Source organism: Anaerostipes sp. AF04-45 (assembly GCF_003461725.1).
In the GTDB taxonomy this organism is placed as follows: Bacteria; Bacillota; Clostridia; order Lachnospirales; family Lachnospiraceae; genus Anaerostipes; species Anaerostipes caccae.
Genome location: NZ_QTXQ01000015.1, coordinates 1 through 57,507, shown reverse-complemented (window position 1 = coordinate 57,507; position 57,507 = coordinate 1). Strand labels below are relative to the sequence as shown.

Below are 57,507 nucleotides of genomic sequence, written 5' to 3'. Positions count from 1 at the left end.
TGGCACTAAAATAACGTGCGGTTAGTACCTCCCACATTCTGCCGTCGGACACCAAATTATCGCCTTTGCTTTTTTCTATTCAATAGACTCTATAATTTCCTCCGCTTCTTTTACGGTTAAATCTCCCACAATATTAATATGACATTTTTTAACATATCCCAGAACTGATAGGGAATATTTTCCTTTATAAATATAAAATTCTCCTCCGGCATGCTTCGATACTTTTATTTTCTTTTTCTTTTCTCCAAAGTGTACCCCACCACCTCCAACCTCAGTGCCACTGCAATCTTCAAACATATAATAAAAAGTTTTTCTACCACTTACGTAGGTCGCAAAAGAAGGACCCTCTAATGTACCCAATACCTTTACATAAAGCTTATCTAATTTCCAGTATTTAGGAATCTTTTGTGGATACATTACATTACCATTACTAATTGCTTTTATCTCTTCCCATGAAGAAACATGTTTATCTTTATATTCTCCAACCGTTCCATTTTCCTGAGATGCAACATAATTTATGAGTTCTTCGAGCGTTTGGAATATTGATGGTTCATCAGGATCATGAATATCGTATTCAATCATCGTTGTTTCTTCCTTCATCTGACCCAGATAACAAAAAATTGACTTCCCTGTTATCGCATAACATATCACCTGCGCTGAAAGCATAAATACAAGAACAATTACCGCTGCCTTTGCTGCAATCGAGCAGTACCTCTTCCTTCTTCTTATTTTTAATAAGTTTCTTCTTTCTACATGTCCGCAGTAGAATGCTTCCTTATCAAGTTTACCTTCATCTTTTAAGGGCTCCATACATTCTAATATAAGTTCTATATGCCGTAATTTCTCTTGATCTGATTGGAATTTAAAAAATTCTGTAATCCATTCAAAAGCCCATCTCTTGATTATAAAATCTTTCATCCTTTGTACCTGTTCTATGTTCTGTGAATTTTCTATTTATTGTAACAGATAATTTTATATATGTGAATCATAACCAAGAACCGACGATTTTTACGGATTATTTCTGGGTCTTATTAATATCTGTAATTTTTGACCTTATTTTTTCTTTTACATCCTCTGATAATGTTTCTTCTTCTATATCCTCTGGATGGATTTCCTCTACAAATTTCCCAACTGCTTCCTCTAGTAACTGTTCAAATTCTTTCCTTCTCATTTCGGCTCCTTTCACATGAATTTTAAGGTTACATATCTATATCCCAAAAAAACACGCGAAGGTGTCGTTTAAATTGACTTTATTCAGCCAAACATAATAAGAATAAACAGCTGTTTCCTTGCTTTTTTTCGTATTCTTGCAAGTTTTGATTTTACCGCCTGATCTGTGCTGTCCCTGAATCCCGCAAGCTCATTGATCGTAAATCCTTTCATATAAAAATCATAGAAAAGACGAAATTCGTCTTCCGAGAGTACATTTTTAAGATCCACTTCCAGCAGTCCGCTGTAATCGTCCTCAAACTTTTGGTTTAATGACATTATATTCTCGTCTGTCAGTATCTCGTCTATCCTATTTTTCTTCTCAAACACATGATATGTTTTGTATTTTGCTGTCTGTTTCAGCCATCCGACAGGATTTTCATGTTCTGAAAGACTCTCTATTTTTTCATATGCCGTCAGATATACTTCCTGAAGGACATCATAGGCCTCCTCCCAGTCCCAATAAAAAAACCCCTTCATAAATTTGAGCATCTCTTCATAACTTTCGTCATATAACAAATTAAATGCATTTTCTCTTGATGTATCATCCATATATTAACCCGCTTCTGATTTTTTGTTACAGCATAACAGAAAATTATCTGAAACGCAAAAAGACAGCATATGGCATGGCTCTGAAAGTCATGTTATATACTGTCTTAATCTACTGATCAGCGAACGGCGGATCTCCCGTTCCTGTTACTTATGGACAATCATAGTATTTAGAATTAAGTGTTTACTCTGCTCCCTCTTCCGGCTGAGTTGCGTCTATATCTCCAAGTCTCATGGCCTCATACTGTTCCAAGATCATGGTCTGGATCGTGTTTCTCGTTGCCGAATTGATTGGATGGGCAATGTCACGGTATTCCCCATCGGCAGCTTTGCGGCTTGGCATTGCAATGAACAGGCCCTTTTCTCCTTCGATGACTTTGATATCATGTACTACAAATTCATTATCGATCGTAATAGAAACGACTGCTTTCATTTTCCCTTCTTTTGCTACTTGTCTGATACGTACATCTGTAATTTGCATGTTGTCTTCCTCCTAGTTTTCAAAACTTTAGCTAATGATCTGTTGTGCGGCCGTTTTTACTCTATCACCTTCCCTTTTCAGTGCCGCAAAATATCCCCACTCTCAACACGTTCTGCCCATACTATGACTCCCACTGTAAACATCTATACTCTAAAACAAAGCACCTGCCGCCTTCCAAAATCCAAATTGGAAGCCGATCCTGATGCTTGTGCAGGGATCAACATCGTACATACTATCTTAGATAATGTTTATTATAGCATCTCTTTCGTGAAATGTGAACAAATATTATTATATATTTTCGCTGATATTATTGTATTTTACTATTTAGCGGTACAAAATACGACGATATTTCCATCATTCTGTACACCTTTTTTGCCGAACCCCCCCTGTTTCTCATTTCCTTCCTTGCAACTTATTTTTTTGTGCACTATAATAGAAAAAACACTTTTTTTAAAATCAGAGAAAGGTTAGGAATTCCTATGTATCAAATAGATTTCAAGAAACCAATTCATATTCATTTTATGGGGATCGGCGGCATCAGCATGAGCGGTCTTGCCGAAATCCTTCTCAAAGAAGGATTTACTGTTTCCGGTTCCGACATCCGTTCCTCCGATATCACCGAAAAATTGAGTTCTTTAGGCGCCAAAGTCTTTTTAGGGCAAGTTGCGGAAAATATCACAGATGATATTGACCTGGTGGTATATACTGCGGCCATCCATCCGGAAAATGAAGAATACAAAGCCGCACTGCAGAAAGGCATCCCTCTTATGAAGCGTGCGACTCTGCTCGGACAAATGATGCACAATTATAAAAATGCAGTGGCAGTATCCGGAACCCACGGCAAAACAACCACGACTTCTATGCTCTCACACATCCTGCTGGCCGGAGAGACAGATCCAACCATCACTGTGGGGGGGATTCTGGACATTATTGACGGCAACATCCGCGTCGGCCATTCCAATGTCTTTGTGACAGAGGCCTGTGAGTATACGAACAGCTTTCTCGAATTTTTTCCGAAGATCAGCATTATCTTAAATATAGAAGAAGACCATATGGACTTTTTCCATGATATTAATGAAATCCGTGATTCCTTCAAAAAGTTTGCTCATAAGCTCCCGGAAGACGGCCTGCTCGTCCTGAACGGGGAGATTGATGACATTTCTTATATCGTAGAAGGGCTCAAAGCCAAGTATGTGACCTACGGCATTGATAACGATGAATTTACCTATACGGCTAAAAATATTTCCTATGACTCTATGGGCCATGGACACTTTGACCTGTACAAAGAAGGAACTTTTGTAGATTCCCTGTCATTAAATGTGAACGGCCTGCATAATATTAATAATGCGCTGTCTGCCGCAGCCGTTGCTGATTTCCTCGGGCTCTCCATAGATACCGTAAAAGCCGGTCTCCTGACCTTCTCCGGTGCCAAGCGGAGATTTGAATATAAAGGGACCTGCGGGGGCTTTACCGTCATTGATGACTATGCCCACCACCCTACGGAGATCAAAGCAACATTAAATGCCTGCAAAAATTATCCTCACAAAGAATTGTGGTGCGTCTTCCAGCCGCATACCTATACAAGGACAAATGCCTTTTTAGATGAGTTCGCCGAGGCTCTCAGCCAATGCGATCATGTGATCATTACCGATATCTATGCTGCCCGGGAAAAAGACACCGGCATGGTCCACGCCAGAGACTTAGCAGATAAAATCGAAAAAACCGGTACTGACGTTCGATATATCAAGGATTTTGATGCGATAGAAGAATTTATTTTAAAAAAATGCAAAAAAAATGATTTGTTGATAACTATGGGGGCCGGAAATGTTGATTCTATCGGCAATGAGTTAGTTAAGAAATAGTTATCCACGTTATCCACAGGGTTATACACAATTGTGTATAACTTTCCCTGTGGATTTTTCTTTATTTTTTCCACATCAAGATTTTTAAAGTGAGGCTTGTCTTTCTGCGGATTCCATTTACTTATCCACGTTATCCACAGTTTCCACAATTATTTTGTGGATTACTCTGTGAAAAGAGCTGCTATTTACAATTTATTCGGTCTGCGTTATAGTTCTTTTAGATTAAAGAAAGAGACGTATTGACTAATATTAGGGAGATGGATTTATGAGCAGTATTAACGTAACGACAACATACCCGACAGGGGGAACTTTATTACCGAATGCCTTCGTAGACTACTACATGATCAAAGCCAACGGAGAATATGTGAAGGTTTATATTTACCTCCTGCGCATGGTTTCTAACGGCCAGAAGTTTAATATATCTTGTCTGGCAGATTTGCTGGAACTTACGGAGCGTGATATCTGCCGCGCCCTGAAGTACTGGAAAAAAGAAAATCTCCTGGACCTGGTCATGGATGGCGGAGAGATCCGTTCCATCAAACTGCTCCCCGTTTCCACGGCCCTGACGATTGACGCGGACGATCTCATGGAGCCGGAAAAAGAAAAACCTGCGAAAGTACCGGCAGTGGAACCCGCGGCCGTTGCTCCGGCTGCGAAAGCTAAGGCAGTTCCGGCCCTGAGGACGCTGACTCCGTCACAGCTGGCCCAGAAAAATAAGGACGATAAGTTTTCTTATCTGATCTATATCGCAGAAATGTACATAGGGCGTCCGCTCACCGCCAATGATCTGAATACACTCTCTTACTTCTACGATGACCTTGCGATGTCACCGGAGCTGATCGAACACTTAGTAGATTACTGTGTATCCAACGGCAAGAAAAATTTCCGCTATATGCAGACCGTAGCGATTGCCTGGTATCAGGAGGGCATCCGCACAGCAGACGAGGCCAAGCTTCACTGCCAGAACTATCAGAAAGAGTATTATCAGATCATGCATGCCTTCGGACTGAATAACCAGCCCGCACCGGCTCAGATCGAATATATGAAGCGCTGGCTCAAAACCGACGGTTTTGACTTAAGCATCGTCATTGAAGCATGCAACCGCACGATCCGCTCCATCGGCCAGCCTAAATTTCAGTATACCGACAGTATTCTGAAAAAGTGGAAGGACAACCATGTGGTTTCACTGGATGATGTGAAGAAACTGGAAAGCCGCCCGGGTACTGTATCCAAAGCCGCAGCCCCGCAGCCGAACAACCAGTTCCACAATTTTGAAGAACGTGACTATGACTATGATGAGCTGGAAAAACAGCTTTTTGAAAAGCAGATACACCCTGTAAAGGAGGACTGAGATGTCCCTGACCAATGAACAATATCAGGAAATCATGAGGATGTACGAGGCGAACCGGCTCAGCGGCTACAATCTCTCCAGAGAACGCAAACGTGAGGTCTATGCACAGATTCCTCAGATGAGGGATCTGGACCGGGAGATGGCCCACAACGCTGTTCTCCTGGGAAAAAAGCTGATCGCATCCAAAGATCATAATTCAATGGATATCTGCAGGCAAAAGAATCAGAAGCTGGCTGACCAAAAGCGCCGGCTTCTTTTAGATCACGGATATCCTGAGGATTATCTGGACCCTGTTTATACTTGTCCCGACTGTAAAGATACCGGATATATCGGTACCGAAAAGTGCCATTGTTTCCGTCAGGCTGTGATTCGCCTGATCTATTCTGATTCCAATATGCAGCAAATTCTTGAAAAAGAGAATTTTCATCGTTTCAATGATCAATATTATTCTGATAAACTTCTGGAGGACGGACGTCCTTCTCCGAGACAGAATATTCATGCCGTGCTGAAAAAATGCCGTGATTTCATCGGACATTTTCCTTCCAGGGAAAACCTGCTGCTGCACGGTTCCACCGGCACCGGGAAGACCTTTTTAAGCCATTGTATCGCGAAAGAAATCATGGATAAGGGCTATACCTGTGTCTATGTGACCGCATTTCAGTTGTTTGATATTCTGACTTCCCAGGCATATCAAAAGCGTAAGGATCATCTCCCTATGTCCTACCAGCTTATCTTTCACTGTGACCTACTGGTTATAGATGATCTGGGGACAGAGCTTAACAATGCCTTCATAACTTCCCAGCTGTTTCACTGCCTGAATGAACGGCAGCTGAGCGGTAAATCAACACTTATTTCAACAAACTTATCTATGCGTAATTTAAAAGACCGCTATACGGAACGGATTTTCTCCAGAATTATTGAGAACTATACCATCTGCCAAATATACGGCGAGGATATCCGTTTAAAGAAATCTTTTTCCCGCAAGCCTTGACGGAATCGCTTCGGGAGTGATATAAAAAGAGTGAACAAACTACAAAGGAGATTTATAATGAGACGATCTGACCGAAACTTTAAAACCCTTCCCGACGGCAATCTTGGCATCATCGCTATGGAGAGCTGCAAAAGCCTTGGCAATCTGATTGACAAGTATATTACAGGCTGGCGCGGGGATGAAGCCCCCCGCTATCAGAATATGCCCGGATATGATGAGTATTACAAGGAAAGCTATCTGCTGGATGCCGGCTGTCCCCGCTTCGGCTCCGGAGAAGCAAAAGGAATCATCCGTGAGTCTGTCCGCGGAACCGATTTGTACATTCTCGTTGATGTGCTGAATTACAGCATCAAGTATTCCCTGTGCGGTCATCAGAACTCTATGTCCCCGGATGATCATTTTCAGGATTTAAAAAGGCTCATTGCTGCCAGCGGCAGCAAAGCCAAGAGAATTAGTGTCATCATGCCTTTCCTGTATGAAAGCCGTCAGCACAAAAGAAGCACCAGAGAGTCTCTGGACTGTGCTATGATGCTTCAGGAGCTGATTCATTTAGGAGTACAGAATATCATTACATTTGATGCCCATGACCCTCGTGTACAGAACGCCATTCCAAACAGCGGCTTTGATACAGTACAGCCCACTTACCAGTTTGTAAAGTCTCTGGTTGAGCAGTGTGACGGAGTCAATTTTGACAGCGATCATCTGATGGTCATCAGCCCGGATGAGGGTGCTATGCAGCGCTCCATCTATATGGCCAATGTCCTCGGCGTCGATGTGGGTATGTTCTATAAGCGCAGAGATTATTCTACTATCGTAGACGGCCGCAATCCTATCGTGGCCCATGAATTTTTGGGAGCTTCCCTGGAAGGCAAGGACGTTCTGATCCTGGACGATATGATATCTTCCGGAGAGAGTATGATCGATGTGGCCAAAGAACTGAAAGCCAGAAAAGCGCGGCGTGTATTTTGTCTTTCTACCTTCGGTCTGTTTACAAACGGACTTGATGTCTTCGACAAGGCTGTGGAAGAAGGTATCATAGAAAAGGTTATCACAACCAATCTTACTTACCAGACACCGGAACTGTTGGAGCGTGATTGGTATGTATCTTCAGACGTGAGCAAATATGTGGCTCTGCTGATCGATACGCTGAACCACAACGGGTCTATCAGCGAACTCCTGGACCCAACCGAGCGCATCAAAGAATATTTGGAAAAGAATCATTTATAAACTTATCAGCAGTATAGCAAAAGGCAGCAGACTAATTATTTTAAGTCTGCTGCCTTTGTTTATTTATTCATCATTTCCGGCACCGCGCCGGTCATCACCGGTCTGCTGCTGTGTCGCTGCTGTTGTGGCCTGGGTCGTTGCCTGAGTGGTCGCCTGGGTTGTGGCCTGGGTAGTCGCCTGAGTCGTTGTCTGGGTTGTGCCTTTCGTACTTCCCTTTTCTGTCGTACCTGCTGTTGTCTGGCCTGTAGCCGGCATGTCTGTGCCGCCTCCGCCTTCATAGGAATTCAGCTTTTTGCCTCCTGAAAACTCTTTGTGGAGTTCATTCATAAAATTGCTCCAGATAGTCTTAGGATAACCAGAACCGCTCAGGTTGGCCATTACCCTGCTGTCATCCCTTCCTACCCACACTGCAGTTGTGTAGTAAGGGGTATATCCGCAGAACCAGCCGTCCTTGTTGTCTGTTGTAGTACCTGTTTTTCCCGCGGTATCTACATTGGGAACCTTTGCCCCCCGTCCTGTACCGTTGGTGATAACACTCTTTAAAACGCTGCTCATCATAGAAGCCGTATTGGCTGAGTAAACCGTTCTTTTCTTGGATGGATTGGAGACCACAGTCTCACCGTCAGAGTCCTCAATCTTCACAATACAGGTCGGATCTCTGAACACACCCTGATTGGCAAGTGCCGCATATCCGCTGGCCATCTCCTCAGCCGTAGTTCCATAGGTGAAACCGCCGAGGCAGGTTGTATAATACTTATAGTCATTTTCATCTAGACTCTTAAAGTTCATCTTTTCCAGATACCTGAGAGCGGATTTCGGCCCAATCTCCTCGTAAAGCCTCATCGTAGCCACGTTGCTTGATTTCTCCAATGCACGCCTCAGTGTTATACTTCCTGAATAGGAACCTCCGGAATTCCGGACCCTGTGTTTGTCTTTGGGGTTCATTGGATTGTCATTTACAATAGAACCCGGTCCATATCCCCTCTCCATAGCAGGAGCATAGACAAGGATCGGCTTAATTGCACTTCCCGGCTGTCTCGGACTCTGATAAGCACGATTCAGGCCTAATCCTGCATTTTTCTGATATCTGCCTCCTACGATGGCTGCTACCTTTCCTGTCTCATTGTCAATACAGACGCCGGCGCCCTGGACTTTGTAAACCTTGTTCTTATCCTTCTCCGTATATCCGCTCAGAGCATTGTCGATACTGCTTTGAAGTTCCTTCTGAGCATTCAGGTCAATGGATGTATGAATCTGATATCCTGCACTGTATAAGGTTCTCTTACACTCAGCATAAGACTTATTATATTTTTCATCGTAATCCTGTTTGTCTTCGTCAGAGTCAAACACATAACGGAACTCAAATCCCTGCTTTTCCATCAGTGCCTTTGTAGCACTGTGAATTACATAAGTTTCAATATAATTTCTTTTCTGCTCAGTCTTTTTCTTTTTCAGTGTGATCTTTTCTCTCAGAGCTTCATCTCTCTGAGATTTGGTGATCAGATTCTGCTTATACATATCTTTGAGGATCTTGTCTCGCCTTGTCAATGTCTTTTCTTTATGATGATAGGGTTCATACATGTTCGGCGCATTCGGAACCGCACACAAAAATGCCGCTTCTGACATGGTCAGGTCCTTGGCATCCTTATCAAAATAGCCTTTGCTGGCAGCCTGAATTCCGTAATAGCCATTTGCAAAATAAACGTTGTTCAGGTAAAACTCCATGATCTGGTCCTTGGAATACTCCTTCTCCAGACCCCATGCCACAAACATTTCTTTGACCTTGCGCTGCCAGGAAATCTCCCGAGTCAGGAATACAGTCCTTGCCAGCTGCTGTGTGATCGTGCTTCCTCCCTGAGTAACTTCTCCCTTATTTGTAACAAAGGATACTGCTGCTCTGGCGATACCCCTGAAGTCTACTCCATTATGTTTGTAAAAATTATTGTCCTCCACGGAAATCATTGCCGCTACCGCATAAACCGGCAGATCTTTATACTTCAGATAATAGACATCCTTCTCACCTTTCAGTTTGGTGATCACCTTCCCATTCGTATCATAGACGACACTCGTCTGGGTTGCCTTAAATGTCTGCTCTGAAGTGTTGGCTACCAGATCCTTAGCCTCTGCCCTCAGCTTCATGACTTTCATTCCGATGGTGAACCAGCCGATAACCACCAGAAGAAGAAAAACAATGGAGATCTTTAAAAGAATCTTTCTTTTCTTTTTCTTCTTTTTGGGTTTTTTCTCTTTGGAAATGACTTTTTTTGTCTCTTTTGTTTCTTCAGCCATATTCTCCACCTTTCATTATTCTCTGGTTTCCTCTAAGGAAATCCAGTGGATTTTCTGATTCTTCCGGTCCAGCTGATGAAACAGCTCTTTCTTACATGTAAATAAGATCAGCTGCCTGCCGGAATGCCTGCTCAAATAATCAAGCGCTCTCCGGGTCCTTTCATCATCAAAGTTGCCGAAAATATCATCCATCAGAACCGGAACTGGTTCCTTCGGATATAGAATCTCTCCCGCGGCAAGCCTCACAGCCAGGTAAATCTGCTCTACGGTTCCCGCGCTTAAATACTTCAGATCAATAAACCTGTTTTTATATTTTACCATAAAAGACAGTGATTCATCAATTTTTACTTTTTCGTACACTCCTCCCGTAAGATAACTGACGATCTCACTGACCTTTTTGTTAAACTGTTCTCCGAGATTTTCCCGGAATTCCCCGGCGACATCTAAAACAGCCTGAATGGCCGCATCTGCCTGATTTATATTATATTCTGTACGGTCTGTCTGTTCTTTAAGAATTTGGTAGTCTCTTCTTAATTCTTCCTTAAAGTCCTCCCGTTCTGTCGTTTCCTTCTTTTCTGACTGAACCGAAAGAACCGATAACACCAGAAATACCGCACAGCCTGCAAAGAAGCCCGGATGAACAAAGCCAGCCGCTGCAAATACAGCTGCAGCTGCCAAAAACAACGGGATACTCCGCGGCTTTCGGCCCTGATCACCAGACTCGGGAGCCTTCAAATAACGCTCCCTCTTCTCTGTCAAAAGAATTGATTCCTCTCTGCTTTTTCGTCTCAGCAGACTCTTCTTTTCTTTCAAGGCCTTCAGGGCCAGATCAATTTTTATATCTGCCGTATTACTGCCTGTCAGATTGGATGTATAGTTGGTAAGTTCCATAGAGAGATTTCCTGACGGAGGGATGTCCCCTTCCTGAATACAGAAAGAATCCTTATATGCACCGAGGCTCAGGGTATACAGCTTTGAGAGATCACCTTCTTCACCTGATTCTTTATCATACAGATGAAGAGACTTTTCTCCCGCCCGGAACCTTCTCTCAAGCAGCCAGGCATGTCCGTCCGCTGTAATCTCCATGACGCCTCCGTAATTTCCTCCATAAACCGGCGTATATATAGTATATGCATCAGATCTCGCCGCAATGCCTCTGGATTTTTCCAAACCAAACAGCATATGAACGATAAACTCTTTGATTGTAGTCTTCCCGCTCTCGTTTGGTCCATATACAATATTTAATCCAGGCACAAAGGATAAGTCTTTTCCGCAGAATTTCCCGAAACCGTCGATATAAATATTCCGAATATAAAAAGCAGATCTGCTCTCCCGTTTTTCTGACCGGCGCTTCTTATATAATCCCCTGGATGCCTGCTCAAATGCTTCCCCTGCAAAGTGCGACGCTTCCGGCATCCCCTCAAGGCGGCACAGTACGGCGCCGATAATATTATCTTTGTTGGATTCCAGCAACGATTCTTCTGTACAGCTACCCCTTGTTTTATCAATAATATCCACGATCCTGTATTCTGCTCCGAGCAGATCAAAATCAGGACGAATTTCTGCTCTTTTTGAGCCCTGAAGGAACAGCGTAAACATCTGGTTTTCCCCCAGCAGCTTCATCTCTTCTTCCGCAGCACAGAGAATTTCCTGTTCATCCATATCTTCTGTCAGGTCCACCCGTACTTCCACATAACTTTTTTGATTGATGGGCAGGAAACGGACGACCTTCTTTTCGTCTGTGATTTCTCCCAAAAAGATTCCGCGGCGCCCTGTCTCCGTCCTGTTTAACGGTTCCAGGCTGCCGCCGTAGGCGATCAGATCCTCTGATATCATCTCAGGTCTGTGAATATGGCCTAACGCGGCATAGTCAAATCCTGACCATTTCAGCTTGTGAAAATCTATTGGACTGTGTGTGCCGTCTCCTCCGTGCCCTAACAGAATATGAATCCCTTCTTCTTTCCCGGGCCCTGCCTCATCATATAAAGGCTCTGTAATTTCCCTGCTGTGATAGCTGAGACCGTAGATATAGGTATTCTGTGCCTCTTCGTATACTCTCGTAAGCTCTCTTTCAGTGAACAGATGCACATCAGCCGAAAAACGATATCGCAGATATGCCGATTCTTCGTCAATAAAATCATGATTTCCCGCAATCATAAAAACTTTGGTACATACCAGCTGGGACAAAAAAGAATCCAGCCTGTTTAAATCCCTCAAGGATGGTTTTTTGTGAAAGATATCCCCACACAGAAACAGGAAGTCTGCCTGTTCTTCATTGGCCAGCGCAATGACTTCACTGAGACTCTGCTCAATATCCTTTTTCCGCTCTTCCCCCCATCCCCTCTCTGTTTCCGGACAGGCTCCAAGATGGAGGTCTCCAACGTGTATAAACTTCATGTCTCACCTTCTCTATTTCGCATAGCTGTAAAATACACTGCCTGCCTTTTTAAATTCTCTCTCCATAGAAGACCGTTCCGCCTGAACAGATTCTTCCTTCAGAGGATCAAAATATCTGATCTTTGTATTGTTATAGCTCATGACCAGAATAAATGTGCCGTTGGCTCTTTTTGCAATGATCGGCCTTCCTTTGCTGATGCAGTAGAGGACGTCTTCAAATTTACACCCGGTGTAATCCGCTGCCATTTTATCCATTGAATCATACAGCATGCCGTAAACATCTTTTTTACTCCGCTTCAGCTGACCATAGGTGACATCTTTTCCCTCGGAATCTGTGATCATTTTCACACAGGCAATTCCGGTCTCGTCTTTGGACTCCGCCTTCACCATTGGGATATTTGCCACTTTTCCATAGCTTTTCATGACGCCTTTTTCCCACAGGTACAGCTGGCTTGAATTGACCACCACCCCTGCATTTTTCTGGGCTTCTTTAATTGCTTTTGCCATATCCGTATAAGTGCCCTTCAGTGAACCTCCGGCATAAACATAGGCATTTTTATACCGCTGTTCATTGACCGCAAAGGATACGCCGCACTCTTTCTCAGTCTGGCTGAGCGCAGAAGTCAGATACTTCGGAACGGTCTGTACATATACATAATCAGGGAATGAAAGATATACCTGATTCAGACGGTCGCTTGTGTATCCGTATTCCAATGAAGCTTTATCCTCCGTCTTATCTTTGTAGCGGATATAATCCTCTTTCATGCTTTTGTACCCTGTTCCTGAGCGTCTGGCCGGACTGAGTACGACAACAGTTCCGTCTACCCTTGCGTCCGTAACATAGATTCCGCTCTTTTCAAACTTAGCCTGTTCCTGATTTTTGTCATCGGCAATTGCTACTTTTTTCATTGGAAACTGGATGGAACCGTCTTTTCTTGTCTTCACATCCCCTGCATCTGCAATACCGTACACAAGGTCGTCTTTCACAAAACCAACTGGTTTGATCCGTTCTCCCTTCTCACAGCGGATCTTATGCTCTTTGTTATTTTCCAGATCTATAATCCGTATAGCCGTTTCGTTTTCCGTTATCGCAAGCATTCCGGTTCCGGAGACTGCGACCATGCCGCTGCTGATATTTTTCGCGATGGTCTTTGACTCCCGGCTGTCCAGATCAACTTGATAGTAAGCCCCGTCCAGCTCAAAGTAGAACTTTCCGCTGTCACTCAAGTATGCTCCTTTTTCGATTTCATCTTTTAAATTTTCAAACTGAATCTTCACCGGTATAAAGGCTTTCTCTTCTGTTTTTCCGCTCTCCGCTTCAAATTCATAGACCCCGATACCATTCTTCCCTTCGTGTTCTCCACGGTTCATATATCCATATACAATGAATTTAATGTTACCGCTTTTATCCATCTCCATCACATGGATACCGTGCTGCGGATAATTATTTCGGGAATCTCTGTAATCTTCTCCTACAAAAGAAAACACTCTTGTCATGGAAGCATTTTTATAATCGTAATACCACAACTCATTTTCCTGAACAAATGCCGCTTTCCGCCCGCTGTTCCTGCTGATCAGTTCTTCGGGATTCATCTGCGTGATACCCATGAGTATTCTGTTGTTTGCCCGGTCCAGTGCGTCATAGCGGAAAAATGCATTCTGTGTCCGCTCATAATTGAGCAGATACATCCGGTCTTTGGAATATCTGATGCGAAAGTATTCTTTTACCTGATAATACTGCTTGATCCCTTTACTGTTTTCCGCAGACAAAATAAACCTGTACTCTACCGATGTCACATTAGAGCTGGCCTCTTTGATGACCGGCGCGTACATGCGCTCGGTTTTTGGTTTCAGTGATGCATAGCAGACCGCCTCCTGATTAGAAGAAATATCCACGAAAGAAAGATCATTTGTGATAGTTCCATCCTTTACTTCCAAATATTTTTTTACATATTCTGAGCTTCCCTCTGTTAAAGTCGCATCGTGGAATTCCTCTGCAAACTTCAGACACTCGGCAAAATGCAGATCGGTACCGTAAATAATGCGGGTATAATATGTGATCGTTTGCCCGTCTTCCTCTATCGACAGAGCCAAAAGATATGTTTTCCCCGACTCCAGGCGGCTCTTGACTTTTATGTCCGCTGCCGCTCCGCTTTGTTTCTGCTGAAAAGCCACGACTCCTTTTTCCAGGGCAGAGCGGTTATTCTCTTTATATATTTTATAATCCAGCGCTTCAATAGAGCTGTTTCCGTGTTTCATAAAAACCTGGAATTTATCCTCCTTCATGGGCGTGATGGAATCTCTCATCAAAGATGCGTCCACGGACTCTGTATATCCATGGAGTTCATTGATCTCTTCTCCTCCGGTATTTATGGTCAGCACAGGCAGGGATGCCTGGCTGGTCTCACTGACACCCTGATTATTTTTTCCTATCAAAATATAATTCCATATTCCAAGAGCAAGAATAAAAATCAGTCCAAAGACTGCTGCTGGTATGGCTTTTTCCCGCTTCATAAGATCCTCCTAACATTCTCTCTGTCCTATCTGTATATTTTATCCGTTTTCCTGAGGAAACACAACAAATTTAAGGAAAGTTTAAGAGCAGCAGACTGCTTGACGGTGATAGTAAAAAATTACAAAGACCAAATTATGAATTCAGACTCGGCGCTGATAATCTAAGGCTATTATTTTTTTCAGAAAATGATATAATAACTATAAATAAAAGAGGAGGAAAATTCATATGCCTGATCCCATTGTTTTTGCTGCATAGCAGGGAGCTATTTGCAGCCATGCTGAATAACAGCATGATTTATAACGTTTCACTCTCGACAAATAGCCCTTGCTGTTCCGATTTAATATTTTTATTTTAGGAGAGCAGTATGAGCTATAAGAAAGCAAAACATATACTTCCCCTTGAACTTCTTAAAGAAATCCAAAAATATGTAGAAGGGGAGAGCATTTATATACCAAGAAGATCGGACAGAAAAAAGCCCCGTGGGACTTCTGCCTCATCTCTAAAGTATTTTCAAAAGCGCAATGCACAAATATTTAGTGAGTATCTTGCAGGAGAGAGCCAGGATCTATTATCCGAAAAATATTTTCTGTCTCTGAAAAGCATTCAAAGAATCATCCGGCAGGAGAAAATGATCCATAACATGTAAAGGTGAGCCGATACGGATATAAAAACCGTATTGGCTCATCTTTTTTTCATAAAAAAGGATGAGGTTTGTACTGACGGAAATGAGTGATAGAATTTTTTCAGAATAACTAATTCAGGAGGTGACATTGTGAAGCGAATTTTAGAAAATCCGCCTTTTTTCTTTCCTAATCTAATTTAGAACAGGAAGGAGATTTTATGAAAAATAAGTTTCTCAGAACGGTTGTCTGGGAGGTACAGTACTTAACTCCGCCTCCAGCAGTGCGATACTGCAAAAAATGCGGAAGACAAAAAGAGTTTGTCAGTTCCGGACAGTTTAGGGTTAATGCACAGAGAAAATACCTGGACGTCTGGCTTATTTATAAATGTTCCGGCTGTGAAGCCACATGGAATCTGACTGTCTTATCCAGAATCCATCCAAAAGCAGTGAGCAGAGAACTTCTGGATAAATTCCACGGCAATGATCAAATACTTGCCCATAAATATGCTATGAATACAGATTTGTTGAAACGAAATGGCTGCAAAATCGGTCCATATGATTACAAGATAACCGGATGTGCTGCATTTGACGGACCTGTTAGGCTGCATATCAGAAGTAATGATGCATCAGATGTAAAAGTATCGGTAATACTGCGTGAAAAACTGCAGTTATCCAGAAAAGAATTTGAAGACATGCTTTCAGACGGCAGAATACAAAGCGAGTCAGAAAATGATTTAACAAAGTGCAGGCTAGGGAAGGAGATCCTTTTAGTTATCTCATAAAAATACTCTCTGGATCTCCAAAAATACATAATTTTACATTTTAGTGATTATATTGTAAAATACTAGGTGATATTGAAAAACATTTCCATATATGATAAACTAAAGGAGATAACAAAAGATGAAAAAGTCTAACAATATATCACTTAAAAATGACTATGCTTTCACACATATCATGAAGCAGCCTAAGATACTCCGGGGATTTTTAAGCAGTATCCTGCATATTCCTCCTGAAAAGATCGGGACCATTCATATAAAAGACCGCCACCTTTCCAAAGATCTTCTGGAAGGAAAGCTTTCCATACTTGATTTGTATACCATAGTGGAAGGGACCGGAAAAATTAACATAGAGATGCAGGTACTGCCCTACACACACTGGGACAGAAGATCGCTGTCCTATTTAGCAAAAGTTTACACTCAGGATTTAAAATCAGGAGAAGCTTATACCAACTGTGTTAAGACCATTCATATCAGTATTCTTGGTTTCAATCAGCTGGCTGACACCGATTATTTTTATTCCTCTTTTCATATGAGAGAGGACAGCAGACACAATCTATACAGCGATCAGTGGGAAATACATGTGATAGAGTTACAAAAACTAAATTCTTCACAGGTAAAAAAAGAGCATAAAAAGTTATATCAATCGGCATGTTTTATTTGCGCAGAGGGAGAGGAGGAACGTGCCATGATAGAAAAAGATCCTTATATTGAAGAAGCCATCAGAGAACTTGAATTGCTGGAACGCGATCCTGAACGTATGGACGAATATTTGTTCCGCCAAAAAAATCTTTCAGATTACGTCACCCAAATGGAATACAGCAGAAAAGAAGGAGAATATACCAAAGTAATTGATCTGGTTCAAAAAAAGATGCAGCGAGGAAAAACTGAGGCAGAGATAGCCGATGCCTTAGAGGAAGATCCTCAGACTATCGCCTCCATTTGCCGTATGATCAGACTCTATCCTTCTTCCTCAAAGGAAGAAATTTATAAAGCATGGCAGAACAAACCCGGCACCGACTGACAAAAGATGCCGCAAAACAACTGTACTCCAGCTGTTTTGCGGCATCTCTGTCTTCATACATATGTTTTTTAATCAGAAAACATTCTGCATTTTCTCCTGTAACGGCATCTGCGGTGATAGAGTTCTCCTCCCAGCAGTGTGCATACCATCTGATAAAGAAGGCGGTCTTTTTTAATACAGTCTTCTTTTTCCATTTCCTTGATCTTGTCATAGATATGATCGGCAAGTACAAGAACCCCCGTGCGGTCCAGATACTCGTCAAACATCATACTTCCCTTGTACTCCAGCTGATCGCAGGCATCCTCAATGTACTCAAGTACTTTACCTGCAACCGGTCCATACATCTTCGTAATGTACTGATAATCGTCCTCATCCTGCTCATCCATCATCACCATCGGCTTTCTGGAAAGAGACTCCATATCAAATGTAGGCAGATCACCCAAACCTTCACGATCCATCATTTTCGCTGCTCCTTTTCTCTACTGATAATATACTATGAGAAAGAAGAGAAAAAAGGTACAAAATTTTTAAGTTATCTGCGCATATCCTCCTGTTTAAGGCTGTGAATCTCTTCATTGATGGCCAGCATCTTGCTGTCCAGATAACTGATCATCTCTGCACATTCCCGAAGTTCTGACCGGATATATTCCGGAGCATGTCCGTCATACTTGTAATATATTTTATGTTCCAGGGACGCCCAAAAGTCCATGGCAACCGTGCGGATCTGTATCTCTACCCTTGTTGGAACGACTGTATCTGAGAGAAAGATCGGAACTTTCACAATCATGTGATAACTCCTGTACCCGCTGGGTTTTGGATTGACCATGTAATCTTTGGTCTTTACAACTTCAATATCATCCTGATTGGAGATCATATCTACGATCCGGTAAATATCCGGGGTAAAGGAGCAGATAACTCTGATCCCTGCCACATCGTCAATATATCTCTCAATGTTTTCTACGGTAATGTCCTGCCCTTTTTTCATGAGCTTTCGGACAATACTCTCTTCACTTTTCATCCGGGATTCGATATGTTCGATCGGATTATATTTGTGTACAAATTTAAATTCGTCATTTAAAATTTCAAGCTTTGTTCCGATCTCTTTCAGCGCTGACTGATATAACAGCTGCATTTTCCGGTATTCTAAAAAAATATCCTTTACATCAGGTAATTCAATCTTTGCCATAGAATTCACACCTCTTTCTGAATTGTATCGTATCTGGTTCTCCTATGCCTGTCAGTTCTAAAGAATATTTTATCACGAGTACAGAAAGCTTTCAAACTTACAACTGTGAAATTTTTGTAACCAGCTCAGCGCATCAGCATTCCTCCTGTGGCATCAAACGTAATACCGGTAAAATAGGAAGCCCTCTCTGACACAAGGAAGACGGCCGCATTTGCCACTTCTCTAGGATCTGCAATTCTTCCTATGGGTATCTTTTTGTTCTGTTCTTCTTCATCTTTTTTATCTTTAAAAGATTTCATCAGCATGTCCGTCTTCATATATCCCGGAGCAATGGCATTTACAGTAATTCCGTATTCTGCAGTTTCCCTGGCAAGAGATTTCGTAAGCCCGATCAAGCCGGCTTTCGATGATGCATAATGAGAATGATTTCTTTTCGATCCCATGATGCCCGCTTTGGAAACCACATTTAAAATACTTCCCTTTTTTCCTGACTCCGTGAGATGGCAGATCAGCTTTTGAGAAAGCAGAAACGGCACTGTCAGATTCATCTCCAGAACTCTGCGAAAATCTTCTTCCGGCATTTTTGCAGCCATGGAAGTTGTCCAGGAGGCCGCATTGTTCACGAGGATATCTGCGCCCCCAAACTGTTCACAGGCAGCCAAAAACAGTCCTTTCCTGTCGGACTCCTCCATCATATCTCCCTGAAATCCAAAGACCTTTCCGGGACACTCCTGGTTCATTTGGCGGATCAGTGCCTCCGCCTCGTCCTTTCCTGACCGGTAATTCATGACCACATTGGCGCCTTCCTCAGCCAGCACCCGACAGACTGCCCGTCCAAAGCCTTTTGCTCCCCCTGTAACGACTGCCGTCTTTCCCGATAACCCTAACTCCATGTGTACCTCCTTACAACTGCCGATATCTCCGAAACGCCTTTATGCCGTCCCGGAGATATATAATCTGAACTTAATAAGTCATTTACCGCTATTTCCGTCGCGCTTTTGAAATGCATCCCTCCAATAGTGCTAAAAAACTATCGTTGGACAGTTCCATTTGTTTGATGGATACTTATCCAGTAGATATTACGTCCATTTTGACCAGTTTGGAGGCCTTGCATTCGAAGAGATGTTAGTTTTTCTTCTTTCAGAAAAGGCTCGGAGGTGGTGTGCAAAGCACAGTGAGGCTGTCTGAGCGTCAGCGAGTTCCGAACGGGCCACCGCAGAGACTTTACTGAAAGTTAGAAAATCTTACATCTCTGAGACAGCAAGCCGGAAAACTGGTCAAAATGTCATACTTACTCATTTACTCTGAACTTTTTCCAAGGTATATCGAGCATTGATCCATGCTGTAAAACATCATCAATATGTAAAATCAGAGGAAAATCTTCTTTTTTTATCTGATTTTTCTCAGAAAGAATTCTAACAGCTTTCGCCGCCCGCCGGGCGATGACCACTGATTCTAAAGTCACACCTTTGAGTTCTTCCATAGCCTGTTCATATGGCATTCCAGCTCCAAGTCTTTTGCCGATTTCCTTTGAACGGCCGCCCATGACGGTCACATACAGGTCGCCGATTCCGTGAATGGAGTTTTCAACATTTCCTCCCATGTACTGGACAAATTTCATGATCTCATAAGAGCTCTGTCCAAACAGTGCAGACTGCGTGTTGCACATATATTTCTGCTGCTTTTCTTCCAGACCGATGCCAAGGCTGACTCCAAGGGCATATGCATTTTTAAGGGCAACCGCAATTTCCAGCCCGGCCACATCCTGCGTCAAATCAATATGATAATACGGCCTCTCTAAAAGCTTTTTAAAGAACTCAAGGACTTCCATGTTCTTTCCGCAGAATGCGACTCTCGTATCATCATGATCTGCCAGCTCATAGCATCTGCAGGGCCCTCCGATGGCACAAAATTCGTGGCTCTTACCATTCTCTACATTTGATGCAAACAGTTCGGGAAACGTCTTTATCATCCCGTCGTCATATACCTCAACACCCTTAGTCACTGCGATCACCGGTATTTTATCCGGTATCTTTGCCAGGGCATTTTCAATAAACCAATCTACCCCAAAGCTGCTGACTCCCAGAATCACTGCATCACAGCCGTCAAGCGCGGCATCCAGCTCTTCGATCTGAAATGCCTTTACGCCCTCGGGCAGTGTTCTTTTCAGTGTGGGATGGTAACGGTTTGCCTTTACCGAATCAATAATCTCCCTGTCCAGCGGTGTCCCCGTAAGACGCATCTCATTTCCGTTTTCCACAGCAGGAAAGGAAAGGCTTGATGCCATCACTCCTGCTCCAATCACCGTAATCGTACTCATAAGACCCTCCATTTCAAACAACATACATACAATAACTATTGTAACCTATGAAGCAAAGCGCGCCAAGCCCGAAGGAAATTTATTTTAAGGGATAATTGCGTATTTGATGCCTTCCTGCCTGCCGATGCTCTCCAGTGCATCAATGGCTTTTTCTAAAGGATAATGCCCTGTGATGAACAGACTGCCGTCGATCTGCCCGTTGGACAGCAGTTTCAGCGCCAGCTGTACATGATACGGTGTATGATGGTAAACGGCCTTCAGTGTGATCTCCTCATAGTGGAACTTCTGACAGTCCAGGGTGATACTTGTGCCTGCCTTTGTGCCCCCGAATGCAAGAACCGTTCCTCCGGGTCTGACCATATTTACTGCATTTTCCCAGACTTCCGGGAATCCGGTTGCTTCCACGACCACATCGGCTCCTTTTCCGCCGCACAAATCTCTCACTTGATTTATATGTTCTTCCCCAGAGGCATTGACAGTTTTCCATACCCCGAATTTCTCAGACTGCTCCAGGCGGTAATCTGACAAATCTACGGCTATGACTCTGCATCCTTTCAGGCTTAACAGCTTCATAAACATAAGTCCGATGGGTCCTGCTCCGATGACTGCGACGGTGTCTCCCACCTTGGCCGGTATCCGGTCGCTTCCGTGGACCGCGCATGCCAGGGGCTCCAGCAGAGCCGCCTGTTCAAACGGCAGATGATCAGGGACACGGTAGAAATTGTATTTCAGGATGTGCGCCGGTACAGCTACATACTCAGAGTAAGCGCCGTTCAGGTACTGCAGATTTTCACAAAGGCTGTATCTCTTGTTTTTACAATGCTCACACTCAAAACACGGGGCGGTATTGGCTCCCACGATCCGGTCTCCTACCTTGAATTTTGTAACGTCCTTTCCTGCCTCCACAACCACTCCGGAAAACTCATGGCCGAATGTGGAAGGTACAGAAGTGATAATCGTCGGATGTCCTCTCCTGTATGTTTTCAGGTCTGTGCCGCAGGTCAGCGCCGCTTTTACCTGAACCAATACCTCATCATCTTTAATCTGAGGAATATCCGTCTCCTCAAACCTTACATCTCCCGGTGCATAAAACATCTGTGCTTTCATTTTCCCCTGCATGTTACCATCCTCCTAATTCTTATTTCTGTCCATAGTTTTGATCTGTGTCTTCTTTCAGAAATTTACACATCTGATCTTCCAGCGTATTGACATTTCCCATCTGATAAGACAGAAATGCCACCTTCGCGCTCTCTTCCAGTACAATCGCGTCGTTATATGCCTTGTCGATTGTCTCGTCAATACAGATTGCTCCGTGATTTCCCATCAGCACTGCTTTGTCGTCTCCGATTGCCTCTGAGGTCACTTCTGCCAGCTCATCGCTTCCAGGCGGTACAAAAGCGGCACAGCGAATATTTCCGCCTACCAGACCTGCCGCCTCCGAGGTGATGCAAGGCATTCCTCCGTCCACACAGGCCCATGCCGTACAGTAGGTAGAGTGGGTGTGGACCACACCGAACACATCCGGCCGTCTGCGGTACATGGCAGTGTGAAGCGGCATTTCGATGGATGGACGGCGTTCCCCTTCGATAATCTGGTTATCAACACTTACAACCACTATGTCAGAAGGATGAAGGGTCTCATAGGGCATTCCACTGGGGGTGATGCACACATACCCTGTCTCCGGATCCCTCAGGCTGAAATTTCCAAACGTAAGAGGAATCAGCTTTTCCTTCTGTATTTTTAACGCGATCTCGATAACCTTGGTTCTTTCTTGTTCTAATAACATATAGCCTCCTTATGTGAAAAGATTAAAAAATCATCTGGAAAAATTCTGCGATTTTATAAATAATGTACGGTACTAAATGGGCTCCTGTATCCAGGGAAGAAATCGCCTTTGCACCTGCCGGGAACGTAAAGTCTGTGGACTGTGCGATCAATGTGGCAGTTCCTGCTAAGTTGGTAGCAATGTATAAGATTGCAATCATCATCAATGTTCCTGTGATTAGTGAACGGAACAGGTTTCCTTTGGATGCAACGACCGGCCATATCATAAAGAACGGCAGTGTCGCAAGGTCTACCAGCGGCAGCACCCTGTTTCCCGGAAGGATGACTGCCAGCAAAAGAGTGACCGGAATCATGATCAGTGCGGCTGAGATTACCATAGGAGATCCTGTTGCAATGGCTGCATCCATTCCGATGTTGACTTCCTTTCCCGGAAACTTTTTTGCCAGGAATTTCTTAGCGTCTTCGCTTAAAGGCATAAGCCCTTCCATGAGAATCCTCACCATTCTCGGCAGAATGAACATAACCGCAGCCATATTGACTCCAAGGGTTATAATCTTATTTGGCTCGTATCCTGCCAGAGCTCCGAGACCTGCCCCAAGAATCAGGCCTAAAACCATCGGCTCTCCGATAATTCCAAATCTTTTCTGGATCGTCTCTCCATCAAAGTGGATCTTATTGATCCCCGGTATTTTGTCATAAACTTTATCCATTAAGATACAGATAGGCGCCCAGCTCACGGTCTCTGTATGTGGCAGGGAAACTCCCGGAAGACCGAAATATTCCTGTACCCTTGGTGCTGAGTAATCTGCCAGTTTCATAATGATGATAAAGGTGATGCCTGATGCTATAACTCCCGCGATCATGCTTCCTGTCAGAAACTGTACCAGTGCCCCGGTTAAAATGAAGTGCCAGTAGTTCCAAATATCAATGTTCAGTGTCTTTGTTGTGTTCGTAGCAAGCATAATAATATTTAAGACAAAACAGATAAGGAACACAAACGGTACAATTTGTGTGCCGAATGCAATGGACGCGCTGACCGGCCATCCTACGTCGATAACCGATAAATTCATGCCGAACCGCTGTGTCATTGCCTGCGCAGCGGGACTTACAAAGTCCCCCATCAGTCCAATGACGAGGTTAATTCCAATAAATCCGATGCCTATGGTCATGCCGGACCGGAATGCCTTGGAAAATTTCTGTCCCAGGATCAGTCCGAGAATGGTTATGATCAGCGGCATAACCACAGATGAGCCTAAATCTAAGATGTACTGTAAAACACTCATAGTTTTCCTCCCTTTCTTTTTCCTTTACTCCAATGATTTCAAATAGTCTGCGATTTCATCAGCTTTCTCTTCCGCTCCGAACCCGGTGATAAATTCCAGCGTCCGGTAGGTTTTATACTCTTTTAACTCGTTTACCGGAATTTCCGCGGTGTGGATGATCACATCCGGATTAAAAATCTCTGCTCTCCCGACGACTTCAAGTGCTTTGCATTCTGAGATCTCCACTGAGGGTATTCCCCTCTCTGCCAGCAGCCGTTTGCACGTCTCAGATGCCACCGTTGATGTTGCGATTCCCGTCCCGCATGCTGATAAAATTCTGTAAGTCCTCATAATGAATCCTCCTTATTTTTGATGATTTGAATAATTTCCTCCGGATTCCCGGCGTTTACAAGCATTTTCAAAACCTCTGCATCCTGAATTAAAAGAATGGCTCTCTGAAGCACTTCCAAATGCTGTTTTCCTGCGATTGCCAGCATCATGACAAACTTGACCGGGACTTTCACATTTTCTTTTGGATTGGTTCCCATCTGAAAAAAAGATACCGGCTCTTTCAGCACTCCAATGGCGATTCCGGTTGTTTCTACATAACACGGATCTGTGTGCGGTATTGCCACACCGATATCTCCTGCTAAGATTCCCGTGGGATAAACCTTTTCCCTTTCACTTAATGCACTCACATAGCTTTCTTTACAGCAGCCTTCTGAAACTAACACACCTCCTAACTGTTCAAATATCTCCTGTTCATTTTCTGCCATCAAATCTGTCTGTACCAATGTGTCTTTTAAGTTTTCCCAGATCATGATTTCCTCCGATCTCAAGTGTATTGGTCTGTATTTTTGTTAAGTTTATTATAGGCCTCAGAAGACACCCTATAAAGGACAAGAGAAGTCGTTGAAACGAGCACTAAATTGTACTAATCGTAATACATAAACCTGGCATAAGCTTGTTGACTGGCAAAAAAAGAACAGAACCATAAAAAGGTTCTGCTCCTTATCTTATCTGCAGTATTCATCTTCCAGCCTCCGGATTGTCTCAAGCAGCTCCTCCGGAGACTGCTGAGCTTCAATTCGGCTTTTTGCCTCCTCCTGTGAAAACAGACGCACCAGATTATAGATTGCACAGTTAATGCTGTTAGCATTTAAGATGCTCAGGCCTATAATATAACTGACCGGATCATTTTCACTGTTCCCAAATACTACCGGTTTTTTCAGGCTCACCAGACTGGCCGCCTCTCTGACGGCCCCTTTTTCCTGTTCAGCGTGAGGGGCTGCGATACCGGAATAAATCACCACATAGGAACCGTTGACCTTAATATTTTCAACCATAGCTTCTATATACTCATAGGTGACTGCCCCGGATTCATAGAGAAGCCTGCCTGCTGCCCTGACTCCCTCCTCCCAGCTTTGGGCTTCCTGCTTCAGCGCAATCCTGTCTGCCGAGAGCATAGCTCCAAGGGAATTCCTCTCGGCCTTTTTTTGTTTTTTGAGAAATTTTCCTGTCTCTGCCGTCTGGCCTCCGGACCAGTTTTCTCTTAACTTAGTCGCCTTTCTCCGGATTCTGTAAATGTCCTCCTGTTCCAGCAGGGGACTGACCATGAGAATATTTTGTATCTCTCCATCGGGAAATGCCACTGTGGAAATCACCAGCTGATCGTTTATATTGCCCATATCTTTCAGTTCGTGTGAGGATCTCACATCCGTGATTTCAAGTACATCCTCCAGCTGTTTTAGTTTTGCCAGCATAAGCTGGACGGTTCCCCTTCCCATGGCACATACGAGAACTGCTGGTACTTTCCGTTCCCTCATCCGCTCCAGTTTGTCCCGCTCCAGCATAGAGGCAAAATACATGACAAGAAAGGAAACTTCGTCTCTGGGAACTTTCACTCCAAGATAATCCTCCAATGGTTTCAGGCATTCTTCCACCGTACAGAACACTTCGGGATATCCCTTTTCAATCTCTCCCCGAAACGGATTTTCAAGAACCTCCCCTGAAGACATCCGATAGACAGAAGATTTCATGTGATCCACCAGCAGATCGTAAAGTGCAAAATCCAGATAAAAATTAATCCGAAACCTGCTGATGATGCGGTAAATCACCTCCCCGATCAAAACAGGGATCACCAGCTGGTCCACATTATTCGTTCCGCTCTTCAGATAGCTTTTTCTTCTGAGGCAGAATACAAAATTTTCTGCTTCTGCTGCCGGTATATCCAGTGAAAATTCTTCTGCCAGACGGTCCAGTACAGCCCTGCTCAGCGGATATTTTGAGCTCAGGGATGCATTTTCCCAGTCCGGCTGCCGTTCCTGTTCTAATGTTTTTCCTTTTTTTACCCTTTCAGCCAGAATCAGCAGTTCATAGACTGCCACTGAAAAAGAGAAGTCGGAAAGAAAGCAGTCATGCCTCAATTCTTCTTCCCTTAAAACCTTCTGTATCGTTTCATACCGTCCCTGATATTGAATTTCTTTTAGGAGAAGATGTCCGAACACGTGGAACGCACCCATTGCGCCATATTTTTCTTCATCCAGATTCAGCTCAAGGAGCTTCAGCATACCGGAACGTATATCTCCCTCTGAAGCTTCCACTATATATCCTTTTTGTACCTGAGAGACAAGCTTCATATTATGTTTCAAAAACCAGTCTTTCAGGTCATTCAGATCACTGATCACTGTGTTTCTGCTCGTACTGATATACTCTGAAATCCAGGCTGCAGTCACATACTTCTCTTGATTCAAAAGAAGCATCGCAAGGATTGTCTTTCGTTCATTTTTGGACAGGTGATATGTATAAAAATCATTGTTCATAATAAACTTTTGAATCTGTTCCAAAAGCCCTTCTTCCCTGACCTCAAACCTTAAAATTCCCTCTCCGTTTATACTGACCGAAGGCAGTCCGCTTTCATTTAATTCGTCATTCAGCTCTCTGATCTTTTTGCGCACAATCCGCTCAGAAATCTGATATTTTTCAGAAATTTCCGCTAGCTGCAGTCTGCCCCCTGCCAAAAGTTGATTTAATATTTGATTGCTTCTTTTATCCAAATGGATTCCCTCTTTTCAATCTAAATATATAATAAGCCGCTATCTTATCATATATATTATAGGAAATCGAAGTCTATGCATATAGCACAAATACTGGAAGATTTGCCTGCTGCTGATTGTTCTATGCATAAACGCATCTGTGTACATCCCACGGAGCGTTTTTTATTGCTTAGGAAAGACTTTCACGCATTAGCGTGACAAGGTCTTTCCTAAGCAATAAAAAACCAATTCTAAAGCTGTGCTTTAAAATCGGTTTCTAAATTCAAATATTCTATTTTAAAATCCGTGCAGCCTGCGTTGAACTCTCTCCACAGACGTTACCTCCACAGTTAACTCAGCCCAGGCACCCTTACGGCACATGAAAGGTTCTACTTAGTGCTGCTTCGTTCCCGACCTGACACGGTTCATAGATTCTCATTGCGTAAGACCCAAACATCAACGCCACTTATGAAGGGCAGCTCCACAGGGAAAAGCCCGAAACAGGCCATCACCTCTGCTTTAGCGGATTGCAGATACAGGGCACCGCTGCCTCCCCGGCTGCACGGAAGCTTTTTGACGTATTAAGATTATATTATGTGTGCAGATTTGATTATACTAAATATTGTTCACATTCGTCAACTTTTATTTTATTTTCTATTTTATTTTTTACCTTTCAATACTATAATTGATAGAATAAAGGAAGGTGAGCCTATGAATTATCCAATGCATGACGGCACTGCAAAGCTGCTTACAACGGAAGAATATTTTCAAAATTATCCGGACCTGTGCTCTTATCAGCCATTTCTTGACACCGTCAGGAATCATGGCATCAACAGCTGTAAGGCCGATGTTTTTTCAGATTTTATTTCAGGAACGCTCTTAATCCCTGAAAAAAAGAATCCGTCAGAGAAGGAATTCTGCCTGTCTTATTATCTTTCCAAAGACCTTTTGGTACTAATTGAAGATAAAGAACATATAAATGATTTGGAGCTGATCATAAATGAGAGACACATAACCGACGCATCATCACTCCCCCAGTTTCTTGTCCTGCTCGTGGAAGCTCTCATCAAAGATGATATGCTCCTGCTCCAGAATTATGAAACCTGTCTCGCCGAGATTGAGGATGAAATTCTCACAGGAAAAGATATTAAAATAAATCACCGCCTGATCGGTGTGCGCAGAAAGCTTCTCCGCATGAATGCCTATTACCAGCAGCTCAGTAATTTTGGCAGTGAACTGGAAGAAAACTCATCCGGTTTCTTTTCCCAGACAGACGTGCGGCATTTTTCCGTGCTCACCAACCGTGCGGAACGTCTTCTCAATTACACTCAGTTTCTCCGGGAATATGCTCTGCAGATCCGTGAAATGTATCAGTCTCAAGTGGACATTAAGCAGAATGAAACTATGAAAATACTGACCGTAGTTACCACGATCTTTTTTCCTCTTTCCCTGATTACCGGATGGTACGGAATGAATTTCAGAAATATGCCGGAGCTTCATTACCCGTACAGCTATTTTATCCTGATCGGCATCTGTGTTTTGATCTTCACGGCAGAACTATGGTTCTTTAAAAAGAAAAAATGGATTTAAAATACCTATGAGTTTTTCTCCATTATCTCCAGTCGGCTCTGGAAAGGCCTCCTTCCGACAATAGAGAAAAACTATCACAGGTAGCACCTTTTGTCTCTAAACAGCCTGCTCCAGCAGATATTACGTCCATTTTGACCAGTTTGGAGGCCTTACATCTCTAAGACAGCAAGCCGGAAAACTGGTCAAAATGTCAACCCTTTTTTCTCAGCTCCCGGAAAAAATCGCTCATCATATGGCTGCATTCTTCTCTGAGGACTCCCGATTCAATCTCTGCCTGATGGTTGAATTCTTCCCTCTGAAGGATATTGAGAATGGAGCCTGCACATCCCGCTTTAGGGTTCATCGCCCCGATAACAACCTTGGGTATTCTCGCCTGGACTATAGCCCCCGCACACATCTGGCACGGCTCCAGAGTGATATACATCGTACATTCTTCAAGCCGCCAGTCCCCTGTCTTTTTACTGGCTTTCTCAATCGCCAGTAATTCCGCATGGGCCAGTGTTGTCTTTCTCTTATTTCTTTGATTGTAAGCCCTTGCTATGATTTTTCCGTCCAATACTATGACACAGCCGATGGGCACGTCCCCTATAGCTGCCGCTTTCTTTGCCTGTTTTATGGCTTCTTTCATAAATTTTTCATTTTCATTCATTCTGTCTTCCTCCGGTCATATTTTTTAGTCCCTCCTCATAGAATAAATCAAAAAGAGAGTATCACATTGGCTGAATATCAACGAATCGTTTCATATCTATACGAATACAGCAATGGCATGAAAGGCGAAAATGCAGGATTCGCCAAAATTGAGAAGCGTCAAAAACAGCTTCGCTTATACTTCCATGTCAAAACAAATGACGAGGCCTTAACGTACAAAATCTATTTTTACCGGTTCCGCCACGGAACCATGGAAGGCATTTTATTAGATTCCTTCCAGCGCAATGACACCATCATTGAGTTTAAGAATACTTACCCTCTGGTTGTAGATCTGGACCAGGTAGACGGATTTTTGATCTATCACTCCAACAGCCATTTCTTTGGATCAGAGTGGAATGACAAACCGATCACGATACGAAATTTCCTGCCGGCAGAAGACATGTCCAAAAATCCCGAGGCTGACCGGACAGAAAAAGTCAGGAAATCTGATGCTGTTCAGAGAGAAGTGACCAGGGAGTCTCAAGAAACTGGCCGGACAGAAGTCCCTGTTCCTGAAACCCAGGAACCGCCGGAACCTGCTCAGGGAGAAAGCCTTTCCGGCTCCGCACCGGCGGATACAGAACCGTCAGAACCTGCCCAGGAAGATAGTATGCCTGAGTCCCGCCCTGTACAGAATCCTTCTCCATCAGACAAAGAAGTACCAGAGGAAGATGAAGAAGAACCGCCGTCCGGCGCTCCTGATCCTCCTCCTATAGAGGATCCTTTTGACGAACTTCCGCAGGAAATTCCGATTCCTGCCGGGACCCCTGACACAAAATCCACGGTGCCGGAACCGGCGCCCGAACCGGCAGGTCTGCCTCCCCGTGTCTATGTAGAACCGGAAATTCCGGAGTCTGAACCTATGAGCGCAGAATCACTGACCGAAGAGGATACCTCCGAAGAAGAACCTCCAGAAGAAAAAGCTGCCGGACAGCATGAAGAACGTATTGCTGATCCTGATTCAAAGCTGGCAGAATATATTGAAGCCCTCCAACTGGAAAAGAAAGCCAAAGAACAGGGAGTGCCGAACACACCCAGTCTCTTTGACTGGAAGGAGTATCCCACCTTGCCCTTACCTCCTTCTTATATGCTGGATCCTAGCATCAAAATCAAAGTAGAGGATCTTCAAAATATTCCTCATGTGCCGGAAAACATGAAAACCAACGGGTTTCTGCTGCTGAACTACGGAAATTACGGACACCTGATGTTATGTCAGCACAGACAGACAAACAGAATCTATCTGGGAGTTCCGGGTGTTTTTGACAATGAAAAAAATTTCATTGCAAAACTTTTCGGATTCAGGGATTTCTTAACCGTGCCGGAATCCTGTCAAAAGACAGGAAACTTCGGCTACTGGATTCTGTCTCTCTAGCCCTCCAGCAGGTCACTGAGCCTTGCAAACTGTTCAAGGCTCAGTGCCTCACCACGAATCTTCGGCGATAGTCCCATTTTATCCAAAGCGTCTACTACCTGTTCTTTAGAAAAATGGAGTGTACTGCTATTATTAATCCCATTCTGAAGTGTTTTTCTTCTCTGGTTAAAAGAGGCCCTGATAATGGAAAACATCAGCTGTTCATTTTTTACCTTTACTGGCATATCCTTATATCTTGTCAGACAAATAACAGCTGATCCCACTTTCGGGCGGGGCATAAAACAGTTTGGCGGCACATTGGCCACAATATACGGTTCGGCGTAAAACTGGACAGCCAGTGACAGTGCACCGTAATCTTTTGTACCCGGTCCTGCCTGCATCCTCTGTGCCACTTCTTTCTGTACCATAACCGTAAGGCTGTCCATAGGGACATTCTTTTCAAACAGTCCCATGATAATTGGCGTTGTAATATAATAGGGCAGATTTGCCACGACTTTGATCGGTCTCCCCTGATTTTTCTTTTCTGCAATCTTTCCGATATCTACCTTCAGAATATCTTCATTCAGCACTTCCACATTGTCATATCCGGCCAGAGTTTCTTTAAGGATCGGTATCAGATTGTGATCGATCTCCACAGCCATGACTTCCCTGGCATGTTCTGAAAGATACTGGGTCATCGTGCCGATACCCGGTCCGATCTCCAGCACAAAATCGTCCTTTGTTATATTTGCTGCGTCTATAATCTTCTCAAGCACATGACTGTCAATCAGGAAATTCTGTCCGAACTTCTTCTGAAAATCAAAGTTATACTTTTGAATGATTTCTATTGTTTTTTTAGGGCTGCTTAACTTCTCCATCTAAACCTCTTTCATCCGGTACATGTTCCTGGCATTTTGTTCTGTGACCTCAATAACTTCCTTTGTGCTGATCCCTTTGAGTGCGGCAATCTGTTCTGCCACATACGGCAGATTTAAAGAAGAATTTCTCTTTCCCCGGTTTGGTTCCGGAGAAAGATAAGGGCTGTCCGTCTCCAGCAAAATTCTGTCCAGCGGTGCATAGGAGACAACCTCTTTTAATGTCCTGCTGTTTTTAAATGTGACAACTCCTCCGATTCCAAGATAAAATCCCATATCTAAAAACTTCCTCGCCATTTCTTTTGGGTAAGAAAAGCAGTGAACCACTCCCCCAATCTCCTCGGCGCGGGCTGCCCGCATCATATCTTCTGTATCTTTCGCGGCATCCCGGCTGTGGATCACCATCGGAAGCTTTGTCTCCCTGGCGAGCTCCATCTGTGCTTCAAACCATTTTTTCTGTATAGGACGTTCGGGTTCATCCCAGTAATAATCCAGTCCAATCTCTCCAATAGCCAGAATCTTGGGATTTGATGCATATTTTTTAAGCTCAGCCAGATCCTCTGTTTTCATTTCACCGGTATCTGACGGATGAACCCCCACCGCGCCATAAAGAAACGGATACTTATCTGCAGCTTTTACCGTCCACCGTGACGTTTCCATATTGGAACCAATGTTTACAATGGTCCCAATCCCATTCTTCTCCATGGAATCCAGCAGTTCTTCCCGGTCTTTGTCAAACTGCTCATCGTCATAATGAGCATGGGTTTCAAAAATCATGTTCCTTCCTCCAAAAATTGTTTTCACTCTGATACAATTTCTCATTCATATGGTATAATAAGAATAATTCTTATTTCATTGCAAGGCTGTATCTATTACACAAGACAATATTTTTTATTATAACACGAATCGGAGGTTTTTTATGAGTATTTTTAAATGCAGTATCTGCGGCTACGTCTACGACGAGAAAAGTGAATCCGTCCCCTTTTCCCAGCTGGAAGCTGACTATACATGTCCGGTCTGCAAGGCATCAAAAGTTAAATTTGAACCCGCAGAAGGCAAAAGAACTCCTTCTCCCATAAAAGATAACCCCCTGGCTTACCCCGATGCTTTTGCAAAATCTGATTCAAAAGAATTTCCGCAGATGGATGCCATACATCAGATGGCTCTTACGGGTTCGTCAGTCGTTGATGCCATGGGCACCTTAAAGCCCTTGATATCCTGGGATGATATTTTAATCATGGGCGCTCAGCTGAACCCGGCACCACTAAATGCGGGCGATCCTGTGGACACCAAAACAGTGATCGGTAAAAAAGCCAAAAAGCCAATGGAAATATATCACCCCATCTATGTATCCCATATGTCTTTCGGTGCCTTATCCAAAGAGTTAAAAACCGCACTTGCAAAAGGCAGCGCCATGTCCAAGACCGCCATGTGCAGCGGCGAAGGAGGAATCCTTCCCGAAGAACGGCAGGCAGCTTACAAGTACATATTTGAATATGTTCCGAACCTGTACAGTGTCACAGAAGAAAATCTCCGCAGCGCAGATGCCATAGAAATTAAAATCGGACAGGGGACCAAGCCCGGCATGGGCGGACACCTGCCCGGAGACAAAGTTACCCCGGAGATTGCAAAGATCAGAAATAAGCCTTTAGGTGAGGATGTCATCAGCCCCTCCAAGTTTCCGAATCTTAATTCCAAAGAGGATTTAAAGACAATGGTAGACTGGCTGAAAGATACCTCCGGCGGGAGACCGGTAGGCGTAAAGATCGCAGCCGGACATATCGAACAGGACCTTGAATGGATTGCATATGCCGATGCCGACTTTGTCACCATAGACGGGCGGGGCGGGGCCACAGGTGCCAGTCCACGGACATTAAAGGACAACACTTCCATCCCTACGATCTTTGCACTGTCCAGAGCCAGAAAATATCTGGACCGGCATCATCTTTCCATGGATCTGGTCATCACCGGAGGACTCAGGCTTCCGGGGGATTTTGCGAAAGCACTGGCCATGGGTGCAGATGCCGTGGCGATCGCTTCGGCTGCTCTTGTAGCTGCTGCCTGCCAGCAGTATCGTATCTGCAACACAGGACAGTGTCCGGTCGGCGTTGCCACCCAGGATGAAGAATTGAGAAAACGGCTTCATATCGATCATTCGGCCAAACGGCTCTGCAACTACCTGAATGTGTGCAGGTCTGAGCTGGAAATGTTCGGACGCATTACCGGCCACGCAAATATCCATGATCTTAGTGTTTCAGATCTCAGGACAACCAACAGGGAAATATCAGAGTATACGGACATTGAACATGTGTGACATTTTCTACATGATTTCCGTTCGGCTCTTAGAATGCCTCACTCCAATCATGTAGAAAATGGATATACTATCTGCCGGAAAAAACTCAGCAATTTTTTTAAGTCTTTTAAGGGACAAAAACGGGACTGCCGCCAGCTAAATATTTTTTTTAGCTGGTGTGACCGTCCCATTTTATTCAAAAGGATTCTTATTTAGAATTGTATGTCCACCTGACACATCTTCATTGCACTCAGGGCATTGTCATGGCTTTCTTTTGTCACTCCTGCGCAAAGGTCCGCGTGGACGATCAGTTTTGCTTCCGGAAGGGCCGCCTTTACCATAAGTGCATTGGATATCACGCAGATATCAGTGCACAGGCCTATGAATTCAATCTCGGCGTCCTTACCCTCATATTTCTGCTTCAGCAGTTCGCACAGTTCAATGGAGCCAAATGTATCTTTCCGGCAGAAGTCCATCACTTCCGCTTCTGTCTCAGAGATGGCATCCATGATATCAGGATGCAGTGCCCATCCCTCTTCACCCAGGATACAGTGGGGAACAGGCAGATTTTTACCTTCCTGTGTACTGAGATAATCTTTAGAGTGAGTATCTAATGTTCCGTAGATACTGCCTTTAAACTCTCTTATCTTCTCTGCCGCTGCCTCAACAATCTCCCTTGCTTCTTTAGTCCCCAGGGCACCGTCTATGAAGTCATTCTGCATGTCGACAACCACTAAAATATGTTCCATACAGCCCCCTATCCGATTCTTGCAGCCACAAGCTGATTGACAAGTTTGCCGTCGGCTTTTCCTTTCACCCTTGGCATTAGGCTTTTCATGATCTTACCTTTGTCTTTTGCTGTTGGAGTTTCAATGCCAAGTTCCGCGAGCACCGCATCAATCTCTGAATTAATCTGCTCCTCACTCATTTCCTCAGGAGCGAATTCTTTGATGACCGCCAGGCGTATATTACATTCCTCAATGATATCTGTGCGCTCTGCCGGACAGGATTCCAGGGTTTCTTTTGTCTGCTTCATCTCTTTTGCAATAATTGTATTTTCTTCGGCCTCCGTGAGGTCTTCTCTTTTATCGATCTGTGCATTTTTTAATGCGCTTAACAGCATAGACAAAGCTTCTTTTCTTGCTTTATCCTTATTTTTCATGGCTGCTACCATTTCTTTTCTGATTTCTTCAATCTTGCTCATAATGTCCTCCTGATTTTTTGTTTTAATTCTATCATATAATCCAGGAGAAATCACTTCCTTCTGCTGTTTCTTCCTCTGTACAGATAAGCCAGCAGTCTCCGTACCTTCGCATTTCCTTGTATGGTTTTTCAATCCGCGGAAATTCTTTGCTTAAAAATGCGTGAACATAAAGCGGTTCCTTTTCTTTCTTTTCAACAACCGTATCTGCCGTGATATAAACGGTTCCCGTGTCCAGTTTATTGCCCTTACGCCCCATCACTTTCATCTGTTCATATACATCGATGCCCTCTGTCATAAACAAAAACAGTTTGATCGGATGGACCCAGATACAGGTGTCGGATTCCACGACCATGTCACAGGGAATATTCCTTCCCTGTATATAATCCCTCAGTCTGTGCAGATCTTTGATCTCTTCTTTAGTTTCTCCTTTAATGATTCCCATTCCTCCGAGCTCCGTCATGTCCGCAATAGTTTTCTCTTCCATGATCATCACAGATTTTCCCTGTTCTTTTTGGAAATGAGCCTCCACTGCGTTCTGAAGGGATGCCTCCAGATATAATATATCAACTTGCTTATCTGTTTTCAAAATCGGATAATACGGAAACTCTATTTTTTCCTGCCATAAGGAATGCATCAAACCACCTCTTTTTTCATAGCATATGTATTTTTGCTTATTCTATACAAAAAAATGGAAGCACTGTCCGCTTCCATTTTTAAGTCATCTCAACTATTATATTTTGTTTAAAACTCACATTTTCCCGCAGTCCTCGGAAACGGTATCACATCCCGGATATTTGCCATTCCCGTCACGTACATCACCATTCTCTCAAATCCAAGCCCAAATCCTGAATGTCTGGTGGAACCGTACTTTCTCAAATCCAGATAAAAATCATAGTCAGACAGATTCATTTCCAGCTCGCCCATCCGCATTTGAAGTTTCTCCAGATCATCCTCTCTCTGGCTTCCCCCGATGATCTCCCCGATTCCCGGCACCAAAAGATCCACTGCCGCCACCGTCTTTCCATCCGGATTCTGTTTCATATAAAATGCCTTAATCTCCTTCGGATAGTCCGTCACAAATACAGGCTTCTTAAATACTTTTTCCGTCAGATACCGCTCATGCTCTGTCTGTAAATCAGTTCCCCAGGATACCGGATATTGAAACTTATTATTGTGCTCTTTCAAAATATCTATGGCCTCTGTGTAGGTAATCCTTGCAAATTCTGACTCCGCCACATGGTGCAGGCGGTCCAGCAGACCTTTGTCTACAAATTCATTAAAAAATCCCATTTCTTCCGGAGCCTGCTCCAAAACATATTGAATGATATATTTGATCATATGTTCCGCAAGCAACATATTATCTTCCAGGTCTGCAAAAGCCATCTCCGGTTCGATCATCCAAAATTCTGCCGCATGCCTGGTAGTGTTGCTTTCCTCCGCCCGAAATGTCGGTCCAAACGTATAGATATTTCGGAAAGCCTGGGCAAAGGCTTCTCCATTCAGCTGTCCGCTGACTGTGAGGCTGGTTTCTCTCTCAAAAAAATCTTCTCTGTAATCCAGCTTTTTACCCTGGGAAAGTTCCTCCAGGTCAAGCGTTGTCACCTGAAACATTTCCCCTGCGCCCTCACAGTCCTGTCCTGAAATGATCGGTGTGTGCACATAGACAAAATCTCTCTCCATAAAAAACTTATGGATAGCATAGGCAATCAGCGAACGGACTCTGTACACCGCCTGAAATGTGTTGGCCCTCGGCCTTAAATGGGCGATCGTTCTCAGATATTCAAACGAATGCCGTTTCTTCTGAAGCGGATAATCAGACGGAGATTCACCCTCCACTTCTACGGACTCTGCCTGTATCTCAAACGGCTGTCTGGCATCCGGTGTCTCTGTGAGAATTCCTTTCACAATCACCGCGGTCCCGACAGACAGCTTTTTCACCTCAGTAAAGTTTGAAAGTTCTTTGCCGTATACGATCTGGATTGGTTCAAAAAAAGTTCCGTCGTTGATCACAAGAAACCCAAAGTCCCTGGAGTCCCGGTTGCTCCTGACCCATCCGCACAGACTCAGTTCTTTCTGGCTATACTCTTTATACTGTTTATAAATCTGTCTCCCTGTTAATATCTGCACTTCTCTGCTTCTCCTCTTAAAATTTAAATAAATTCAATCCGATCCCACCGCTGTATTCCCGGTCCACGGTTCCTTCGATCTCTGTAAGCACCAATTCCCCGGTAGCGCTGATATAGGCTTCTGTGAGATGTCCTCCGCGGACTTCTCCCGCTTCATTGGCGACACTGATATGGAAGTGTAGATAGGTTTCCCCATTCATGCGGGAAACATTACCGCCAAGTGAAACAATCTCCATATCTTCCTCGTAAGTTCTGCTTACATACTTCTTTTCTCCTGTCTTAAATAAACCTGCGGTTACTTTATTTACAGCCCCGATACCTGACAGAGAGCCCAGCTTTATATTTTCTTTTACACATAAATCTTTGATGGATGATACAATCTCTTCCCCTTTTTCCAGCCTTATGACATATTGCTTTCCAAACTTACGGTATTCCATAAGAATCCCTCCTCATATTCATGGTTACAGCGAGTAGTGTCTTTCATTATTATAGAACCAGAGCAGGGATCTTTCAAGTCATGGTATCTCCCAAAACTTTTTCTCAGAGAAACCTGGAATGCAGCTTTAGTATCTGCCTTGCTAATGGAGCCGTAACGATAAGAGAGCTGATGATTTTCCTGCGCACGGCAATATAGATTGCTTCCGCTTTTTCTGTCTCATATGCAGCTCCTATCACTTCCGGAATCTGCTGGAAATCTTCAAGGCTGAGCGTCATATTTTGACGGTTCCACGGACAGTCCAGCAGCCGTCCCTGAAGATCATAGAAGTTATAAATAAGATCTCCTTTCACTTTATCTTTCATTTCGGTTTCCATACACTGCTCTTTTTTGAGATAGAGGTTTGTCATTTCAAAATATCTGCTGCCTGTTCCAATTCCGACAAACGCAATGTCTGACTGTTTTGCTTTCTGAAGCACTTCTTCTATGAACCGCTGGCTCATAAAAATATCTTTTGCCTCCTTTGAATCGACAACAATAGGAGCATGCAGCTGAAGACCTGAGGCACCGCAGTGGCCTGCAAAGTACTCACATACCGTGTTGGCCTGAATATCCCATAACTCCTTATCAACACCGCCGCACAGCGGAACAAAGGTCACATGTTCCAAAGGAATCGAGGATGTGAACTTCATTGCCGTTTCCCTTGCCATCCGTCCTCCGGAAACTGCCGCATATTTCACATTGGGCAGCCTTCGTGCAAGATACTTTCCGGCCTGAAGTGCTGTACATTCTTCCTCTGTCTGGCCTTCCATAGGCTCTGCACAGATGATTTCCTTTAGGCCAAAGATTCTCTTCATACGTTCTTCTAATTCTTTGTGGGCATGGATCTTATCATCATGAATTACAACTTCCACAACCCCGCTCTTCCTTGCCTTTACCAGCACCTTCGATACGAGAGAACGGCTCACGTGAAGTTTCCTGGCAATCTGCTGCTGTGTCAGCTGTTTCTCATAATACAGATGCGCAACATCAACTAAAAACTTCATTTCCTCTGTGCTTCCCATAAACAGTTCCTTTCCCTGAGACTACACATATTCAATATTAAAAGTTTTATTGGATATCTGCAGGCACTTCAAGTCTTCATATTCCGTTGCTCCGTGGGCCGTCACATACCCTTCCGGATACCAGATAAAGGTTCCCGGCCCATAAAGCTCATCTCCGGTCTGTAACTGACCCTCCAGAACAAAAAATCCATGACCCGCCGTGTGTCTGTGATTGATCGTGGTAAATCCCGCCGGATAATTCATATAATTGATCTGCATGCCTGTCTCATCATCCAATAGTAAAGCCTTTTTTCCAAATAGTTTCCCTGTGGTCGTCGTCGGCCGGTAAAACCACGGCATTCGGTTTACATCCATCACTTTTTTCTCAAGGGAGTTTTGCCTCTGTTCTTCCTCCTCAAGATATTCAATGGAAAATGCTTTGTTGGAGATCAGCAGACACTTCAGGTCCTCATATTCTGTCGCTCCATGTGTGGCTGCGATTCCCTCCGGATACCAGACAAACGTTCCTGGTCCGTAAAGCTCACCGTCCGTCTCCAGCTGTCCCTCCAGCACATAGATTCCATGAGAAGCCGGATGTCTGTGAAGCACCGTTGTAAATCCCTTCGGATAATGCATATAATCAATTACCATATCTGTCTCTTCATCCAGATGCAGACTCTTTTTCCCGAATATCTTTCCTGTTCTGCTGTTTGCCCGGTAAAACCATGGCATTCTCCCCAAATCTTTCACTGTTGTTTTCAGTTCCATAACAAACTCCTTTCCAACGAGTTTTTCTGCTTCTGTCTTTAAGGTAACTTGATTTTACCGTTTCGTCAATTATGTTTTTTTCCTTGTGTCATTTGACACACCTGTAAGTATTTTATTTCTATTTAACCATAGCAAAAAGGGCACAGCCATAAAAATAGCCCTGCCCTTTTTTCATAAGATTGTTTTTATTCTTTGATCATCGTAAAGTCATCCCAAGGAATATTGACCTCAGCACCTTCATTGATGATAGAATCAACATGCATCAGAAGCGGGAACTCATCCAGGGAAACGACTCCCCTCTCTGCAAGTTTCCTTACGGCACGTGCAGTTCTGGTTGCAATCACAATGGACTCCAGAGTCACGCCCTGTAATTCTTCCATAGCCTCATCGAAGCTTAACCCGCGTCCGAGAAGGGTTCCGATCTTCCTTGTTCTTCCGCCGAAGACCGTCACATACAGATCTCCTGCCCCGTGAATAATATTCTCCGGGCCTCCGCCGATCAGTTCCAAAAGTCTTGTCATTTCTTTTACGCTCTGTCCAAACAATGCTGCCTGGGAATTGTAGTGCTGGATACCGATCTTTCCTTCCATTTTTTCAGAAAGACCCACAGCCAGGGTTACACCGAGTGCATATGCATTCTTCATGGCTACGGCGCACTCCACACCTACGACGTCTTTAGAAAGAGTGATGTGATAGTAGTCTGTTGCCAAAAGCTCTTTGAACATTTTGAGAGTTTCCATGTTCTTTCCGCAGAAAGCCACATGGCTGTGATCGTGGTCTGCCAATTCATAGCTGGTACACGGACCGCCGATGGCATTGATATCAAGATGCTTTCCTTCCGGCTGGCGTTCCTCAAAGATCACCGGATATGGAACCAGAGTTCCGTCATCCAGATCTACCATGCCTTTCGTCACAGAGAGGAGCGGTACACTTTCAGGGATTACCGGAAGAATCTCATCACAAAACCAGTCTAATCCAAAGCTGCTGACACCGCAGAGCGCTGCGTCTGCTCCGTCCAGAGCCTCTTCTAATTCTTCAATCTGATAATATTTGATCCCGTCGTGCAGGGTCCTTTTTAATGTGATATGAAAATTATCCTTCTTTAATCCGTCGATAATGTCCCGATCCAGCGGGGAACCAACCAAGCGGACCTCGTGTCCGTTTTCCATCGCCGGAAATGTAATTGCTGATGCCATCTGTCCTGCACAAATAAATGTAATAACGCTCATGTTTTCCTCCTATAATGCTTATGCTGTTACTTTCTTTGTTGCCACAATATCTACTCCCAGTCCAAGAACGTCTTTGATAACCACATCGCCCACATTCACCGGGGCCTTAGCTGTCACTTTGGTCAGCTCATCCATGATATCATAAATCTTCCCTTTCGGAATATCCCCGTTTGTTTTCACAGGGACTCTTCTCGCTGTCTCTGCCTCAACCCTCACGGTAGACGTGATGACTCTGGTAGGATTGACTAATTCCTTTTCCCCGTATACGGCGCCTCTCGGACAGCCGTTTCCGGTTACTTTATATCCGTTTTCTTCATCGACTTTTAAATGACATCCTTTCGGACAAACAATACAAATTAAATCTGTCATGTTAAGCACCTACCTTTTCTACAGACACAGTGATCTCACCGTTCTTCACCTTATCTAAAAACGCTTTTGGTATCACGATTTTTTCCATCTCACCCGGAGCCATATGTTCCCTTTTAAAGGAAGCCAGTTCCTCACCTGCTGAAGTGACCTTAATTGCCACATCTTTGTATACGTTTCTCACCCGGAACATGACTTCTACCATTTTATCAACATTTGCAGGACGAATCTTCTGAGGAACTGTATATCCTACACAGTCTCCGTTTTTCAGTTCAATATATGTCTGGTCTTCGGTCTCGCCGTTTTTCACATATTCTGCGGCACTTCTTCCCGCCTTCTGACTCTCGGCTGTAACAAAGTCTACCAGGTCATGAACATGCACAACGTTGCCGCTTGCAAAAATACCTTCTGCAGATGTCTCCATGTTTTCAAATACGACCGGTCCGTTTGTTCTCGGGTCCATAGTGATTCCTGCTGCCCTTGTCAGTTCATTTTCAGGAATCAGTCCCACGGATAAAAGTACGGTGTCTACATCAAATATGATTTCGGTTCCAGGGATCGGCTGGTTTTTCTCATCCACCTTCTGTACGGTAACCTGCTCCACTCTCTTATCCCCTTTGATATCCGTAATCGTGTGGGATAAATACAGAGGAATATCGTAATCTTCCAGACACTGCACGATGTTTCTTGTAAGTCCGTTGGAATATGGACAGAGTTCTACGCAGCCCACAACCTTTGCACCCTCTAAGCTCATACGCCTTGCCATGATCAGACCGATATCTCCGGACCCTAAAATAAGGACTTTTTTCCCTACCATGTAGCCCTCAATGTTAACATATCTCTGAGCTGCACCCGCAGTAAAGACTCCGGCCGGACGGTCCCCCGGAATTGCAATGGCTCCCCTGGTCCTCTCCCGGCAGCCCATGTTTAAGATGAGAGCCTTTCCTTCCAGGACCATATAGCCGTTTTTCTTATTCATTGCATGAACGCATTTTTTCTCTTCATCCACATCCAAGACCATAGTATCCAGCATCACTTCTATATTTGTCTCGGCTAACATTTCGATGAATTTATTTGCATACTCTGGTCCGGTCAGTTCTTCTTTGAAGTAATGAAGTCCGAATCCGTTGTGAATACACTGATTTAAAATTCCGCCCAGTTCCTGGTCACGTTCTACCACTAAGATTTTATCGGCACCATTTTTACTCGCTTCCACTGCTGCCGCAAGGCCTGCCGGTCCTCCTCCGACTACGATCACATCATACTTCATTATTCGGCACCTCCTGTTTTTGTTTCTCCTGTGATAATGTTCATTCCCACACGGTCCTGAGGAACATCTTCCAGCGGAATGTTTAATTCTCTTGAGATGATCTCCTGAACTCTCGGTCCGCAGAAACCACCCTGGCATCTTCCCATACCTGCGTTGCATCTTCTCTTGACTGCATCAATGGATGTGGCAGGGATCGGGCGGTGGATCGCGTCCACAATCTCTCCTTCCGTCACTGTTTCACAGCGGCAGATAATTTTTCCGTACAATGGATTTTCTTTAATCAGTGCGGCTCTCTCTTCATCACTCAGCTTCTTAAAACGATTTACTTTTCTCTCGTCCTTGATTTCTTCCTTTGCTTTCAGACAAAGTCCTGACTCTTCCATCATCTTTAACAGGTCAACTGCGATTGCCGGTGCAGAAGAAAGTCCCGGAGAGGCCATTCCTGAAATATTAAAAAAGCCTTTGTTTTCTTCATCTTCAAATATGAAGAAGTCATCCTCTTTTGTTCTTGCACGGACTCCCGCGAAATTCCTGATGGATTCTCTGAAGTTAATTCCAGGCACGGATTTTAAGGCAGTATTTCTTACAAAGCTTAATCCGTCTGTCGAAGTTGAAACATCGTCTCCGTCCGTAGGCTGTGAATTCGGCCCCACAATCAGGTTTCCGTGTACGGTAGGTGATACGAGGACACCTTTTCCGTCTTTGTTCGGGCACTGGAAGATTACATGGTTTACAAGTTCTCCCTGGCTTTTATCCAATAAGTAATACTCACCTTTATTAGGCTTGATCGTAAAGGATTTTTTATTCGTATATTCGTTTACTTTGTCTGCGTTGACTCCTGCCGCATTGCAGATATATTTTGCCTCAACGGTTCCGTTGTTCGTTTTTATTTCATAAGAATCATTGTTCTTTTTAATATCTGTAACCTCGGTGTTCAGCTTAAATTCAACACCGTTTAAGGCAGCCATCTCTCCTAGAGCGATTGCCAGCTCCCACGGGCTGATGATTCCTACATTTGGGGAAAATAAAGCTTTGACAGCTTTCTCAGAAATATTTGGTTCTTCTTTTCTTAAGGTTTCCTGATCCCAGATCTCCATATCCGGAACACCGTTTTTCTCTCCACGCTGTTTTAACTCTTCTAAGGTTTTTTCTTCTTTTTCTTCAAAAGCAACAATCAGGGCTCCGATCTGTTTAAATGGAACATCCAGCTTTTCGCACAGCTCTTTTATGTACTGATTTCCTCTGATATTGTATTTTGCCATCAGAGATCCCGGTATCGGGTCATATCCTCCATGGATGATGGCACTGTTTGCTTTCGTTGTGCCGACAGCCACATCATTTTCTTTTTCAATGACCACTGCATTTACATTGTACTTTCCTAATTCATATGCGATGGAACATCCTGTAATCCCCGCACCTATAATCGCTACATCATACACTGTTCTTATCCTCCTTCGACTGAGTCCCTGTTTGTCTTACTGCCCTTATCTAATCATAATAATCTGGCCCTGTCAAACGTGCGAAACCGCCGTTTTATGCGGCTTTCGCCCACTTTTGATTAATCATAGATCATTGATTAACAGGCCTTTTCCTCTTTTATTTTTTTCAGATCAAACACTTTCCCCTGTTTTCCTTGTGTTTGTTATTAATCATTAGTATAATATTAATAATCAATAAAAAGTTTCAATTAGTAATTTTTATTAATCAAAATAAATCGAAGATATTTCCACTTGACAGGAGGGGTGTTATGGGAAAGAGAAATAAAGTCACAACGAGGGATATTGCTGAGTACACAGGGCTCTCCCAGTCCAGTGTTTCTATGATCTTAAGCAGCAAGCCCCATGTCTCCTTTTCAAAAGAGACGATAGATAAAGTAAAAGCCGCAGCAAAAGAACTGGGCTATAAGAAACCAGAGAAAAATACGTTAAAAAAAGCATCCGCACTTTCCAAAACGATCATCGTCATCTGCCCTATTCTGTCTAATGGCTATTACTCCATGCTGATCCATTCCATCACAGAGCGGGCCAGAGAATATGGCTATACCGTATTTTCCGTATCCACGATCCGGGATGTGTCTCAGGAGGAGTATTACATAAAAATGCTTTCAAACTTTGATTTAAGCGGTATCATTTTTCTGTACCCTCCGTCTTCTAAGATATCAGAGATCAATGCACTATCCAAGTCAGTGCCTATGGTTTCCATCGGTGACAAACCTGAAGGCTCCCGTTTTGATTCGGTTGAATTGGACAGCAAAAAACCCGGTTTCATACTTGGTGAATATCTGATCTCACTAGGGCACACCCATGTTTCTTTTGTCTCAGCACCGATCAAACAAAAAGAAATCGGAAGGCTTCACAGGCTGGAAGGGTTAAAAAACAGTTTTAAGGCATACAATTTTGATTTAAATAATATAGAGGTTCTTTCATCCAAATTTTCTACTTATTCCAGATATACACCGGATAATTCCGAATACTTAAATGGCTATAACCTTGTCTCAAAGGCCCTGGAGAATCACACGAAATCCACTGCTTTTGTTGGAAACAACGATATGACCGCGTTCGGGATCATGTCTGCCATCACAGATCACGGCTATAAAATACCGGGAGACTATTCGGTCTGTGGATTTGATAATATACCTCTTTCGGGCATGCCCCAGATCTCTCTTACGACCATTGAACATGCGGCCGCATTTAAGGGGAAAGAAGCCGTAGATATTATTTATAAAAAAAATGCACAGAAAGACGGGATTTCAAAACACCATTATATTATGAGGCTGGAATATGAACCGGAACTGATTGTCCGAAATTCCACCGGAAAGGCAAAAAAATAAGGAATGATTTTTACGATTGCCACTACTATTACTTAATAAAAGAAGACAAGAAAGATGAATTGCTGTATTGTTAATAGTATAACTCGTCTTGTAGACAATACACTTCTTTTAGATTTAGGAGAAGATATTGGTAAAGCACAGATAGAAGCATGTGAAATCTCTGAAGTTTTAGATGCTATGAAAGAAATTTCTGACAATGGAAATCCTTTATTATAGCTATAATTTCACGTTTTAACTTCACACAAATTATTAGGGATGCGTTTTTACTTGTTTGAAAACCATCCCTTTTTTTGTTTTGAAACAAAATTATGTCACAACCTCCGATGAAAAAGATAGCATTAGTCTGTATTTACATCCATACAAATCATAAGCTATGATAAATACAGTTAAACGTTTACAGCAAACAGCAGCCGCCCGGGAACTGGCTGCTGCCCAACAAAGGAGAGGTGAGCATGGCCGGCAAACTTCTTGATGATGAATTCTTAAACAACATAGCATGGGGACTTCCAAGTACAGCAAAGAAAGATGCAATCTGCATTGCAGGCAGACTTCTTGTATCCAACGGATATGTGAATCCCGGATATGAAGACAGCATGATCGAACGAGAGCTTGAACACAATACATATTTAGGGTTCGGCGTTGCCATACCTCATGGGAATGAAAATTCTCTGAATCAGGTATTAAAATCCGGAATCTGCATTGCACACTTTCCTGACACCATAGATTACAACGGTGAAACTGTAACCTATGTGATAGGAATTGCATGTAAGGAAGAAGACACTATACAGGAACTGATGCAGATTACTGATATCCTCTGCAAACCGGAGGAATGTGAAAAACTATTATCTGCCGCATCAAAAGAAGAATTTATCAGGATTATCAATGAGAATTATCTAAAAGAAGGAGAGTTATAGTATGGAACATGAAAAAACAACATTCTCCCAGAAGCTTCAGAAGTTCGGAGCATTTCTGGCCGGAATGGTTATCCCAAATATCGGCGCGTTCATCGGATTCGGTTTGATCACCGCATTCTTCCTTGAAACAGGCTGGACACCAAATGCAAAGCTTGCAAACCTGATCAGCCCGATTCTTAATTCACTGCTTCCTATCCTGATCGGTCACACCGGAGGTAAAATGGTCGGAGGAGACCGCGGAGGCGTCATTGGTGCCTTAGTAACGGTCGGTGCCATCGTCGCAGTACCGGGAACTCCGATGTTCCTCGCAGCCATGATCTTAGGCCCTGCATCCGGATGGTGCATTAAGAAGTTCGATGCAGCGGTAGACGGAAAGATCCCCGGCGGATTTGAAATGATCGTCAACAATTTTTCTTTAGGTATCATCGGCGGTATTCTCTGCTGTGTAGCTTACCTTGTCTTCGGTCCTGTCATGGATACCGTGACCCAGGTACTCACAAACGGAGTAAACTGGATTGTATCCCACAATGTACTTCCCCTTTCTGCAATTTTTGTAGAACCTGCAAAAGTACTATTCTTAAATAACGCTTTAGACCACGGTATTTTTGGACCAATCGGTTACGAGCAGGTTAAAACTTTAGGACATTCAGCATTGTTTTTATTAGTTCCTAACCCAGGTACCGGCCTCGGACTCCTGCTTGCTTACTGGTTCTTCGGAAAAGGCGAGATGAAAGAAGCCGCTCCCGGAATGATTCTTATTCATTTCTTTGGCGGTATCCATGAAGTTTATTTCCCATATGTATTAGCCAATCCTCTCACAATCATCGGTATGATCGCGGGTGGTATCGCAGGTACCGGTACATTTACGCTTCTGAATGTGGGAACCGTTGCAACACCTTCTCCGGGCAGTATTTTCTCAGTCCTGGCACTGTCGCCCAAGAGTTCTATGATCGGTGTCATTGCAGGTGTGGCAATCTCCTGTGCCGTGTCTTTTGTGATCAACGCCTTCTTTGTAAAACGAATGGTGGCAAAAGGAAAGGGAGAAGCTTCTTTAGGTCCTTCTGTCATTCCAAAAGAAGCTATGGGCTCCAGTGCTTCCAGTACATCTGATGCCGTGACAAATGATGCTTCTCTCGGTGTTGCAGGCTTAGATCTTACAAATGTAAAGAAGATTGTCGTTGCCTGTGATGCGGGTATGGGATCCAGTGCAATGTCTGCTGCTGCATTAAAGAAAAAAGTAAAAGCGGCTGACCTCCCGGTTGAAGTCATCAACACCGCGATCTCCAAGATTCCGGCTGACACAGACTTGGTCATCACTCACAAAGAGCTGACAGGTACTGCAAAAGCAGCTCAGCCTAACAAGCAGCATTTATCGATTACAAACTATCTTCAGGCTCCGGAATATGACGAACTCGTAGAACGTTTAAAGAACCGTTAAGCTGAGTACTCTTGGTACAATCCAAATAATAAGCATAGCAAATGGAGCGGGCGTTTCCTTCCGGGGAAATGCCCTGTTCCGGTATTTTGGGAGGGAATTCAAATGAAAGCAGTTATGTATGGGGCAGGCAATATCGGACGGGGCTTTATCGGTGCCCTGCTTTCACAGACCGGCTATGAAGTCGTATTTGTGGATGTAAATGATGACGTTGTAAATACCATTAACAGAGATAAAACTTATCCCCAGGAAATTGTAGGTGAAAACGGAAAAACTGTCTGGATAGAAAACATACGGGCCGTTGACGGAAAAGATACTTCCACTGTCAGTGACGAAATCGCATCTGCGAACCTTCTGGCTACTTCGGTGGGTGTCACTGTACTCGAAAAGATCATTCCGGTTATCTGTGAGGGTCTCACCAGACGCTGGGACAAAGATCCTGACAACACTCTGGATCTTTTGATCTGTGAAAATCTAATGGATGCCAATGAATTTTTAAATGAAAGAATCAAAGACACACTGCCTGACAGACATAAAAAAACTTTGGATGAAAGCCTTGGACTTGTAGAAACTTCCATCGGCCGTATGGTGCCTGTAATGACAGAAGCCATGAAAAAAGGTGATCCTCTCCGGATCTGTGTGGAAGAGTATGATTATCTTCCGGTTGACCGGGCTGCTTTTAAAGGGCCAATTCCTGACTATGAAAAAATAGTCCCTTTCAGCCCTTTTTCTTTTTATCTGGAACGAAAGCTGTACATCCATAACATGGCCCATGCTGTTACCGCATTTCTGGGAGGAATAAAGGGATATACATATATTGACGAAAGTATTGGTGATATCTATATACGAAAGCTGGTGGAAGGTGCTATGATAGAAAGTGCCATGATGATCTCAAAAAAATATCATGTAGAATTTTCAGAGCTGAAAGCTCACATAGATGATCTGCTGTTCCGGTTCCAAAACCCTGATCTCCATGATACCGTGGAACGTGTGGGAAGGGAACCGATCCGAAAATTAAAGCCGAAGGATCGCCTGGTTGGGGCACTGCGCGGCTGTGAACAGGAAGGTATTCTCCCTGTTTATCTGTCTTTTTCCATAGCAGCTGCCCTATATAATATAACGGATGCTTCCGCTCACGAGCTTTTAAATGAAACATGCCAAATTTCATCCGATGAACCCTGCGGCAGCTATATCATGGCATTTTATGAAAAGTTGAAAAATTCACCCAAAGATTTTGCATCTATTTTAAAGATGATTGACAGACAATATAATGAAATCAGAGGGCCCGTTATTTAAATTCAATAATCCATTTTATCAGAGAGGAAGATAGGTGAAGATATGGTTATTTCTGACCGCGCAAAAGAAATTATCGAATATCTGCTGGATGCAACCGGTTATGTGAGGGTTTCAGAGATTGCAAAGGAACTGGGCGTCACAGAACGCACTGTTTACCGTGAAATGCCCGAAATCAACAACATCATGGAATCCTGTGATTTAAAGCTGGAATCACAGTCCGGCAGGGGAATGCAGATCTATGGCTCCCTGTATAATATGAAACGTCTGGAGTCCCTCTTTGAGGAATCCAAAATAGAACAGACTTATACCGCAAAAGAACGAAATGATCTGATACTCCTCATCCTTCTCCACGAGAATGATTATGTAAAGACTCAGTCACTGGCCATCGATCTGAATACTTCTACACAGACGATCAGAAATAGTCTGCACCAGCTGCAGAATTTCCTTGAAAATGATGATATCACCTTGATTACAAAACGCAGTGAAGGTGTTATACTAAAAGGGAAAGAAATATCCAAACGTCACCTGTTAATCAGTATACTTCTGAGAAATATTCCTCTGGATAATTTCTTTGACTGGATGAAAAACAAAAAATATAAAAGCTGTGCCTTTATCAATCTGCTGATTCAATGGGATTATGAAGACACATTATCTGTCATCTATGATTTTCTGGACCCGCTGATTTCAAAAAAGAGACTTAATGTATCCGATAAAGAATTTCAGGAGTTTTTATTCCTCCTGTGTATTTTTATCAAAAGGCATTCTCTTGTAGATGAGAAAGGGGACGAGTTAAAGCTCTCGGTGGATATACCAAATCCTGAGCAGGAGCTTTACAAAAGTATCAAACACCTGCTGGAACATAAGTTTCATATTAAGCTCTATGATACAGAGCTTAACTACTTCAACTGGATGATCAACCTGTATACAGGACGCACTCACTACCATGTCGCAAATGATTCCAGCATTTTAAAACAGCTGGATCTGGTCACCCAGCTGATTGCCAGAGTAGAGGAACGGTTTGGTTTCCCATACAGCGAAGATGAGAACCTTGCCGAGAATCTTATGCTTCACATCAATATGGCTCTGGAACGGATCAGAAGCGGGATGAACGTATCCAATCCGCTCAATGACGATATTTATCAGTCCCATCCAAAGCTTTATGATATTGTGAAGCAGAGTTTTATAGAAGTTTTTAATCACACCTCCGTACCGGTGCCGGATGATGAAATAGGATATATCGTCATCTACTTTATTGCATCGATGGAGTATCTGACCAAACAGTCCATTGAAGTCCTGGTCGTCTGTGCCTCAGGCATGGGTTCATCCAAGATGTTAAGAAGCCGTCTGGAGCGGGAATTTGCAGAGATCGGCGTGGAGAAGATCATCTCTCTCCATAAGCTCTCCGATGAAGACCTTTCCCGCTACGATCTGATTATTTCCACAGTACCGCTGGATTTAGCCGACGATAAGTACATCTGTGTATCCCCGCTGCTCAACGACAGGGACAAGGAAGAAACCAGAAAACGCATCAAACACCTCAATAAAAAAGGAGAACATCATGAATAAGATTTTCAACGCAGACAACATTGTTTTAAACAAACGCCTCCGGAATAAGGAAGACGCTATTGACGTGGCGGGTAAAGTTCTGGTGGAACAGGGCTATGTAGATCCAAAATATGTAGAATGTATGCACAAAAGAGAAGAAGTCATCTCTACTTACATCGGCAATAACGTAGCTATCCCTCATGGTATCGACGGTTCCGAAAAGTACATAAAAGAATCCGGTATATCCTTTATTCAGGTACCGGAGGGGGTGAAATACGGCGATGACACCGTATACATCGTTATGGGTGTCGCAGGAAAAGACGGAACCCACCTGGACATCCTTATGAAGCTCTCTGAAGTAATCTGTGAAGAGGAAAATATCAAAAAATTAAAAGAAGCACAGACCAAAGAAGAAATCCTGGACATCATCGGTGACCTGACCGTTTAATCCAGCCATTTAAACCAGCTATAAATTACAAAAAGGAGATATATTATGTTAATTTTAATTGACGACGCAGACTTAACAAAAATCGGGGAACTCTATGCAAAATATCCTTATGACGGAGTTACCACCAATCCTACGATCTTAGGCAAGACAGGAAATCCTGATCCTATGGATCAGTTAAAGAAAATCCGTGCTTTGATTCCGGAAGAAGCGATGCTTCATGCACAGGTACTTTCAACAGAGACCGACGACATGGTAAAAGAAGCAAAACATATGGTTGATGCCATCGGCGGCAACATGTACATTAAAGTACCCGTAACCGCAAATGGATTAAAAGCGATTTCTATCCTGAGCAAAGAGGGAATCAATGTAACCGCAACCGCTATTTACGGTGTAATGCCTGCATTCATGGCGGCCAAAGCTGGAGCTAAGTTCCTCGCTCCTTATGTAAACCGCCTGGACAACTTAGGATACAATGGTGTGCAGATTTCAAAAGATATTCATACGATGGTCAAGGCCGCAGGATATGATGCGGAAGTTCTCGGTGCTTCTTTCAAAAACTCTCAGCAGGTTCTTGAAATGGGCAAGTTCGGTATCGGATCTGTCACAGTCAATCCGGATACTTTGAAAACCCTCGCATTCAATCAGGTTGCTGAAGGTGCCGTAAAAGACTTCATCCGCGACTTCGAAAACTGCTGTGGTGAAGGAAAGACTATGCTTGATTTCTAAAAAATATAACAAAAAACTCCGGAGCGCATATTTTGCTCCGGAGTTTTTTTACTTATCTCATCATAATAATTCTTTGCGCAGTTCTTCTCCTGTTTTCTCACTCAGGTATGCAGGCGCAATATCAAAAACAGTTTTGCATCCCGTCTGCCCCTCTTTGGCAAGTCTGTAAGCGGCCCTCGCATAAGACACAATGACACTGGATGTAAATTCAGGATTGGAGTCCAGCTTCAAACTATATTCAATCAGATGCTTATTTTCGCTATTCCATCCGGTCTTTCCACTTCGCAGTACAAATCCTCCGTGAGGAATGCTGCTGTGATCTCTTTTTAATTCTTCTTCACTGATAAAATGGACGGTTGTATCGTAGTCTGCAAAATAATTCGGCATATTTTTGATCTCTGCCTCTATCTTTTCCGCATCTGCCCCTTCTTCCAGCACAACAAAACATTCTCTCGTGTGTTTCTCACGAGTTGTAAGTTCAGGATCCTCAACGTTTCTTACCGCTTCTAGTGCTGACTCAACGGGAATGGTATACTGCTTTCCGTCTTTTACTCCATCGATCCGGCGGATTGCATCTGAATGTCCCTGGCTTACTCCTCTGCCCCAAAATGTATAATCTTTTCCTTCCGGAAGGATGGCATTCGCATACATTCTGTTTAAAGAAAACATTCCCGGGTCCCATCCCACGGAAATAATCCCTACGTTTCCGCCTTCTTTTGCGGCTTTATCAACATTAGCAAAATGCTCCGGAATTTTCGCATGTGTATCAAAACTGTCCACAACATTGAATATAGCGGCATATTCCGGCGTCTGTACCGGAAGATCTGTAGCACTGCCGCCGCACAGGATCATGACATCGATTTTATCCTTCCAGTCTGCCGCATCGGCTACACTGCACACAGCAGCCGACTTTGTGAGGATCGTTACATCTTCTGGATTTCTTCTTGTGAAAACTGCCGCAAGTTCCATGTCTGGATTCTGACGGATGGCACATTCCACACCGCGCCCGAGATTTCCATAACCTAAAATACCTATACGTATACTCATATTTTTTCTCCTGTCTGTTTTTTTTCTTTTTTTGATTATACTTGCTTAAATAGAATTCTGCAAGAACAAAACATCCTGTAATTCATATTTTTTCCTGCTCTAGACAGGGTTATCCGAGAATTTTACCGGATATCTTCTATATAGGTAAATACTTATGAATACAGTTATCGTTTCTGCAGCTAAAAAAGACCACCAGATTCCTTCCATACCAATAACCTGTGAAAGAATCCACATCAATGGCAGCAGAAGTATCAGCTGCCTTAATATATTGATGATCAGGCTGAATCCAACTCTCCTGGTCGACTGCATAAACGAAGCAGTCATTGTGCCCGCCGCGGCAAATACATAACTTGTACACATAATTTTTAATGCAGGCACTCCAAATGTCATCATTTCATCGGATGCATTAAAAATCTTTAATATCTGTTCCGGAAATGTCCAGAACAGAACAATACTGATACCTGTAAGGACAATTCCTATTATGGTTCCATATTTAAATGCCTGACGAAGCCTTGGCATATTTTTTGCACCATAGTTATAACTCATAATCGGTATACACCCTTGTACAAGACCGTTTAACGTCATAATGACAACTTGCTGCAGTTTAAAATATGCCCCGAAAAATGCCACTGCAGTCGTGGAATATACAACAAGAAATATATTTGTAAAGTAAATCATAAATGCTCCCAGGGCATTCATGATAAAGGATGGGAATCCGATCACAAAAATTTCTTTTATTATCTGGAAGTCAACATGAAATCCCTTTATTTTCAGCCTGACCTTTTGCTTTCGCAAAATAAGTACCATAAAGGCTAAAATCATGGATAGCGTATATCCGCATACAGTTGACACAGCAGCCCCTTCAATTCCCATTTTAGGAAAACCAAAATAACCAAATATAAGAATGGGATCAAGTATAAAGTTTAGTACAACTCCTGCAATCTGAAACCACATAGGCGCGATCATATTTCCTGTTCCCTGAAGAATCTTTTGTATACATATATGTACCATACTGGAAACTTCCAAAAAAGCACAAATTCTCATGTAGCGAACGGCTAAATTATATATTTCCGGATCGTCTGTAAATGATGAAAAAAAGGGTTTTGTTATCACTAGCACAGCGCCGGTAACGATAATTCCCATAGCAGCTGAGAGCAATATGCCATTTGTTACAACACTGTCTGCCCTGTCCTGATTCTTCTGACCAAGATTATCTGCAATCAGTACATTAACACCCACACCAATCCATATGGACATTGCAATCATCAGGGTTGTAATTGGAAAGGCCAGAGACACGGCAGTCAATTCCTTCTCCCCAATCCATGAGACAAACATACAGTCTACAAAATTGTATGTATACTGCATAAACATCGATATGAGCGGAGGTACCGCCATGGATACGATCAGCGGAAACATCTGTCTGGTCTCCATCTTGTTCTTATGATTCATAAACCCTCCTCTAAATAAAATACAAAGTTGGAAAGCACGCTTCATCACTCATCTGTGTACAGCCCGCGGAGCGATTTTATTTCATAGAGAAGTTCGCAGAACTTTCCTATGAAATAAAAAAACCGGATATCTTTCGATATCCAGACTATTTTAGAGTTGCGGGGGCCGGATTTGAACCAACGACCTTCGGGTTATGAGCCCGACGAGCTACCAGACTGCTCCACCCCGCGCTATGAAAGTAAAAAGGCGCCAACCAGATTTGAACTGGTGATCAGGGAGTTGCAGTCCCATGCCTTACCACTTGGCTATGGCGCCATATATTATATAGTATATGTGAACGTATCTAATTTATGATACGAAAAAATGACTCCAACGGGATTTGAACCCGTGTTACCGCCGTGAAAGGGCGGTGTCTTAACCACTTGACCATGGAGCCTTGTTTCTTTGACCGCTTCACGGTCTTACTAAACTCCCCGAGCTGGGCTCGAACCAGCGACAACACGGTTAACAGCCGTGCGCTCTACCAACTGAGCTATCGAGGATCATTCTTTTTATTCTTTCCTTTTTCTTTTGAAATATACCTTGTAATGCAAAGCATATCGTCCGTAGGACATGTAATACGGGATGCCCTGTGGGTATACCTTCAAAACTACATACAGAACGTTCCATCAAACTTACTCCTTACCTTTCCTTGGTTAAAGCCTCGACCGATTAGTAACAGTCAGCTCCATACGTTGCCGCACTTCCACCTCTGCCCTATCTACCTCGTCGTCTTCAAGGGGTCTTACTAGATTACTCTATGGGAAATCTTATCTTTAGGGGGGCTTCACGCTTAGATGCCTTCAGCGTTTATCCCTTCCAGACTTGGCTACTCTGCTATGCATTTGGTAATACAACAGATCCACCAGTGGTCCGTCCATCCCGGTCCTCTCGTACTAAGGACAGCTCCTATCAAATTTCCTCCGCCTGCGCCGGATAGGGACCGAACTGTCTCACGACGTTCTGAACCCAGCTCGCGTACCGCTTTAATGGGCGAACAGCCCAACCCTTGGAACCTGCTACAGCTCCAGGATGCGATGAGCCGACATCGAGGTGCCAAACCACTCCGTCGATGTGAACTCTTGGGAGTGATAAGCCTGTTATCCCCAGGGTAGCTTTTATCCGTTGAGCGATGGCAATCCCACGTTATACCACCGGATCACTAAGTCCTACTTTCGTACCTGCTCCACCCGTCGGTGTCACAGTCAAGCCTTCTTCTGCCTTTGCACTCTGCGAATGGTTTCCGTCCATTCTGAGAAGACCTTTGAGCGCCTCCGATACCCTTTCGGAGGCGACCGCCCCAGTCAAACTCCCCACCTGACATTGTCCCCCAACCAGATCATGGCTGTTGGTTAGAAATCCAATACTGCAAGGGTGGTATCCCAACAGTGACTCCTTAAGGACTGGCGTCCTTAATTCTCAGTCTCCCACCTATCCTGTACATGCAGTACCGAATCCCAGTATCAAGCTGGAGTAAAGCTCCATGGGGTCTTTCCGTCCTGGCGCAGGTAACCAGCATCTTCACTGGTATTTCAATTTCACCGGGTGTGTTGTTGAGACAGTGCCCAAATCATTACGCCTTTCGTGCGGGTCGGAACTTACCCGACAAGGAATTTCGCTACCTTAGGACCGTTATAGTTACGGCCGCCGTTTACTGGGGCTTAAGTTCAGACCTTCGCGCTAATGCGCTAAGCCCTCCCCTTAACCTTCCAGCACCGGGCAGGCGTCAGCCCATATACTTCACCTTGCGGTTTTGCATAGACCTGTGTTTTTGCTAAACAGTTGCTTGGGCCAATTCTCTGCGGCCATATCGCTATGGCACTCCTTCTCCCGAAGTTACGGAGTCATTTTGCCGAGTTCCTTAACAACACTTCTCCCGTCGGCCTTAGGATTCTCTCCTCATCCACCTGTGTCGGTTTACGGTACGGGCACATAAAAAACAATAGCGGCTTTTCTTGACAGCTGGGGGCCTGGGCTTCCCTACTTTTGTTCGGTCCGCGTAACGCCTTTGCCTTGCATGAGGGATTTGCCTCCCATACGGCTACTTCGCTTGCACCAGTGTTTCCATTCCTGGCTCCCATTTCCCTTCTGTGTCCCCACAGTTCTGTTTTTATGTGGTACTGGAATTTCAACCAGTTATCCATCGACTACGGCTCTCGCCCTCGCCTTAGGTCCCGACTTACCCAGAGCAGATCAGCTTTACTCTGGAAACCTTAGATATTCGGCCGGAAGGATTCTCACCTTCCTCTCGCTACTCATTCCGGCATTCTCTCTTCTAAGCAGTCCACCACTCCTTACGGTATGGCTTCATCCCGCTTACAATGCTCCTCTACCAATGTATTACTACATTCCACAGCTTCGGTGTCGTGTTTTAGCCCCGGACATTTTCGGCGCAGGATCTCTCGACTAGTGAGCTATTACGCACTCTTTCAATGTATGGCTGCTTCTAAGCCAACGTCCTAGTTGTCTTTGAAATCCCACATCCTTTTCCACTTAACACGTACTTTGGGACCTTAGCTGGTGGTCTGGGCTGTTTCCCTTTCGACTGTCCAACTTATCTCGTACAGTCTGACTCCCATCAATCATCTGGCTGGCATTCGGAGTTTGATATGTTTTGGTAAGCTTTGACGCCCCCTAGACAATTCAGTGCTCTACCTCCAGCAGACTTTGATGAGGCTAGCCCTAAAGCTATTTCGAGGAGAACCAGCTATCTCCGGGTTCGATTGGAATTTCTCCGCTATCCACACCTCATCCCCACCCTTTTCAACGGATGTGGGTTCGGTCCTCCACTTCCTCTTACGGAAGCTTCAACCTGGACATGGATAGGTCACCCGGTTTCGGGTCTGCCCTCACTGACTATTTTCGCGCTCTTAACGCTTGCTTTCACTTCGGCTCCGGACCTTAAGTCCTTAACCTTGCCAGTACGGGCAACTCGCCGGACCGTTCTACAAAAAGTACGCAGTTCCCCATCTAAAGGGGTTCCACAGCTTGTAAACATAGGGTTTCAGGTTCTCTTTCACTCCCCTCCCGGGGTCCTTTTCACCTTTCCTTCACAGTACTATGCGCTATCGGTCACTAAGGAGTATTTAGCCTTACGGGGTGGTCCCCGCTCATTCCCACAAGGTTTCTCGTGTCTCGTGGTACTCTGGATCCTGCTAGGGTACTTCAGACTTCGGATACGGGGCTTTCACCCTCTCTGGCCGGCCTTCCCAGGCCGCTCTCCTGTCCTACATAATCCCACATCGCAGTCCGAACCCCAGGATGCACGCATCCTGGTTTGGGCTCTTTCCATTTCGCTCGCCGCTACTTTGGAAATCGAGGTTTCTTTCTCTTCCTCCGGGTACTTAGATGTTTCAGTTCCCCGGGTTCCCCACGCATGGCTATGAATTCACCATACGCTGACAGAGGTTCACTCTGCCGGGTTTCCCCATTCAGAAATCTGCGGATCAAAGGATATTTGCTCCTCCCCGCAGCTTATCGCAGCTTATCACGTCTTTCATCGGCTCTTAGTGCCAAGGCATCCACCCTACGCTCTTTCTACTTTAACCATAGAACGGACGATAGTTGTTCTATCATCCTCATTGTCATCTAGCGTGATGACAACGGGTAATTCGTTTTGTTTGATGTCTTGTCATTTCTTATAAAAAATAACTTTTTGT

The 57,507-nt window shown here is 43.9% G+C and carries 51 protein-coding genes, 4 tRNA genes, 1 rRNA gene and 1 other RNA gene; 18 read left to right on the top strand and 39 right to left on the bottom strand.

Going from position 1 to position 57,507, the window contains the following annotated elements; genetic code table 11:
* Positions 1-75 precede the first annotated feature (75 nt).
* From DWV34_RS15920 to spoVG, 4 genes are all read right to left on the bottom strand, one after another.
* Positions 76-918 carry a hypothetical protein gene (locus DWV34_RS15920; RefSeq protein ID WP_118476638.1) on the bottom strand — a complete coding sequence of 281 codons (843 nt, stop codon included), beginning with the start codon at positions 916-918 and terminating at the stop codon, positions 76-78.
* 97 nt (positions 919-1,015) lie between these two features.
* Positions 1,016-1,171: a hypothetical protein gene (locus tag DWV34_RS17445; protein WP_187115107.1), complete on the bottom strand. Its 156-nt coding sequence runs from the start codon at positions 1,169-1,171 to the stop codon at positions 1,016-1,018.
* An 83-nt stretch (positions 1,172-1,254) separates the two neighbouring features.
* The gene (locus DWV34_RS15915) at positions 1,255-1,761 is read right to left on the bottom strand and encodes an RNA polymerase sigma factor (RefSeq protein WP_009291256.1); all 507 of its coding nucleotides are present in this window, start codon (positions 1,759-1,761) and stop codon (positions 1,255-1,257) included.
* Positions 1,762-1,942: 181 nt separating this feature from the next.
* A complete protein-coding gene (spoVG, locus tag DWV34_RS15910; RefSeq protein ID WP_006567998.1) occupies positions 1,943-2,239 on the bottom strand; it encodes a septation regulator SpoVG in 297 nt (98 codons plus the stop codon).
* Positions 2,240-2,718: 479 nt separating this feature from the next.
* Here spoVG and murC point away from each other — a divergent pair, with 479 nt between their 5' ends.
* From murC to DWV34_RS15885, 4 genes are all read left to right on the top strand, one after another.
* Entirely contained in the window at positions 2,719-4,101 is a 1,383-nt protein-coding gene (murC, locus tag DWV34_RS15900; RefSeq protein WP_009291254.1) for a UDP-N-acetylmuramate--L-alanine ligase, read from the top strand.
* A 265-nt stretch (positions 4,102-4,366) separates the two neighbouring features.
* Positions 4,367-5,452: a DnaD domain protein gene (locus tag DWV34_RS15895; RefSeq protein ID WP_009291253.1), complete on the top strand. Its 1,086-nt coding sequence runs from the start codon at positions 4,367-4,369 to the stop codon at positions 5,450-5,452.
* Position 5,453: 1 nt separating this feature from the next.
* On the top strand, positions 5,454-6,443 hold the full coding sequence (locus DWV34_RS15890) for an ATP-binding protein (RefSeq protein ID WP_118476637.1): 990 nt from the start codon (positions 5,454-5,456) through the stop codon (positions 6,441-6,443).
* Positions 6,444-6,500: 57 nt separating this feature from the next.
* Positions 6,501-7,670, top strand: a complete 1,170-nt coding sequence (locus DWV34_RS15885; RefSeq protein ID WP_009291251.1) for a ribose-phosphate pyrophosphokinase — start codon at positions 6,501-6,503, stop codon at positions 7,668-7,670.
* Positions 7,671-7,733: 63 nt separating this feature from the next.
* Here DWV34_RS15885 and DWV34_RS15880 read toward each other — a convergent pair whose 3' ends face one another.
* From DWV34_RS15880 to DWV34_RS15870, 3 genes are read right to left on the bottom strand one after another with little or no spacing between them, the layout of a single operon-like run.
* Positions 7,734-9,959 carry a transglycosylase domain-containing protein gene (locus DWV34_RS15880; RefSeq protein ID WP_006568005.1) on the bottom strand — a complete coding sequence of 742 codons (2,226 nt, stop codon included), beginning with the start codon at positions 9,957-9,959 and terminating at the stop codon, positions 7,734-7,736.
* Positions 9,960-9,974: 15 nt separating this feature from the next.
* Positions 9,975-12,356, bottom strand: coding sequence for a DNA repair exonuclease (locus tag DWV34_RS15875; protein ID WP_118476636.1), 2,382 nt, complete (start codon positions 12,354-12,356; stop codon positions 9,975-9,977).
* Positions 12,357-12,368: 12 nt separating this feature from the next.
* Positions 12,369-14,870: a hypothetical protein gene (locus tag DWV34_RS15870; RefSeq protein WP_118476635.1), complete on the bottom strand. Its 2,502-nt coding sequence runs from the start codon at positions 14,868-14,870 to the stop codon at positions 12,369-12,371.
* A 365-nt stretch (positions 14,871-15,235) separates the two neighbouring features.
* Between DWV34_RS15870 and DWV34_RS15865 the strand changes: the two genes are divergently transcribed.
* The 3 genes from DWV34_RS15865 (at position 15,236) to DWV34_RS15855 (ending at position 17,293) form a co-directional block, all read left to right on the top strand.
* On the top strand, positions 15,236-15,517 hold the full coding sequence (locus DWV34_RS15865; RefSeq protein ID WP_118476634.1) for a CD3324 family protein: 282 nt from the start codon (positions 15,236-15,238) through the stop codon (positions 15,515-15,517).
* A 194-nt stretch (positions 15,518-15,711) separates the two neighbouring features.
* Complete coding sequence (locus DWV34_RS15860; protein WP_118476633.1) at positions 15,712-16,275, top strand: DUF1062 domain-containing protein; 564 nt, start codon at positions 15,712-15,714, stop codon at positions 16,273-16,275.
* Between the two features lie 118 nt (positions 16,276-16,393).
* On the top strand, positions 16,394-17,293 hold the full coding sequence (locus DWV34_RS15855) for an Rpn family recombination-promoting nuclease/putative transposase (protein WP_118476632.1): 900 nt from the start codon (positions 16,394-16,396) through the stop codon (positions 17,291-17,293).
* 68 nt (positions 17,294-17,361) lie between these two features.
* Here DWV34_RS15855 and DWV34_RS15850 read toward each other — a convergent pair whose 3' ends face one another.
* The 11 genes from DWV34_RS15850 to ffs all read right to left on the bottom strand — a co-directional run bounded on the left by DWV34_RS15850 (position 17,362) and on the right by ffs (position 27,447).
* Positions 17,362-17,754: a hypothetical protein gene (locus DWV34_RS15850; protein WP_006568012.1), complete on the bottom strand. Its 393-nt coding sequence runs from the start codon at positions 17,752-17,754 to the stop codon at positions 17,362-17,364.
* Positions 17,755-17,825: 71 nt separating this feature from the next.
* On the bottom strand, positions 17,826-18,479 hold the full coding sequence (locus DWV34_RS15845) for a GTP pyrophosphokinase (protein ID WP_006568013.1): 654 nt from the start codon (positions 18,477-18,479) through the stop codon (positions 17,826-17,828).
* Positions 18,480-18,604: 125 nt separating this feature from the next.
* Positions 18,605-19,372, bottom strand: a complete 768-nt coding sequence (locus DWV34_RS15840) for an SDR family NAD(P)-dependent oxidoreductase (RefSeq protein WP_118476631.1) — start codon at positions 19,370-19,372, stop codon at positions 18,605-18,607.
* A 398-nt stretch (positions 19,373-19,770) separates the two neighbouring features.
* Positions 19,771-20,799, bottom strand: coding sequence for a glycerol-3-phosphate dehydrogenase (locus DWV34_RS15835; protein ID WP_118476630.1), 1,029 nt, complete (start codon positions 20,797-20,799; stop codon positions 19,771-19,773).
* An 84-nt stretch (positions 20,800-20,883) separates the two neighbouring features.
* Positions 20,884-21,918 carry a zinc-dependent alcohol dehydrogenase gene (locus tag DWV34_RS15830; protein ID WP_006565501.1) on the bottom strand — a complete coding sequence of 345 codons (1,035 nt, stop codon included), beginning with the start codon at positions 21,916-21,918 and terminating at the stop codon, positions 20,884-20,886.
* A 19-nt stretch (positions 21,919-21,937) separates the two neighbouring features.
* Entirely contained in the window at positions 21,938-22,585 is a 648-nt protein-coding gene (locus tag DWV34_RS15825; protein WP_006565500.1) for a class II aldolase/adducin family protein, read from the bottom strand.
* 22 nt (positions 22,586-22,607) lie between these two features.
* On the bottom strand, positions 22,608-23,867 hold the full coding sequence (locus tag DWV34_RS15820; protein WP_006565499.1) for a PTS galactitol transporter subunit IIC: 1,260 nt from the start codon (positions 23,865-23,867) through the stop codon (positions 22,608-22,610).
* A 24-nt stretch (positions 23,868-23,891) separates the two neighbouring features.
* Positions 23,892-24,197, bottom strand: coding sequence for a hypothetical protein (locus DWV34_RS15815; protein WP_006565498.1), 306 nt, complete (start codon positions 24,195-24,197; stop codon positions 23,892-23,894).
* Positions 24,194-24,667 (bottom strand): PTS sugar transporter subunit IIA, encoded by a 474-nt coding sequence (locus tag DWV34_RS15810; protein WP_006565497.1) that lies wholly within the window; start codon positions 24,665-24,667, stop codon positions 24,194-24,196. Before DWV34_RS15810 ends, DWV34_RS15815 begins: the two co-directional genes overlap by 4 nt.
* A gap of 195 nt (positions 24,668-24,862) precedes the next feature.
* Positions 24,863-26,902 carry a BglG family transcription antiterminator gene (locus tag DWV34_RS15805; protein WP_009291241.1) on the bottom strand — a complete coding sequence of 680 codons (2,040 nt, stop codon included), beginning with the start codon at positions 26,900-26,902 and terminating at the stop codon, positions 24,863-24,865.
* 283 nt (positions 26,903-27,185) lie between these two features.
* Positions 27,186-27,447, bottom strand: an RNA gene (gene ffs / locus DWV34_RS15800) — signal recognition particle sRNA large type.
* Positions 27,448-27,592: 145 nt separating this feature from the next.
* Here ffs and DWV34_RS15795 point away from each other — a divergent pair.
* Complete coding sequence (locus DWV34_RS15795; protein WP_009291240.1) at positions 27,593-28,471, top strand: magnesium transporter CorA family protein; 879 nt, start codon at positions 27,593-27,595, stop codon at positions 28,469-28,471.
* A gap of 190 nt (positions 28,472-28,661) precedes the next feature.
* On the opposite strand, the gene tadA is transcribed toward DWV34_RS15795, so the two are convergent.
* Positions 28,662-29,120 carry a tRNA adenosine(34) deaminase TadA gene (gene tadA / locus DWV34_RS15790; RefSeq protein WP_009291239.1) on the bottom strand — a complete coding sequence of 153 codons (459 nt, stop codon included), beginning with the start codon at positions 29,118-29,120 and terminating at the stop codon, positions 28,662-28,664.
* 66 nt (positions 29,121-29,186) lie between these two features.
* Between tadA and DWV34_RS15785 the strand changes: the two genes are divergently transcribed.
* Complete coding sequence (locus DWV34_RS15785; protein WP_022260666.1) at positions 29,187-30,530, top strand: DUF6128 domain-containing protein; 1,344 nt, start codon at positions 29,187-29,189, stop codon at positions 30,528-30,530.
* Here DWV34_RS15785 and rsmA read toward each other — a convergent pair.
* The gene (gene rsmA / locus DWV34_RS15780) at positions 30,527-31,387 is read right to left on the bottom strand and encodes a 16S rRNA (adenine(1518)-N(6)/adenine(1519)-N(6))-dimethyltransferase RsmA (protein ID WP_009291237.1); all 861 of its coding nucleotides are present in this window, start codon (positions 31,385-31,387) and stop codon (positions 30,527-30,529) included. The genes DWV34_RS15785 and rsmA overlap by 4 nt on opposite strands.
* Complete coding sequence (locus DWV34_RS15775) at positions 31,388-32,161, bottom strand: TatD family hydrolase (RefSeq protein WP_009291236.1); 774 nt, start codon at positions 32,159-32,161, stop codon at positions 31,388-31,390.
* A gap of 142 nt (positions 32,162-32,303) precedes the next feature.
* On the opposite strand from DWV34_RS15775, the gene DWV34_RS15770 reads away from it, so the two are divergent.
* On the top strand, positions 32,304-33,698 hold the full coding sequence (locus tag DWV34_RS15770) for a glutamate synthase-related protein (RefSeq protein WP_009291235.1): 1,395 nt from the start codon (positions 32,304-32,306) through the stop codon (positions 33,696-33,698).
* A 191-nt stretch (positions 33,699-33,889) separates the two neighbouring features.
* On the opposite strand, the gene DWV34_RS15765 is transcribed toward DWV34_RS15770, so the two are convergent.
* The 11 genes from DWV34_RS15765 to DWV34_RS15715 all read right to left on the bottom strand — a co-directional run bounded on the left by DWV34_RS15765 (position 33,890) and on the right by DWV34_RS15715 (position 43,558).
* Positions 33,890-34,426, bottom strand: a complete 537-nt coding sequence (locus tag DWV34_RS15765; RefSeq protein WP_006565489.1) for a cysteine hydrolase family protein — start codon at positions 34,424-34,426, stop codon at positions 33,890-33,892.
* 8 nt (positions 34,427-34,434) lie between these two features.
* A complete protein-coding gene (locus DWV34_RS15760) occupies positions 34,435-34,881 on the bottom strand; it encodes a GatB/YqeY domain-containing protein (RefSeq protein ID WP_022260665.1) in 447 nt (148 codons plus the stop codon).
* Positions 34,882-34,912: 31 nt separating this feature from the next.
* Positions 34,913-35,515 carry a hypothetical protein gene (locus DWV34_RS15755; RefSeq protein ID WP_006565487.1) on the bottom strand — a complete coding sequence of 201 codons (603 nt, stop codon included), beginning with the start codon at positions 35,513-35,515 and terminating at the stop codon, positions 34,913-34,915.
* A gap of 107 nt (positions 35,516-35,622) precedes the next feature.
* A complete protein-coding gene (gene asnS, locus DWV34_RS15750; protein ID WP_408628272.1) occupies positions 35,623-36,984 on the bottom strand; it encodes an asparagine--tRNA ligase in 1,362 nt (453 codons plus the stop codon).
* A gap of 40 nt (positions 36,985-37,024) precedes the next feature.
* Complete coding sequence (locus DWV34_RS15745) at positions 37,025-37,444, bottom strand: PPC domain-containing DNA-binding protein (RefSeq protein ID WP_009291233.1); 420 nt, start codon at positions 37,442-37,444, stop codon at positions 37,025-37,027.
* Positions 37,445-37,547: 103 nt separating this feature from the next.
* Positions 37,548-38,507 carry a sugar-binding transcriptional regulator gene (locus DWV34_RS15740; RefSeq protein ID WP_243000907.1) on the bottom strand — a complete coding sequence of 320 codons (960 nt, stop codon included), beginning with the start codon at positions 38,505-38,507 and terminating at the stop codon, positions 37,548-37,550.
* 21 nt (positions 38,508-38,528) lie between these two features.
* The gene (locus DWV34_RS15735; protein ID WP_022260663.1) at positions 38,529-39,254 is read right to left on the bottom strand and encodes a cupin domain-containing protein; all 726 of its coding nucleotides are present in this window, start codon (positions 39,252-39,254) and stop codon (positions 38,529-38,531) included.
* A gap of 185 nt (positions 39,255-39,439) precedes the next feature.
* Positions 39,440-40,483, bottom strand: coding sequence for a glycerol-3-phosphate dehydrogenase (locus DWV34_RS15730; protein WP_006565482.1), 1,044 nt, complete (start codon positions 40,481-40,483; stop codon positions 39,440-39,442).
* Between the two features lie 18 nt (positions 40,484-40,501).
* A complete protein-coding gene (locus tag DWV34_RS15725) occupies positions 40,502-40,852 on the bottom strand; it encodes a DUF1667 domain-containing protein (protein ID WP_006565481.1) in 351 nt (116 codons plus the stop codon).
* Position 40,853: 1 nt separating this feature from the next.
* Positions 40,854-42,119, bottom strand: coding sequence for an NAD(P)/FAD-dependent oxidoreductase (locus DWV34_RS15720; protein WP_006565480.1), 1,266 nt, complete (start codon positions 42,117-42,119; stop codon positions 40,854-40,856).
* A complete protein-coding gene (locus DWV34_RS15715) occupies positions 42,119-43,558 on the bottom strand; it encodes an NAD(P)/FAD-dependent oxidoreductase (RefSeq protein ID WP_006565479.1) in 1,440 nt (479 codons plus the stop codon). The genes DWV34_RS15720 and DWV34_RS15715 overlap by 1 nt, the downstream gene beginning before the upstream one ends.
* A gap of 308 nt (positions 43,559-43,866) precedes the next feature.
* Here DWV34_RS15715 and DWV34_RS15710 point away from each other — a divergent pair, with 308 nt between their 5' ends.
* The 8 genes from DWV34_RS15710 to DWV34_RS15680 all read left to right on the top strand — a co-directional run bounded on the left by DWV34_RS15710 (position 43,867) and on the right by DWV34_RS15680 (position 51,313).
* Complete coding sequence (locus DWV34_RS15710) at positions 43,867-44,949, top strand: LacI family DNA-binding transcriptional regulator (protein ID WP_009291227.1); 1,083 nt, start codon at positions 43,867-43,869, stop codon at positions 44,947-44,949.
* 54 nt (positions 44,950-45,003) lie between these two features.
* Positions 45,004-45,165 (top strand): hypothetical protein, encoded by a 162-nt coding sequence (locus DWV34_RS17440; RefSeq protein ID WP_009291226.1) that lies wholly within the window; start codon positions 45,004-45,006, stop codon positions 45,163-45,165.
* Positions 45,166-45,401: 236 nt separating this feature from the next.
* Positions 45,402-45,863 (top strand): PTS sugar transporter subunit IIA, encoded by a 462-nt coding sequence (locus DWV34_RS15705; RefSeq protein WP_006565476.1) that lies wholly within the window; start codon positions 45,402-45,404, stop codon positions 45,861-45,863.
* 1 nt (position 45,864) lies between these two features.
* A complete protein-coding gene (locus DWV34_RS15700; protein ID WP_009291225.1) occupies positions 45,865-47,301 on the top strand; it encodes a PTS mannitol transporter subunit IICB in 1,437 nt (478 codons plus the stop codon).
* Between the two features lie 102 nt (positions 47,302-47,403).
* Positions 47,404-48,594, top strand: a complete 1,191-nt coding sequence (locus DWV34_RS15695; RefSeq protein WP_022260662.1) for a mannitol dehydrogenase — start codon at positions 47,404-47,406, stop codon at positions 48,592-48,594.
* Between the two features lie 42 nt (positions 48,595-48,636).
* Positions 48,637-50,160, top strand: coding sequence for a BglG family transcription antiterminator (locus DWV34_RS15690; RefSeq protein ID WP_009291222.1), 1,524 nt, complete (start codon positions 48,637-48,639; stop codon positions 50,158-50,160).
* Complete coding sequence (locus DWV34_RS15685) at positions 50,153-50,587, top strand: PTS sugar transporter subunit IIA (protein ID WP_006565472.1); 435 nt, start codon at positions 50,153-50,155, stop codon at positions 50,585-50,587. Before DWV34_RS15690 ends, DWV34_RS15685 begins: the two co-directional genes overlap by 8 nt.
* Positions 50,588-50,632: 45 nt before the next feature.
* A complete protein-coding gene (locus DWV34_RS15680; RefSeq protein WP_009291221.1) occupies positions 50,633-51,313 on the top strand; it encodes a transaldolase family protein in 681 nt (226 codons plus the stop codon).
* 60 nt (positions 51,314-51,373) lie between these two features.
* Here the strand turns inward: DWV34_RS15680 and DWV34_RS15675 are convergent, their stop codons facing one another.
* From DWV34_RS15675 to DWV34_RS15645, 7 genes are all read right to left on the bottom strand, one after another.
* Complete coding sequence (locus DWV34_RS15675; protein WP_009291220.1) at positions 51,374-52,360, bottom strand: diaminopimelate dehydrogenase; 987 nt, start codon at positions 52,358-52,360, stop codon at positions 51,374-51,376.
* A gap of 99 nt (positions 52,361-52,459) precedes the next feature.
* Positions 52,460-53,809, bottom strand: a complete 1,350-nt coding sequence (locus tag DWV34_RS15670; RefSeq protein ID WP_009291219.1) for an MATE family efflux transporter — start codon at positions 53,807-53,809, stop codon at positions 52,460-52,462.
* Between the two features lie 156 nt (positions 53,810-53,965).
* Positions 53,966-54,039 (bottom strand) — tRNA-Met (locus DWV34_RS15665).
* Between the two features lie 14 nt (positions 54,040-54,053).
* Positions 54,054-54,124, bottom strand: a tRNA-Cys gene (locus DWV34_RS15660).
* Positions 54,125-54,173: 49 nt separating this feature from the next.
* Positions 54,174-54,245 (bottom strand) — tRNA-Glu (locus DWV34_RS15655).
* Between the two features lie 33 nt (positions 54,246-54,278).
* Positions 54,279-54,351, bottom strand: a tRNA-Asn gene (locus DWV34_RS15650).
* Between the two features lie 149 nt (positions 54,352-54,500).
* Positions 54,501-57,396, bottom strand: a 23S ribosomal RNA gene (locus DWV34_RS15645).
* Between the last annotated feature and the right edge of the window lie 111 nt (positions 57,397-57,507).

What these genes read in the sequence shown, in the direction of transcription:
- spoVG (WP_006567998.1), bottom strand. Translation starts at nt 2,239, where the DNA reads ATGCAAATTACAGATGTACGTATCAGACAAGTAGCAAAAGAAGGGAAA.
- DWV34_RS15760 (WP_022260665.1), bottom strand. Translation starts at nt 34,881, where the DNA reads ATGAGCAAGATTGAAGAAATCAGAAAAGAAATGGTAGCAGCCATGAAA.
- DWV34_RS15825 (WP_006565500.1), bottom strand. Translation starts at nt 22,585, where the DNA reads ATGTTATTAGAACAAGAAAGAACCAAGGTTATCGAGATCGCGTTAAAA.
- DWV34_RS15685 (WP_006565472.1), top strand. Translation starts at nt 50,153, where the DNA reads ATGAATAAGATTTTCAACGCAGACAACATTGTTTTAAACAAACGCCTC.
- DWV34_RS15850 (WP_006568012.1), bottom strand. Translation starts at nt 17,754, where the DNA reads ATGATGGATCGTGAAGGTTTGGGTGATCTGCCTACATTTGATATGGAG.
- DWV34_RS17445 (WP_187115107.1), bottom strand. Translation starts at nt 1,171, where the DNA reads ATGAGAAGGAAAGAATTTGAACAGTTACTAGAGGAAGCAGTTGGGAAA.
- DWV34_RS15745 (WP_009291233.1), bottom strand. Translation starts at nt 37,444, where the DNA reads ATGGAATACCGTAAGTTTGGAAAGCAATATGTCATAAGGCTGGAAAAA.
- DWV34_RS15920 (WP_118476638.1), bottom strand. Translation starts at nt 918, where the DNA reads ATGAAAGATTTTATAATCAAGAGATGGGCTTTTGAATGGATTACAGAA.
- DWV34_RS15875 (WP_118476636.1), bottom strand. Translation starts at nt 12,356, where the DNA reads ATGAAGTTTATACACGTTGGAGACCTCCATCTTGGAGCCTGTCCGGAA.
- tadA (WP_009291239.1), bottom strand. Translation starts at nt 29,120, where the DNA reads ATGAATGAAAATGAAAAATTTATGAAAGAAGCCATAAAACAGGCAAAG.
- DWV34_RS15815 (WP_006565498.1), bottom strand. Translation starts at nt 24,197, where the DNA reads ATGAGGACTTACAGAATTTTATCAGCATGCGGGACGGGAATCGCAACA.
- DWV34_RS15840 (WP_118476631.1), bottom strand. Translation starts at nt 19,372, where the DNA reads ATGGAGTTAGGGTTATCGGGAAAGACGGCAGTCGTTACAGGGGGAGCA.
- DWV34_RS15895 (WP_009291253.1), top strand. Translation starts at nt 4,367, where the DNA reads ATGAGCAGTATTAACGTAACGACAACATACCCGACAGGGGGAACTTTA.
- DWV34_RS17440 (WP_009291226.1), top strand. Translation starts at nt 45,004, where the DNA reads ATGAATTGCTGTATTGTTAATAGTATAACTCGTCTTGTAGACAATACA.
- DWV34_RS15810 (WP_006565497.1), bottom strand. Translation starts at nt 24,667, where the DNA reads ATGATCTGGGAAAACTTAAAAGACACATTGGTACAGACAGATTTGATG.
- DWV34_RS15775 (WP_009291236.1), bottom strand. Translation starts at nt 32,161, where the DNA reads ATGATTTTTGAAACCCATGCTCATTATGACGATGAGCAGTTTGACAAA.
- DWV34_RS15890 (WP_118476637.1), top strand. Translation starts at nt 5,454, where the DNA reads ATGTCCCTGACCAATGAACAATATCAGGAAATCATGAGGATGTACGAG.
- DWV34_RS15860 (WP_118476633.1), top strand. Translation starts at nt 15,712, where the DNA reads ATGAAAAATAAGTTTCTCAGAACGGTTGTCTGGGAGGTACAGTACTTA.
- DWV34_RS15835 (WP_118476630.1), bottom strand. Translation starts at nt 20,799, where the DNA reads ATGAGTACGATTACGGTGATTGGAGCAGGAGTGATGGCATCAAGCCTT.
- DWV34_RS15725 (WP_006565481.1), bottom strand. Translation starts at nt 40,852, where the DNA reads ATGACAGATTTAATTTGTATTGTTTGTCCGAAAGGATGTCATTTAAAA.
- DWV34_RS15735 (WP_022260663.1), bottom strand. Translation starts at nt 39,254, where the DNA reads ATGGAACTGAAAACAACAGTGAAAGATTTGGGGAGAATGCCATGGTTT.
- DWV34_RS15675 (WP_009291220.1), bottom strand. Translation starts at nt 52,360, where the DNA reads ATGAGTATACGTATAGGTATTTTAGGTTATGGAAATCTCGGGCGCGGT.
- DWV34_RS15695 (WP_022260662.1), top strand. Translation starts at nt 47,404, where the DNA reads ATGAAAGCAGTTATGTATGGGGCAGGCAATATCGGACGGGGCTTTATC.
- DWV34_RS15765 (WP_006565489.1), bottom strand. Translation starts at nt 34,426, where the DNA reads ATGGAACATATTTTAGTGGTTGTCGACATGCAGAATGACTTCATAGAC.
- DWV34_RS15755 (WP_006565487.1), bottom strand. Translation starts at nt 35,515, where the DNA reads ATGCATTCCTTATGGCAGGAAAAAATAGAGTTTCCGTATTATCCGATT.
- DWV34_RS15730 (WP_006565482.1), bottom strand. Translation starts at nt 40,483, where the DNA reads ATGAGCGTTATTACATTTATTTGTGCAGGACAGATGGCATCAGCAATT.
- murC (WP_009291254.1), top strand. Translation starts at nt 2,719, where the DNA reads ATGTATCAAATAGATTTCAAGAAACCAATTCATATTCATTTTATGGGG.
- DWV34_RS15830 (WP_006565501.1), bottom strand. Translation starts at nt 21,918, where the DNA reads ATGCAGGGGAAAATGAAAGCACAGATGTTTTATGCACCGGGAGATGTA.
- DWV34_RS15705 (WP_006565476.1), top strand. Translation starts at nt 45,402, where the DNA reads ATGGCCGGCAAACTTCTTGATGATGAATTCTTAAACAACATAGCATGG.
- DWV34_RS15915 (WP_009291256.1), bottom strand. Translation starts at nt 1,761, where the DNA reads ATGGATGATACATCAAGAGAAAATGCATTTAATTTGTTATATGACGAA.
- DWV34_RS15865 (WP_118476634.1), top strand. Translation starts at nt 15,236, where the DNA reads ATGAGCTATAAGAAAGCAAAACATATACTTCCCCTTGAACTTCTTAAA.
- DWV34_RS15880 (WP_006568005.1), bottom strand. Translation starts at nt 9,959, where the DNA reads ATGGCTGAAGAAACAAAAGAGACAAAAAAAGTCATTTCCAAAGAGAAA.
- DWV34_RS15690 (WP_009291222.1), top strand. Translation starts at nt 48,637, where the DNA reads ATGGTTATTTCTGACCGCGCAAAAGAAATTATCGAATATCTGCTGGAT.
- DWV34_RS15845 (WP_006568013.1), bottom strand. Translation starts at nt 18,479, where the DNA reads ATGGCAAAGATTGAATTACCTGATGTAAAGGATATTTTTTTAGAATAC.
- DWV34_RS15720 (WP_006565480.1), bottom strand. Translation starts at nt 42,119, where the DNA reads ATGAAGTATGATGTGATCGTAGTCGGAGGAGGACCGGCAGGCCTTGCG.
- DWV34_RS15710 (WP_009291227.1), top strand. Translation starts at nt 43,867, where the DNA reads ATGGGAAAGAGAAATAAAGTCACAACGAGGGATATTGCTGAGTACACA.
- DWV34_RS15870 (WP_118476635.1), bottom strand. Translation starts at nt 14,870, where the DNA reads ATGAAGCGGGAAAAAGCCATACCAGCAGCAGTCTTTGGACTGATTTTT.
- DWV34_RS15795 (WP_009291240.1), top strand. Translation starts at nt 27,593, where the DNA reads ATGAATTATCCAATGCATGACGGCACTGCAAAGCTGCTTACAACGGAA.
- DWV34_RS15700 (WP_009291225.1), top strand. Translation starts at nt 45,865, where the DNA reads ATGGAACATGAAAAAACAACATTCTCCCAGAAGCTTCAGAAGTTCGGA.
- DWV34_RS15670 (WP_009291219.1), bottom strand. Translation starts at nt 53,809, where the DNA reads ATGAATCATAAGAACAAGATGGAGACCAGACAGATGTTTCCGCTGATC.
- DWV34_RS15820 (WP_006565499.1), bottom strand. Translation starts at nt 23,867, where the DNA reads ATGAGTGTTTTACAGTACATCTTAGATTTAGGCTCATCTGTGGTTATG.
- DWV34_RS15855 (WP_118476632.1), top strand. Translation starts at nt 16,394, where the DNA reads ATGAAAAAGTCTAACAATATATCACTTAAAAATGACTATGCTTTCACA.
- rsmA (WP_009291237.1), bottom strand. Translation starts at nt 31,387, where the DNA reads ATGGAGAAGTTAAGCAGCCCTAAAAAAACAATAGAAATCATTCAAAAG.
- DWV34_RS15885 (WP_009291251.1), top strand. Translation starts at nt 6,501, where the DNA reads ATGAGACGATCTGACCGAAACTTTAAAACCCTTCCCGACGGCAATCTT.
- DWV34_RS15740 (WP_243000907.1), bottom strand. Translation starts at nt 38,507, where the DNA reads ATGGGAAGCACAGAGGAAATGAAGTTTTTAGTTGATGTTGCGCATCTG.
- DWV34_RS15770 (WP_009291235.1), top strand. Translation starts at nt 32,304, where the DNA reads ATGAGTATTTTTAAATGCAGTATCTGCGGCTACGTCTACGACGAGAAA.
- DWV34_RS15680 (WP_009291221.1), top strand. Translation starts at nt 50,633, where the DNA reads ATGTTAATTTTAATTGACGACGCAGACTTAACAAAAATCGGGGAACTC.